General features: G+C 53.6%; 36 protein-coding genes and 1 tRNA gene. 16 read left to right on the top strand and 21 right to left on the bottom strand.

Annotated elements, in window-relative coordinates; all coding sequences use genetic code 11:
- Nucleotides 1–372: 372 nt before the first annotated feature.
- Nucleotides 373–1,389 carry a Holliday junction branch migration DNA helicase RuvB gene (gene ruvB, locus F454_RS0112035; RefSeq protein ID WP_018970910.1) on the bottom strand — a complete coding sequence of 339 codons (1,017 nt, stop codon included), beginning with the start codon at nucleotides 1,387–1,389 and terminating at the stop codon, nucleotides 373–375.
- 139 nt (nucleotides 1,390–1,528) lie between these two features.
- Here ruvB and F454_RS0112025 point away from each other — a divergent pair, with 139 nt between their 5' ends.
- The 4 genes from F454_RS0112025 (at nucleotide 1,529) to F454_RS0112010 (ending at nucleotide 5,038) form a co-directional block, all read left to right on the top strand.
- A complete protein-coding gene (locus F454_RS0112025; protein ID WP_018970908.1) occupies nucleotides 1,529–2,383 on the top strand; it encodes an ABC transporter ATP-binding protein in 855 nt (284 codons plus the stop codon).
- A 13-nt stretch (nucleotides 2,384–2,396) separates the two neighbouring features.
- The gene (locus tag F454_RS0112020; protein WP_156817266.1) at nucleotides 2,397–3,293 is read left to right on the top strand and encodes an ABC transporter permease subunit; all 897 of its coding nucleotides are present in this window, start codon (nucleotides 2,397–2,399) and stop codon (nucleotides 3,291–3,293) included.
- Nucleotide 3,294: 1 nt separating this feature from the next.
- A complete protein-coding gene (locus tag F454_RS0112015) occupies nucleotides 3,295–4,179 on the top strand; it encodes a hypothetical protein (RefSeq protein WP_018970906.1) in 885 nt (294 codons plus the stop codon).
- A gap of 136 nt (nucleotides 4,180–4,315) precedes the next feature.
- On the top strand, nucleotides 4,316–5,038 hold the full coding sequence (locus F454_RS0112010) for a metallophosphoesterase family protein (RefSeq protein ID WP_018970905.1): 723 nt from the start codon (nucleotides 4,316–4,318) through the stop codon (nucleotides 5,036–5,038).
- Nucleotides 5,039–5,198: 160 nt separating this feature from the next.
- Here F454_RS0112010 and lipB read toward each other — a convergent pair whose 3' ends face one another.
- The 3 genes from lipB to gltB form a co-directional block, all read right to left on the bottom strand.
- Nucleotides 5,199–5,834, bottom strand: a complete 636-nt coding sequence (gene lipB, locus F454_RS15105) for a lipoyl(octanoyl) transferase LipB (protein WP_018970904.1) — start codon at nucleotides 5,832–5,834, stop codon at nucleotides 5,199–5,201.
- Between the two features lie 139 nt (nucleotides 5,835–5,973).
- Complete coding sequence (gene secD / locus F454_RS0112000; RefSeq protein WP_169334398.1) at nucleotides 5,974–8,469, bottom strand: protein translocase subunit SecD; 2,496 nt, start codon at nucleotides 8,467–8,469, stop codon at nucleotides 5,974–5,976.
- A 261-nt stretch (nucleotides 8,470–8,730) separates the two neighbouring features.
- Nucleotides 8,731–13,359: a glutamate synthase large subunit gene (gene gltB / locus F454_RS0111995; RefSeq protein WP_018970902.1), complete on the bottom strand. Its 4,629-nt coding sequence runs from the start codon at nucleotides 13,357–13,359 to the stop codon at nucleotides 8,731–8,733.
- Nucleotides 13,360–13,628: 269 nt separating this feature from the next.
- Between gltB and F454_RS0111985 the strand changes: the two genes are divergently transcribed.
- Nucleotides 13,629–14,324, top strand: a complete 696-nt coding sequence (locus F454_RS0111985; RefSeq protein WP_018970900.1) for a YggS family pyridoxal phosphate-dependent enzyme — start codon at nucleotides 13,629–13,631, stop codon at nucleotides 14,322–14,324.
- Nucleotides 14,325–14,391: 67 nt separating this feature from the next.
- Here the strand turns inward: F454_RS0111985 and F454_RS0111980 are convergent, their stop codons facing one another.
- The 7 genes from F454_RS0111980 to F454_RS15095 form a co-directional block, all read right to left on the bottom strand.
- Nucleotides 14,392–16,269: a sulfatase gene (locus F454_RS0111980; protein ID WP_018970899.1), complete on the bottom strand. Its 1,878-nt coding sequence runs from the start codon at nucleotides 16,267–16,269 to the stop codon at nucleotides 14,392–14,394.
- Nucleotides 16,270–16,348: 79 nt separating this feature from the next.
- Nucleotides 16,349–17,812 (bottom strand): sulfatase family protein, encoded by a 1,464-nt coding sequence (locus tag F454_RS0111975; protein WP_018970898.1) that lies wholly within the window; start codon nucleotides 17,810–17,812, stop codon nucleotides 16,349–16,351.
- Between the two features lie 5 nt (nucleotides 17,813–17,817).
- Nucleotides 17,818–19,377 (bottom strand): sulfatase-like hydrolase/transferase, encoded by a 1,560-nt coding sequence (locus F454_RS0111970; protein ID WP_018970897.1) that lies wholly within the window; start codon nucleotides 19,375–19,377, stop codon nucleotides 17,818–17,820.
- A gap of 68 nt (nucleotides 19,378–19,445) precedes the next feature.
- Nucleotides 19,446–21,857, bottom strand: a complete 2,412-nt coding sequence (locus F454_RS15100) for a glycosyl hydrolase family 95 catalytic domain-containing protein (RefSeq protein WP_018970896.1) — start codon at nucleotides 21,855–21,857, stop codon at nucleotides 19,446–19,448.
- A gap of 92 nt (nucleotides 21,858–21,949) precedes the next feature.
- On the bottom strand, nucleotides 21,950–22,792 hold the full coding sequence (locus tag F454_RS0111960; protein ID WP_083913014.1) for a PEP-CTERM sorting domain-containing protein: 843 nt from the start codon (nucleotides 22,790–22,792) through the stop codon (nucleotides 21,950–21,952).
- A gap of 73 nt (nucleotides 22,793–22,865) precedes the next feature.
- Nucleotides 22,866–23,516 (bottom strand): LuxR C-terminal-related transcriptional regulator, encoded by a 651-nt coding sequence (locus F454_RS0111955; protein ID WP_051083303.1) that lies wholly within the window; start codon nucleotides 23,514–23,516, stop codon nucleotides 22,866–22,868.
- 29 nt (nucleotides 23,517–23,545) lie between these two features.
- On the bottom strand, nucleotides 23,546–25,507 hold the full coding sequence (locus tag F454_RS15095; protein WP_018970893.1) for a sensor histidine kinase: 1,962 nt from the start codon (nucleotides 25,505–25,507) through the stop codon (nucleotides 23,546–23,548).
- Between the two features lie 234 nt (nucleotides 25,508–25,741).
- Here F454_RS15095 and F454_RS0111945 point away from each other — a divergent pair, with 234 nt between their 5' ends.
- The 3 genes from F454_RS0111945 to F454_RS0111935 all read left to right on the top strand — a co-directional run bounded on the left by F454_RS0111945 (nucleotide 25,742) and on the right by F454_RS0111935 (nucleotide 27,475).
- Nucleotides 25,742–26,686: an AEC family transporter gene (locus tag F454_RS0111945; protein WP_018970892.1), complete on the top strand. Its 945-nt coding sequence runs from the start codon at nucleotides 25,742–25,744 to the stop codon at nucleotides 26,684–26,686.
- A gap of 31 nt (nucleotides 26,687–26,717) precedes the next feature.
- Nucleotides 26,718–27,140: a YkgJ family cysteine cluster protein gene (locus F454_RS0111940; protein ID WP_018970891.1), complete on the top strand. Its 423-nt coding sequence runs from the start codon at nucleotides 26,718–26,720 to the stop codon at nucleotides 27,138–27,140.
- Nucleotides 27,141–27,400: 260 nt separating this feature from the next.
- Nucleotides 27,401–27,475, top strand: a tRNA-Glu gene (locus F454_RS0111935).
- Between the two features lie 270 nt (nucleotides 27,476–27,745).
- Here the strand turns inward: F454_RS0111935 and F454_RS0111930 are convergent.
- From F454_RS0111930 to pssA, 3 genes are all read right to left on the bottom strand, one after another.
- The gene (locus F454_RS0111930; protein ID WP_018970890.1) at nucleotides 27,746–28,510 is read right to left on the bottom strand and encodes a ThuA domain-containing protein; all 765 of its coding nucleotides are present in this window, start codon (nucleotides 28,508–28,510) and stop codon (nucleotides 27,746–27,748) included.
- Nucleotides 28,511–28,660: 150 nt separating this feature from the next.
- Nucleotides 28,661–30,109, bottom strand: coding sequence for a glycoside hydrolase family 10-like protein (locus tag F454_RS0111925; protein WP_018970889.1), 1,449 nt, complete (start codon nucleotides 30,107–30,109; stop codon nucleotides 28,661–28,663).
- A gap of 25 nt (nucleotides 30,110–30,134) precedes the next feature.
- Complete coding sequence (gene pssA / locus F454_RS0111920) at nucleotides 30,135–30,977, bottom strand: CDP-diacylglycerol--serine O-phosphatidyltransferase (RefSeq protein WP_018970888.1); 843 nt, start codon at nucleotides 30,975–30,977, stop codon at nucleotides 30,135–30,137.
- Nucleotides 30,978–31,054: 77 nt separating this feature from the next.
- Here pssA and F454_RS0111915 point away from each other — a divergent pair, with 77 nt between their 5' ends.
- The 4 genes from F454_RS0111915 to F454_RS15925 all read left to right on the top strand — a co-directional run bounded on the left by F454_RS0111915 (nucleotide 31,055) and on the right by F454_RS15925 (nucleotide 35,391).
- Complete coding sequence (locus tag F454_RS0111915; protein WP_033367970.1) at nucleotides 31,055–31,597, top strand: rhodanese-like domain-containing protein; 543 nt, start codon at nucleotides 31,055–31,057, stop codon at nucleotides 31,595–31,597.
- Between the two features lie 90 nt (nucleotides 31,598–31,687).
- Nucleotides 31,688–33,394: a cation:proton antiporter gene (locus F454_RS16175; protein ID WP_083913013.1), complete on the top strand. Its 1,707-nt coding sequence runs from the start codon at nucleotides 31,688–31,690 to the stop codon at nucleotides 33,392–33,394.
- On the top strand, nucleotides 33,387–33,737 hold the full coding sequence (locus tag F454_RS0111900) for a gamma-butyrobetaine hydroxylase-like domain-containing protein (protein WP_018970884.1): 351 nt from the start codon (nucleotides 33,387–33,389) through the stop codon (nucleotides 33,735–33,737). The genes F454_RS16175 and F454_RS0111900 overlap by 8 nt, the downstream gene beginning before the upstream one ends.
- A gap of 85 nt (nucleotides 33,738–33,822) precedes the next feature.
- On the top strand, nucleotides 33,823–35,391 hold the full coding sequence (locus tag F454_RS15925) for a cell division protein FtsZ (RefSeq protein ID WP_018970883.1): 1,569 nt from the start codon (nucleotides 33,823–33,825) through the stop codon (nucleotides 35,389–35,391).
- 53 nt (nucleotides 35,392–35,444) lie between these two features.
- Here the strand turns inward: F454_RS15925 and F454_RS0111890 are convergent, their stop codons facing one another.
- Nucleotides 35,445–36,272, bottom strand: coding sequence for a PEP-CTERM sorting domain-containing protein (locus F454_RS0111890; RefSeq protein ID WP_169334396.1), 828 nt, complete (start codon nucleotides 36,270–36,272; stop codon nucleotides 35,445–35,447).
- A gap of 673 nt (nucleotides 36,273–36,945) precedes the next feature.
- Nucleotides 36,946–37,848, bottom strand: coding sequence for an NAD-dependent epimerase/dehydratase family protein (locus F454_RS0111885; RefSeq protein WP_018970881.1), 903 nt, complete (start codon nucleotides 37,846–37,848; stop codon nucleotides 36,946–36,948).
- Between the two features lie 129 nt (nucleotides 37,849–37,977).
- Here F454_RS0111885 and pyrE point away from each other — a divergent pair, with 129 nt between their 5' ends.
- A complete protein-coding gene (gene pyrE / locus F454_RS0111880) occupies nucleotides 37,978–38,544 on the top strand; it encodes an orotate phosphoribosyltransferase (protein ID WP_018970880.1) in 567 nt (188 codons plus the stop codon).
- A gap of 257 nt (nucleotides 38,545–38,801) precedes the next feature.
- Here the strand turns inward: pyrE and purD are convergent, their stop codons facing one another.
- Nucleotides 38,802–40,052: a phosphoribosylamine--glycine ligase gene (gene purD / locus F454_RS0111875; RefSeq protein WP_026292877.1), complete on the bottom strand. Its 1,251-nt coding sequence runs from the start codon at nucleotides 40,050–40,052 to the stop codon at nucleotides 38,802–38,804.
- Nucleotides 40,053–40,177: 125 nt separating this feature from the next.
- Between purD and rlmN the strand changes: the two genes are divergently transcribed.
- On the top strand, nucleotides 40,178–41,272 hold the full coding sequence (gene rlmN / locus F454_RS0111870) for a dual-specificity RNA methyltransferase RlmN (RefSeq protein WP_018970878.1): 1,095 nt from the start codon (nucleotides 40,178–40,180) through the stop codon (nucleotides 41,270–41,272).
- Nucleotides 41,273–41,381: 109 nt separating this feature from the next.
- A complete protein-coding gene (locus tag F454_RS0111865) occupies nucleotides 41,382–41,726 on the top strand; it encodes a hypothetical protein (protein ID WP_018970877.1) in 345 nt (114 codons plus the stop codon).
- Here the strand turns inward: F454_RS0111865 and F454_RS0111860 are convergent.
- The 3 genes from F454_RS0111860 to F454_RS0111850 are packed head-to-tail and all read right to left on the bottom strand — an operon-like array spanning nucleotide 41,723 to nucleotide 44,298.
- Nucleotides 41,723–42,697 carry a DUF3137 domain-containing protein gene (locus tag F454_RS0111860; RefSeq protein ID WP_018970876.1) on the bottom strand — a complete coding sequence of 325 codons (975 nt, stop codon included), beginning with the start codon at nucleotides 42,695–42,697 and terminating at the stop codon, nucleotides 41,723–41,725. The genes F454_RS0111865 and F454_RS0111860 overlap by 4 nt on opposite strands.
- 9 nt (nucleotides 42,698–42,706) lie before the next feature.
- The gene (locus F454_RS15085) at nucleotides 42,707–43,684 is read right to left on the bottom strand and encodes a DUF3137 domain-containing protein (RefSeq protein WP_018970875.1); all 978 of its coding nucleotides are present in this window, start codon (nucleotides 43,682–43,684) and stop codon (nucleotides 42,707–42,709) included.
- Between the two features lie 32 nt (nucleotides 43,685–43,716).
- Nucleotides 43,717–44,298: a LemA family protein gene (locus F454_RS0111850; protein WP_018970874.1), complete on the bottom strand. Its 582-nt coding sequence runs from the start codon at nucleotides 44,296–44,298 to the stop codon at nucleotides 43,717–43,719.
- Between the two features lie 256 nt (nucleotides 44,299–44,554).
- On the opposite strand from F454_RS0111850, the gene F454_RS0111845 reads away from it, so the two are divergent.
- A complete protein-coding gene (locus F454_RS0111845; RefSeq protein ID WP_169334395.1) occupies nucleotides 44,555–46,621 on the top strand; it encodes a TonB-dependent receptor plug domain-containing protein in 2,067 nt (688 codons plus the stop codon).
- A 122-nt stretch (nucleotides 46,622–46,743) separates the two neighbouring features.
- Here F454_RS0111845 and F454_RS0111840 read toward each other — a convergent pair whose 3' ends face one another.
- Nucleotides 46,744–47,910 carry an integron integrase gene (locus F454_RS0111840; RefSeq protein ID WP_169334394.1) on the bottom strand — a complete coding sequence of 389 codons (1,167 nt, stop codon included), beginning with the start codon at nucleotides 47,908–47,910 and terminating at the stop codon, nucleotides 46,744–46,746.
- Nucleotides 47,911–48,272: the final 362 nt, after the last annotated feature.

Raw genomic sequence — 48,272 nt, 5'->3', positions numbered from 1 at the left:
ATCGATCTTGGAGATCGTTCTCACGCTATCTGCATCCTTGACCAAGCTGGCGAAACGCTAGAGCAACGCTCAATTACCAATCATCGTGAGAGCCTACGCCGGCTTTGACAAAAGTATCCAGAAGCGCGCATGGTGATGGAAACGGGAACTCATTGATTCAGCTGCTCCTCCAGCAGCTTCACCCCTTCGGGGCACGTCGCATCGCTCCTGTCTTCAATGTCTACAAGCCTTCAGCATTGATGCCCCTGGATTAGCCGCTTTCTTGAACACCTGTGCTTTACCTTATCCTGAATATGAATCTTCTTAAGGCGATGGATGTTCAGGCTTTGGCTTCCAAAGTGGGTTGATTGAGCTACTTGTAGCGCGTGGGCGTTAGAAGAGTTCATCTGGAGCTTTTGTGGGTGAGGCACCTATTTTGGTGTAGGCGGCGGGAAGGGCGACGCGGCCGCGGGGGGTGCGTTTGACAAAGCCTTGCATGATGAGGAAGGGTTCGTGAACTTCTTCTAAGGTGGAGGCGTCTTCGCCAACGGCGACGGCTACTGAGGAGAGGCCTACTGGCCCGCCATTGAATTTGTAGATCATGGATTCGAGGATGCGCACGTCCATTTCGTCGAGCCCATCGTTGTCGATTTCGATCATGGCAAGGGCGTCGATGGCGGTTTTTCCGTCGATGATGCCATTGCCTCGGACTTGGGCAAAGTCGCGTACCCAGCGCAGGAGGTTGTTGGCGATGCGTGGTGTGCCACGTGAGCGTGCGGCAATTTCGCTGGCGCCATCTGGGCGGATGTCGATCTCTAGGAGGGCGGCGGAGCGCGAGATGATGACTGCGAGTTCGTCGCGCGAGTAGTAATCGAGTCGATTGACGAGGCCGAAGCGTGAGCGCAGTGGCGAGGTGAGCATGCCGGCGCGGGTGGTGGCGCCTACGAGGGTGAATTTGGGGAGGTTGAGCTGGATCGAGCGTGCGGAGGGGCCTGAGTCGATGATGATGTCGAGGCGGAAGTCTTCCATTGCGGGGTAGAGGTATTCTTCTACCGCTGGGTGGAGTCGGTGGATTTCATCGATGAAGAGGATATCGCCTTTTTGGATGTTGGTGAGCACGCCTGCGAGGTCGCCTGCTTTTTCGATTTGCGGGCCTGAGGTGGTGTGGAGCTGGGTGCCTGCGGCGCCTGCGATGATGTTGGCGAGGGTGGTTTTTCCTAGTCCAGGCGGTCCGGAGAGGAGGACGTGCTCGAGTACGTCATCGCGTTTCTGAGCTGCCTCGACCATGAGCATGAGGCGGTCCTTGATTTTGTCTTGTCCGTGGAATTCGCTGAATGCGGGTGGGCGCAGCGATTGTTCGTAGTTGGTATCCGGTACGTTGTTGCTTTTTTCGAAGAAGGATTCGGACATAGAAAATTCTCGTTAGGGACGATGACTTGACTAGGTTAGTCTGCCAGCGGCAATGTGCAAGAATGGATGCACGCGATTATCGTTGTCAATTGGGGTGTGCTTCGTATTTTCAACATTGATGGCGCTAGCTAGTTCTAACATGGTGGTTGAGATCCGAGGATTCCGTAAGGAATTTAAGTCGGCATTGTTGAGGAAGCGCTTGGTGGCGGTGAAGGGGCTATCGATGGAGATCGCTGAGGGGGAGGTCTATGGTTTGATAGGGCCGAATGGGGCGGGCAAGTCGACTACGATGAAGGCTTTGCTGGGCTTGCTACAGCCTAGTGCGGGCGAGTGTCGCGTGTTTGGGCACGATGCGAGTAAGGTGGATGCTCGTCACCAGGTGGGTTATTTGCCAGAGAATCCCTACTTTTTTAAGCACCAGACGGCGCGTGAGACCTTGGAGTTTTATGGGAAGCTATGTGGCTTGCGTGGGGGAGGTCTGAAGGCCCGGGTGCAGGAGATGTTGGATTTGGTGCGCCTTGCTGATGCAGCGGAGCGTCGGCTCAGTGGTTTTTCGAAGGGGATGTTGCAGCGGATTGGGCTGGCTCAGGCATTGATTCAAGATCCGAAGTTGTTGGTATTGGATGAGCCGACGGCGGGCGTTGATCCTATTGGTTCGCGCGAGATTCGCGATTTGATTCTGTCGTTGAAAGGACGGGGGGTGACGGTGTTTTTGTGTTCGCATTTGCTCGAGCAGGTGCAGGAGGTTTGCGACCGTGTGGGAGTGATTTATGAGGGGGAGATGGTGGTGCAAGGGTCTGTGGATTCACTCTGCGGTGCTGGCGATGAGGTGCAGCTAAGCGTTGGTGGCTTGGACGATGCTGGCTTGCAATCATTGAGGAGATGGATTGTGGAGCAAGGTGGGTCCGTAGAGGCTATGGCGCGGCGTGAGCGGAGTTTGGAGTCGGTCTTTATTGATGTGGTGACGCAGCGGAAGGGGGGGCACGGTGTCTAGTGCTGGGCGAACGATGATTTTGTCGCCCTCGCGGGTCTGTGTGTTGGCGAGGCAGACGTTTATTCAGGTGCTGCGGATGAAGGTGTTTTACTTTTTGGTGGTATTTGCGGCGATCATGTTGGGGATGCTATGGGTGGATTTTGGTAGTGTGGGGAAGGCTCAGGACTCTGAGCAGAGTTTGAGGGTGATGAAGGGGGCGGCCTTCTTTAGCATGAATGTTTTTGCTGCGGTATTTGCGATCGCTGCTACTGCGTTGTTGATTCCCAAGGATGTGGAGGATCGGACGTTGTACACGATACTGTGTAAGCCTGTGACGCGTTTGGATTATTTGCTTGGGCGCTACTTTGGTGTGTTGGCGATGTTGGCGATTGGGCTACTTTGTATGGATGTGTTGCTCAGCGCTGCGCTGTGGCACACGGTGGAGGGGATGCTGGCGGAGCAGTTGCCAGCGATGCAGGCGCTCGGGTTTTCGCAAGAGCTTATTGATGAACGCGTGACGACCTTGCGTCAGCACGGGGCGGGTGTCGGGCTTCAGCTTGGGGTGTTGGCTGTGTTTTTGAAGGCTGCGGTGCTTGCGGCGGTGGCGCTTTGTTTGTCTACTTTTTCTACTTCGACCTTGTTCACTTTGTTGGCGACCTTGGTGGTGATGGTGGTGGGCTTGATGGTGGATGAGGCGCGCGGTGTGATGGCGGAGTATGCGGCGCATGGGCGTGAGTCAAGGGTGCTTTCGGTGGCGCATTGGGTGGCGTATTTGTTTCCTGATTTTAAGCTCATGAGCCTAGAGGATGCTACGATTCAGGGGCGCATGCTCGAGCTGGGTTTGATCCTGCGCGTGTGCTTGGTGGCGGCGTTGCACGTGTCGATTGCTTTGGTGCTGTCTTGGTTCATTTTTAGAAAAAAGGAGGTGTGAGGTGTTCGGGAAGCTGATCGTTTGCGGTGTTGCTTTGTTGGTGCTTGGGGTGTTGCGTTTGCCGCTTGAGCGGCGACTGAGCGCGCAGCTGAAGGAGGATAGAGTGATGGCGCCATCCTTTGATGCTGAAGCGCGTGCTGGTTTGAGTCAGAAGGCATGGATTGCTAGTTTTGGAAGCCTGCGGCCCGCCTTGGCTGCATACTATTCGTTGGGCGTGATCCGCTACCATTCGGGGCGCGACTGGGAGGGGCTGGAGGAGCGGCTTGAAGAGGTGGTGTTGCTGGATCCGTACAATCCCTTTTACTGGAATACTGGAGCCTGGCATCTGGCCTATAATGCTGCAGCGGATGTCCATGAGGACGCCTCGCTTGCGCCGCTGCAGCGCAAGCAGGGGTTCCGCGAGTGGATTGCACGGGGCGATGCGCTCTACCAACGGGGGATCGAGGCGAACCCTGATGATTTGAAGCTGCGTCTTGAGCGCGCTCGCTTGTGGTCGAACCCACATCGTATTTTAGATTATCCTAAAGTGTTAGGTATTCTACAATCTTGTCTGGATGATCTTGAGCTAACAGATGCTAGAATCCGTCGTATTGAGTTAGATCAATGTTATGCGATGCTGCGTATTCCCGGCGAGGAGCAGTCCGCCTATCAACTGGCTAGAAGGTTGTATTTGAGTGATGTTGAGGGGGCGCCTAGTTCGCTTCGTAATGGGTTGTGCGCGCTTCAGTTGCACCCGAATGTGATCGCGGAGCCGGCGATCCCGATCCAAGAGATCTATGGGTCTAGGGCGAATGCGGTAAAGCTACTCACGCATTATTTGAAGGATTCTGATCCGGATAAACCGCGCTATGGGGTGCGTGATCTTCTGGATGCGCTAGGTCACTAGGCTCAAACAGTTTGGTAACGATTTGGCATCTTTAAATTTATAGATAACGAGCATTTTTTTCTTTCCCTTTGATTCTATCCAGTGCATTGCTCTTAGCAACTACAGCTGATTTCAGCCTAATTTACCTACTGCATTCATGAAAATTGCCTTATTCGGAGACATTCACGCCAACTGGGAAGCTCTCGAGACTGTACTCGCAGATGCCGAGTCTCAGGGCTGTACTAGCTATGTATGTTTAGGTGATGTGGTGGGCTACAATGCTGATCCAGTGAAGTGCTTGGAGAAGATTCAGGAGATGGGCTGTCCTGTGGTGAAAGGAAACCACGATGAGGATGCCGGTGGTGAGCACTCACTAGAGATGATGAACCCAACAGCTGCAGAGGCATTGCAGTGGACGCGTGACCAGCTGAATGCTGAGCAGCGCGAATGGCTAGCACGCATGCGTATGGTGCGTCAGGTCGAAGATTTTACGATCGTGCACTCCACGCTCGATCAGCCAAATGTGTGGAACTATGTGACAAACAAGTTCGACGCAATGTCTAACTTTTCCTACCAGTTCACTCAGGTATGTTTCCACGGTCACACGCACGTGCCGCGCGTTTTTGTGCGTGGTTCCCGCGTGCAGGAAGCCTCACCAGAGATCGTTGAGATCGAGCCAGGCATGAAGTACTTCATCAATGCTGGTTCTGTGGGTCAGCCACGTGATGGCGAATGGCGCGCTTCCTATTGTATTTACGACATGGAAGCGAAGAAGGTGATCTTCCGTCGTCTCGAGTACGACATTGAGACCACCCAGAAGAAGATTCTTGCGGCGGGCCTTCCTAAGGTTCTCGCGGACCGTCTTGCGCAAGGGCGCTAGGTTCTCTTCGCGGTAGCGCGTGAGAAGCCTTGAGCTCTGCGACAACCTAACTGGGTTCTGCGGAGGCTGAGGGACAAGCTTCCCTACCTATAACGCAGGTGTCGCCATGATTCGAGCTAGGGGTATGTGTGCCGCATTTTCGCGGGCGATCAGCGCGCGCTTAGCATTCTAGCTCTTCGAGAGCGGCTTTGATAGTTTTTGCAGCGACAGTGGCGAATTCTTGGGTGCTGATGGGGCGTTTGGCTTCGTGCTCCACGCATGTGATTTTGACGCCATCTAGGCCGCATGGTGTGATTGATAGAAATCCTTGAAGGCTGGATTTGGTGATGTTGATGGCGTAGCCGTGCATGCCGATCCATTTGCGCACACCGACGCCGATGGAGGCGAGTTTGCGCTGCTCTACCCAGACGCCGGTGAGGCCATCGCGGCGCTGCGCATCGATGCCAAATCCCTTGCAGGCGTCGATGAGGCCTTGCTCGATGGCGCGGATGTAGGTGTGGAGGTCTTTACCCAGAGGCTTGAGATCGACGATGGGGTAGCCGACTAGCTGGCCGGGGCCGTGGTAGGTGGCTTGCCCTCCGCGATTGATCTCTACGTAGGGGTGTGGCAGGAGTTCGGGGTTTTTGAGCGATGATTGGTCGCGGGTGCGTCCGATGGTGTAGACCGGGCTGTGCTCAAGTTGGAAGTGGGTGTTTTCGGCATCTTGTTCGAGTACCTGAAGGAGCTTGGCTTCTTGGAGTGCCAGTGCTTCTTGGTAGTCGATATTGTCGCCGAGCCATTCCGTGGTCAGTTGCATGCTGTGGAGTGTGTGGTGGGAACTGAGGGGTGTGAAGTGTGAAGTGTGTCACGTGCAAAGAAAAAGCGCAGCGGGTGAGGCTGCGCTTTGGTGATTGTACAATGCCGGCTACTGGCTGCATGCCAGTAGCTGCTTTGGCTTAAACATCCTCTGGGTTGAGTGCGTTAGGAAGCTCTGTCTCCATGACTTGCTTGCGGAGGTCGGTGCCACGCGCTTTGGAGAAGATGTAAACGATTGGTGATGCGATGAAGATCGAGGAGTAGGTGCCGACGATCACACCGATCATGATGGTGAAGGAGAATGCCTGGAGTGAGGCGCCACCGAAGATGTAGAGCACGAGTACTGACACGAAGGTGGTGACCGAGGTGATGATGGTACGTGAGAGGGTGCTGCTGATCGCGGCATTCATGACATCGGCAACATTGCCAGATTTGATTTTGAGGTCTTCACGGAGGCGGTCAAATACCACGATGGTGTCGTTGATCGAGTAACCTGCAATGGTGAGGAAGGCGCCCACGTGGATGAGTGAGAACTCCTGACCGGTGACGACGAGGATGCCGAGTACGATGAGAATGTCGTGAACCAAGGCGAGGAAGGCGCCGAGGGCGAAGGAAAATTCGAAGCGTAGGGTGATGTAGATCAATACGCAGAAGATGCCGAGGCCTAGGGCCCAGATGGCATTGCTGAGGAATTCGCCGCCGAGGGTGGGGCTCACTTCTGACTGTGAGGCTTCTACAGCGTAGTCGGTTCCAGCATTTGCTTCTGGGCTGAGTGCGGAACTTTGTTCCTTTTTCTCGTCGAAGCCTGTGATGCCAGCGCGGATGGCTGCGACTGCGGAGTCGGCGTCTTCACGGCTTGTTTTGATGGTGAGGAAGGCGTTGCCGTTGGCTGGTTGTTCGATCTGAGCGGAGGCGCCTTTTTCAAGTTTGAGTCCGTCGAGGATCTCCTGTGCTTGTGTGCGGCTGACGGACTGGCCAGCGGGGATTTCGAAGCGAGTCACGCTACCGCCTACGAAGTCGATACCTAGGTGGCTGCCGCCATTGGTGGCGGTGGTGACGATGCCTGCTGCGATGAGGATGGCGGAGAGGGTGAAAGCGATCTTGCGCTTGCCGAGGAAGTCGATGGTCTTCTCAGGCACGAGTGACATGAATTTGACCTTCTTGAGGATGCCTTTGTCTTCCGACCATGCGAAGAGTACGCGGGTGCAGAGGAGTGAGGCGAGCAAGGTGCCGAAGATGCCCATGGTGAGAGTCACTGCGAAGCCTTTGACTGAGCCAGTGGCTTTCCAGAAGAGGATGAGCGCGGTGAGGAGGGTGGTGATGTTGGCATCGAAGATGGCGGAGAAGGCCTTTTCGTAGGCTGCCTTGATCGAGGCGTGCACGGATTTTCCTGCAGCGAGTTCCTCGCGCATGCGCTCGTAGATGAGTACGTTCGCATCGACTGCCACACCGATGGTGAGAATGATGCCTGCAATACCTGGGAGGGTGAATGAGGCATTGAATAGCGCCATGGCGCCGAAGAGGATGAGGACGTTCAAGCCGAGGCCGATGATGGCCACGATGCCGGAGTAGCGGTAGTAGAGGAGGACGAAGACGACGGTGAGTGCGAGGCCTGCGAGACCTGCATTGATGCCCTGGCTGACGGTGGCTTCACCGAGGGTTGCTGAGATGGTGCGCTTGTCGATGATTTCGATGTCGTTCTCCATTGGGTTGGAGAGGCCCTTGGAGAGCTCTTCACACTCGGCGAGGTTGTCGAGGCCGCTGATGACGAAGTTCTTTGAAAGGACTTCGGCTTGGAGAGTGGCGTTGTTGATGACTTTGCCATCGAGAATAGAAACGATTTGGTCGCGACCGGCGGTGAGTGAGCGCGTGAATGTTTCCATTTGCTTTGCGCCTGTTGAGGTGAGTTCGATGTAGACCTGGGTGTTGCTGGTGCGGTCTGGCCATGCGCGTGCGACTTCGCGTCCGGTGAGGCCTGGGCGGCGCTCGACGAGAACGTGGCGAGTGCCTACGATGTTGCCTTCTTCATCTTTGATTTCCTGTGGGTAGGCGCGGTAGCCTGGGATGGTTTCTTCACCGGCAGCCACGAGTCCAGCAAGTCTAGGTGACTGCGGGTGCATCTTGTGGATGGTGAGCTTGGCGGTGGTGGTGAGGATTTTCTCGAGTGCTTGAGCGTCTGCAGGGTCGATGTTTGGGATTTGGATCTCGATGCGGTTGCCTTGCACGGAGACTGGGGCGTCTAGGGTGCCGGACTCGTTGAGTCGGCGCTCGAGGATGGCCTTGGCTGTGTCCATCGATGATGGGGTGAGCTCGATGACCTCGCCAGTTTCTTCGTCGACGTTAGGCTTCACTTCGATGATGAAGGCGGTACCGCCGACGATTTCGATGCCGCCCTGTAGGTTGTGGGCATTGGCGAGTTCTTTTTCACCTTGGATGACCTGGAGCAAGCTGCTCGGAGAAATGATGGCGAAGAAGGAGAATGTGGCGATCAAGAATACGATACCAGATCCTACGTTGCGCTTGATTCTGTCTTTGTCGGTAGCGAGGTACCAGAATAGGAGAACAAGAATAGATACTCCAGCAAAGAGCACCATGGTGGTGTCGCTGCTAGCTGATGATGCGAGTAGTGTTGTCATGTGTTTAAACATCTGCAATGTGCCGTGTTGGCGCGAGGCCAAGCATCCCAAATTCCCAGCGTGGGAAGTGGAGTCGAAAAGTCATGAACTGTCTCGGGCGAACAGTCAATTGATAGTTCAGGAAATTGCAGGCTTCCTGCCGTGTCGGGAGCACTCCTGCCGCTATGCTGATTGTTTCGACACAAAAAAGCCCGCGGGATCTCTCCTCGCGGGCTTTTGTTGATTGATTATTGGCTTGGCGGTTGGAAACCGCCGCCACGTTTACGCCTTTGGCGTGGATGCTGCTTCGTGTTGTTCCTCGGCAGCTTCGAGGGCTGCCTTGGTTTTAGGGATGACACGGATGAGCTTCTTGCAAGTTTTCTCCCAGTTTTCGAGGAGATCCTTGGCGCGTGGTGAGCCGGTGAGTTCCGCATGCTTTTCGATGAGTGCTTTGGCTTCTGCTTTGTCTTCGCAGCGCTTGATCGGAAGGGCCACGACCATTTCGGTGTTGATGCGTGACTGGAAGCGACCATCTTCGTCGTAGACGTAGGCGGTGCCGCCGGACATGCCAGCGCCGAAGTTGAGTCCAGTGGTTCCGAGGATGACGATGAGGCCGTTGGTCATGTATTCACAACCGTGGTCACCGACTCCTTCTACGACTGCCTTGGCACCGGAGTTACGAACACCGAAGCGTTCGCCAGCACGACCATTGAGGAAGGCTTGGCCGCCAGTGGCGCCGTAGAAACAGGTGTTGCCTACGATGGAGTTTTCGTGAGCTACGAATTGTGCGCCAGCGTGTGGTCTGATGGTGATCTGACCGCCAGACATGCCTTTACCGACGTAGTCGTTGCCTTCACCAGTGACATTGATTTCGATGCCTGGGCTGAGGAAGGTGCCGAGCGACTGACCAGCTGAGCCGGTGAAGTTGAGCTGGATCGAGCCTGCTGGGAGGCCAGCCTTGCCGAATGCCATGGCGACGGCGCCTGAGGTGCGTGTGCCGAGGTTTCGGTTGGTGCTAACCGCCTTGTAGTCAAGAGCGATAGGTGCGCGGTCTGCGAGCTCTGCGAACTGAGCAATGTTCTGCTTGGACTTGATGTCTTCAATGATTTGGACATCGAGTTCAGGCTTGTGGATGCCGTCGTTGCGTTCGTCGACGTTGATGAGGGAGACCTCGCTTGGGTCGAGATCGAAGGCGCGTGCTGTCTCAGCGACCACGTCTTTGAGGACTGGTGAGAGATCGAGCGAGTTTGCCTTCGGGTGCTCAGGGACGTGGCGTTGCTTGAGGAATTCTGGGCGACCGATGAGGTCGTCGAGCTTGCGGATGCCGAGCTGGGCCATGATCTCGCGTGCTTCTTGGGCGACGCCATTGAAGAAGTTGATGACCATTTCTGGAGTTCCCTTGAACTTGGAGCGCCACTTTGGATCGGTGGTTGCTACGCCGACCGGGCAGTTGTTGAGGTGGCACTTGCGGACGTAGACACAGCCCATGGCAATCATGGCGGTGGTTCCGAAGTTGAATTGCTCAGCACCGAGGATGGCTGCGGTGACGATGTCTTTACCATTCTTCATGCCGCCGTCAGTACGGAGGGTGATCTTGGAGCGGAGGTTGTTCATCACGAGCGTCTGCTGTGCCTCTGCAAGTCCGAGCTCCCATGGGAGGCCGGTGTGCTTGGTGGAGGAGAGCGGAGATGCTGCGGTGCCGCCGTCGTGACCTGAGATGAGGATGTTGTCCGCATCTGCTTTTGCCACACCGGCTGCGATGGTGCCGACACCAGCTTCGGATACGAGCTTCACGGTCACTTTCGCGTATGGGTTCACTTCCTTGAGGTCGTGAATCAGCTGGGCGAGATCTTCAATCGAGTAGATGTCGTGGTGCGGCGGTGGTGAAATGAGCTGCACACCTGGCTGGGTGTTACGCAGGCGGGCGATGATGCCATTGACCTTGTGGCCAGGAAGCTGACCACCTTCACCAGGCTTAGCGCCTTGTGCCATCTTAATTTCGAGCTCGTCCGCATTGACGAGGTAGTGAGCGGAGACACCGAATCGGCCAGAGGCAATCTGCTTGATCGCGGAGCGAGCGAGGTCACCATTCGGGTACTCAGTGAAACGGACTGGGTCTTCACCGCCTTCACCAGAATCGGACTTGGCGCCGATGCGGTTCATGGCAATCGCGAGTGTCTCGTGAGCCTCTGGAGAGAGCGCACCCATGGACATTGCGGCTGTGGTGAAGCGTGTGCGAATGGTTTCGATTGGCTCGACTTCTTCGATCGGGATCGGGCCATTGCTGGATGGTGCGAACTCAAGGAGGTCCTTGATGGTGATCGGGTGGGTGTCGAGTGATGCTTTGACATACTCGGCGTAGTCTTCCGCCTTGCCAGTTTTGACGAAGGTGTGGAAGTTTTTGATGTAGTCGGTGGTGATCGCGTGACGTTCACCGGACTTACGGTATCGGTTGTAGCCTGGGTCGCCAAGCGGGAGTGCTTCGGTGACTGCTGCGCCGTCTTCGATGATGTCTTTGTAGGCTGCCTTGTGGCGGATGATGGATTCTTCTGCGATGTCTGCAAAGCCGATGCCGCCGATGCGGGACACGCAGCCAGTGAAGCAGAGGTCGATGACTTCCTTGCCGATACCAACGGCTTCAAAGATTTGAGCGCCTTGGTAGGAATTGAGTACAGAGATGCCCATCTTGGACATGATCTTGAGGAGACCTTTTTCGAGTGCCTTGCGGTAGTTGGTCATGGCCTTTTCGGGGGTCATGCCTTCGCCGAGCTTGCCCTTGGCGTCGTTGGCGACGACCTGGCGTACTGTGGCGTAACCGAGGTATGGGCAGACGGCGGTGGCGCCGAAGCCGAAGAGCATGGCCACGGTGTGGGTGTCGCGTGCTTCAGCGGTCTCTACAACGATGGATGCGCGCATGCGCTTCTTCACGCGGTTGAGGTGGTGGTGCACTGCGCCGGTGATCATGAGCGATGGGATTGCCACGCGTTCGATGTCGGCTGCTTTGTCGGAAAGGATGATCACGTCGACGCCTTCGTCGACGGCTTTTTCAGCTTCTGCGCAGACTGCTTCGACGGCTGCTTTGAGGCCAGCTCCGCCATCTGCGAGTGCCCAAGTGGTGTCGATGATGCGGTTGTTGAACCCATGCTCTCCCATTTCCTTGATGCGGTCCATTTCGTGTTCGAGGAGGATGGCGGATTCGAGGTTGAGGACGCGAGCGTGCTCTGGGCTCTCGTTGAGAAGGTTCTTCTCGGCACCGAGTCCGGCTTCTAGTGACATGACCGCCCACTCACGAATCGGGTCGATTGGTGGGTTGGTGACCTGAGCGAAGAGTTGCTTGAAGTAGGTTTGGAGAAGTCGTGGGTAGTGTGAGAGTGCGGCTAGTGGGATGTCGCAGCCCATGGAGAACACAGCTTCCTGTGCGCCCTTGATCATGGGTGGGAATACCATGTCGAGCTCTTCATCAGAGATCGCATTGGCGAGCTGCATGCGTGAGAGTGTCACGGCGTCGTAGTCTTCAGCTGGCACGATGGCTTCGTGGGAAACGTAGTCCTTGAGTTGGACTTGGTTTTCATCGACCCAGCGGCCGTATGGGGCTTGCTTGGCGAGGCGTTCCTTGACTTCGCGGTCGAGCTCGAGTTCGCCAGTTGCGGTGTTTGCGACCATGGTTTGGCCTGGTCCGAGGCGACCTTTGGCGATGGCCTTGTTTTCGTCGCATTCGATACAGCCGATTTCAGAACCCACGTAGAGGAGTCCGTCGTCGAAGAGTGCGTAGCGTGATGGGCGGAGACCGTTGCGGTCGAGGCCGGCGCAGATTTTCACACCATCGGTGAAGACGAGGCCAGCGGGGCCGTCCCATGGCTCGGCGAAGGAGCTGTGGTATTGGTAGAAGTCGTAGACTTCTTCAGAGATCTCGTTGTCGTTGCGGTATGCAGGTGGCACGAGCATGCACATGGAGTGCTCGATGTCGCGGCCGGAGAGGGTGAGGAGTTCGAGACAGTGATCGAGTGATGCTGAGTCTGACTCGTTGTCTTTGACGAGGTTCTTGACGAGCTCGATGTCTTCGCCCCAGACTTCGGAATTGAAGAATTCTTCACGGGAAGCCATCCAGTTGCGGTTGCCGCGCACGGTGTTGATCTCACCATTGTGAGCCATCATGCGGAACGGCTGACCAAGTGGCCAAGCTGGGAAGGTGTTGGTGGAGAAACGCTGGTGGTAGACGGCGATTGCGGTCTCGAAGTCAGGGTTCTGCATGTCCAGATAGAACGCGCGGAGCGTGGCTGGCATGGCGAGGCCCTTGTAGGAGATGAGGCGTGCGGAGAGTGTGGGGATGTAGAAGTCTGCCACGTCGGAAGTGGCGTGCTCTATGGTGCGACGCACGAGGTAGAGTTGGCGCTCGAAGTGGAGGTCTTCCCAGCCAGATGGCTTGGTGACGATGAGGTGCTGGATGTCTGGGCAGGACTTCTGCGCTTGCACACCGAGTTCGTCCTTCGCCACTGGCACTTGGCGCCAGCCGATGAATGTGATGCCACGTTCAGCGAGTGTTTTTTCAGCGAGTTCTTGGATGTTCTGGGCTGCTTCCGCGTTGTTGTTGGGGAAGAAGAAGACACCAACTCCGAGGTCGTCAGCATTTTCAACTGTCGCGCCAAGCTTCTCGGCTTCTTGCTTGAAGAGTTTGCGCGGGATTTGCGAAAGGATACCTGAGCCGTCACCGGTTTTCATGTCGGCGTCGACACCACCACGGTGGGTCATGTTGCAGACTGATTCGACCGCTTTGTTAAGAATGTCGAATGATGGAACACCATTGATATTTGCAATGGCGCCCATGCCGCAGTTGTCACGCTCATTGCTGAACGAGTGAAGCGAGCCGGTAGTATCCGGAGTGAATCGTTGGTCGTAAGGGCTGATCTTCATTTCCAAGTTGTTGATAGTGAAAGTTTTGTCCGACTTCTGGTGTACCAGAAGCTTGCTCTAGTTCGTTGTCTAGAGCTGAAGGGCTGTGCATTTAAGATGTTTCAAGGCTACTTGGAAAGCGTAAATGTCGGATCTGGTGAATTGTTAGTAAAATACGGCTCTGAAGAGCTGGTGGAAAGGTTTGCAATCATTGAAGAAGCTTAGACTTTCTGTGGTTTTTGTCCGCTGAATGGTGTTGCGTTTTTCGCGCGATTCGGAACAATGGCGGCATGACTGAAGTGGCTGAGAATTTGGGGCAGATTAAGCAAGCGATGGCTGCGGCGAGCGAGCGCTCTGGGCGTTCTGTTGATGCTGTGAGCTTGGTTGCGGTGTCAAAGACTTGGCCAGTGGAGCACGTGCAGCTTGCGGTGGATGCGGGGCAGATGGTGCTGGGTGAGAACAAGCTTCAGGAAGGTCAAGTGAAGATCCCAGCGATGGATCCAGCGATTGAATGGCATTATATCGGTGGTTTGCAGCGCAACAAGGTACGCAAGGTTTTTGGATTATTCCAGTATGTGCACAGCATCGATTCGATGAAGCTTGCGCGCTACGCCGATGGGGTGGCTGCTGACATGGGGATCGTGCCTCGCGTGTTGCTGCAGGTGAATATTGGTGGGGAGCTGAGCAAGGGAGGATTTGAATTGGATGAGATTCGCGCAGGGTTTTCCGAGCTGGTGGCCCTTGAGCATCTTGAGGTGAGGGGGCTGATGTGTATCCCGCCAGCTGTGGCTGACCCCGATCAGGTGCGGCCGTTTTTCCGTGCGATGGTGCATCTCAAGGATGAACTAGAGACCAAGCACGGGGTGAGTCTGCCCGAACTCAGCATGGGGATGAGTGGGGACTTTGAGGTGGCAATCGAAGAGGGCGCCACCATGGTGCGGGTCGGTTCCTCGATCTTTGGAGCCAGGAATTACAGCCCTCGTTGAATTGAGCCCAAAGAGGTTTCTGTAGCAGCTCGGCTGTGAGAGGAGCCCCCGAGTGTCGTCCGTGGCGCTATCTGTCTACAGCCAGTGCTTTTGTGGAATACTTTTCCTTGCTGGCAGCCTTCCTATCGAGCATTTCTGGGTAGCTGACCAAGAAATTATTTTCATCAATCAAGTTGAGAACATAGTGGGTGGTACCGTTGGGCAGCTTGGCTGTGACTGTTTGATTTGCTTTTAGCTCGGCGGGTTCGCGAAACCATTCCTCGTAGCGGTGACCGCCATTGAGGGTGTAGATAAGCTGAGCTCGTAGCACCTTCGCTCCATGTTCTTCGAACTGGAAATGCACCTGATTGCCGACTTGCTGGTGCGAGGTGACTGAGCAGACAGATTCTTTGTGCTGCAGCTTGTGGCGCGTGGCCGGGTTGAAATAGGGATAGCTCGCTTCCATCTCGGTGAGGATTTCGCTGAGCTTTTGATTCATCGCCATGGCTTTTTCAGGCATTTGTTCCGCTAGGTTTTGAGCTTCCTCGATGTCTATGCGTTGCTGCTTGCCTTCTTTGCTTTGGTAGAGTTGGAAGAGTTCTAGCTCTGGGGTTCTGGGGTTGTCGACGTGATCGTAGTTTCGCACGAGTTTGAAGTCACCGACGCGGATCGTGCTTTCGAGTGCGATGCTGTTGGGGAAATGCCACACCATGGTATCGCGAGGTGAGCCGTCGGACTCTTTCACAAGGGAGGGATCCGTGGGGTTGTTTGCCAACAATGCTGCGATGTCGCAGCCGTCGAGTTGCTTGTCTGATGGAAGGTCTGCGCCGGTCCAAGTGAGGATGGTGGGGTAGAAGTCGAGTCCATTGACCATCACGTCTGACTGGACTCCTGCTTGAATGTTGGGGCCAGTGATAATGAGTGGGACGCGTGTGCCTCCTTCCATGGCTGAGATTTTACCGCGATCTAGCGGGTAGTTGTCGGTGATGATTTCACCTGGGTGTTTTTCCATGCCGCCGTTGTCGGAGGTGAAGATGATGTAGGTGTTTTCACTGAGCGTGTGCCCAGGCCAGCGTGGGTCGTCAGTCGTCTCAAGGTATTGGATTAATTGACCCACGTAGTAGTCGAGCTCTTCAACCATTGCGCAGTAGAAGGGATTGCTTTGACCTTCACCGTTCCATTCATTGGGTTTTTGGGGGAGTTCGACTCCCAGTTTTTTGCAGTATTTCTTTAGTAGGCGCTCGTTGCGTGTCTGGATCGGAGTGTGAACCAACCACGTGGCGTAATAGAGGAAGAACGGTTGATCTTTGTTTTCCTTAACAAAGGTTAGAGCGTCCTCACTGTTTTGGTGATAGGCGAAGCCATTTTCGTCGAGGCGGTAGGGATCATCAGCCCTTGATGTGGCGAAGCCGGTGAGGCGGTTGGGCTTCATGAGTTTGGTGATTCCTAGGTTGTGTCTGCTCCAGTCGAAGCCTTGATCTTTTGGTTGTGGGAATGCGTTGTGGTTGATGGCCATGTGCCACTTACCGCAGTGGCCAGTGGTGTAGCCATTGTGTTGGAGTACCTTGGCCAGCGTGACTTCATTTTCTGGCATGCGTCCGCTGTACCATGGAGCCATCATGCGGTGTTGAAGCTTGTTGTATGGGGTGGGTGGCGCTCCGCCAACCACATGGGTTTTTTGAGCTCGAGCTGGGTGTTTGCCGCTCATGATGGCGCAGCGCGTGGGAGCGCAGGTGGGAGCGGGGGAATAGCCTTGCCAAAACATCACACCTTTTTGCGCTAGAGCGTCGATGTTTGGGGTTTCCATAGGCGATGGTGCATCGATGTCATAGCACTTCACATCCTGCCAGCCGAGGTCATCGGTGAGGATGAGGATGACATTGGGTTGTTCTGGGCGTTGAGCGGCAATGCCGGGTGTGCTGATCGCGCAGAGGAGGCTGAGTGAGGTGAGTAGTGTGAATTTCATGGTGTTTGGTTATCTAAATACGTCAGAAGCGTGGTATTATTGCGAAGTTTCTCAAACTATGAGTCATGCATGAAGTGGCTCATTTGCCACTCTTCCAGAGTTTGATTTCCTGCAGATCGTTTTGAGCTTGAGGTCCTTTGGTGCTTCTGCCCATTGCCACATCGGATTCCAACTGCGCTAGGAGGCGCGCTACAAGTTCGGGGTGAGTCGTGTAGAGATTGGTGGTTTCACCTGGATCGTTTTCTAAATTGTAGAGCTGCGCTACCGGCGCTTCGGTCTTTTTAGCATCGGTTTCCTTAGGGGCAGTCCACCCACCGGAGCCACGCGCTAACAATAATTTCCATTTTCCTTCACGGTACGCAAAGTGTCCACTGATTGAGTGGTGAATCACTCCCTTGCGGGAGGACTTGATGGGTTTCCCTGAAAAGGCAGGTATGATGCTGACGCTATCTTCTGCAGCATTATCTGGTAGCTGAGCTCCGAGCAGGTCGGCACAACTGGCAAATAAGTCGGTGTGGCAGATCAGTTGGTCTGAGTGTGTTCCTGGTTTGATCTTGGCTGGCCAGCGCACGAGGAATGGCACGCGATGGCCACCTTCCCATAGGTCTGACTTGGAGCCACGTAAATGCGCGCTTGGGAAATGGCCTTTATTTTCTAGCCTGCTGAATTGAGCTGCTTTTGAGCAACCGTTGTCTGCAGTGAAGATGACCAGGGTATTATCAGTGAGACCGCAGCGATCGAGGGCATCGAGAATCTCGCCGACTCCAGCATCGGTCTGCATCACAAAGTCCGCATAGGGAGAAATACCACTTTTTTTCTGCCATTCAGGGGTGGGTACGATTGGTGTGTGAGGGGACCCATAAGGGACGTATAGGAAGAAAGGTTTGGCTTGGTCTTTCTTTGCGTGATTCTCAATGTAGCGCACGGCTTTATTGGTGACGCGCGGGAGCATGTTGATGACTGGGTCGTGTGCGATCACGGTATCATTTTCGATCACACCTTCCATGTCGCCAGCGTGGTGAAAGCCGTGGAAGTAATTGAAACCTCGGTGTACTGGCCCATCTGGAATTTTACTTCCTACTGGAGCGAGCGCTTTTCTTTTGATGCGTTTGAGTGTTTTTCCTGTGCTTGGGTCGGTGTATTGAAAATTCAAATGCCATTTTCCAACAATGGCGGTGTCATAGCCATGTTGTTGGAGGAACTTGGCCACTGTGGGGCGGTCTTCTGAGATGAGGCAGGGTGCGAACCCTTGAACGACACCAGACTGTAATGTACTGCGCCAGCTGTAGCGACCAGTGAGGATCCCATAGCGGGTGGGGGTGCACACGGATGAGCCGGAATGGGCGTCGGTGAAAATCATGCCTTCCTTGCCGATGCGGTCCATTGCCGGCGTTGGGATCTTGCCACGCTCGGGATTGAGCAATGACACATCGCCATAGCCCTGATCATCAGTAAGGATGTAGACGATGTTTGGTTTGCTGGCTGCCTGGAGTGTTGCCGAGGAAATGCATAGGGCTGCTAGGAATCTGGTGAAGCGGTTCATGATACTTAGTTTGCGAGTTCCTCAACGAGGGTTTGGCAGCGCTTGCGTTGCGCGGCGAGAACCGAGGAGTATTCAGGGTTGGTTGCTAGATTGACTTGTTCTTTCGGGTCTTTGCTCAAGTCGAAGAGTTCTTCATAGATCGGCTTTTCTCCATTGATTGAGGCATCGGGTAAGTATTGTTTTCGGTCGTTTTCACGGCTGAAGTAGCGGATGTACTTGAACTTCTCCCCACGCACGGACTCAGCTCTTGGGTATTCTTGGTCGGTGAAGAGGTTTTCAAAAAACACATCGTTGCGCCAATTTGAGGTGTCACCCTCCAGCAAGGGCACCATGCTTTTACCTTGGTAGGTATCGGGCACGTCTAACCCGCACATGTCGAGAATGGTGGCCGGGATATCCTGACCAACCACGAGAGAATCGAGACGTTGACCGGCCTTGGATTGTTCCATGAATGGTGAGTAGATGATCAAGGGAACGTGAACTGATTCTTCGTAGAGCATGCTTTTGCCACTGATGCCATGTTCGCCGTAGATCAATCCATTGTCTGAGCAAAAGATGATGATGGTATTCTCGCTTTCTCCAATCTGCACGAGGAGATCACGGAGGTTTTTGATGTATTGGTCGATTCCGAAGACTGCGCGCGCTGTCTTCAGCTTCGTGTTGCGCAATGCTTTTCCTTTGAGTCGGTAGTAGCCGGGCATTTTCTTGATGCTGAGAACCTCATCAGGAAATAAGGGTGTGTCTCTAGGGATGATGATCTGATCTTGCTTCTCCTCGTAGAGTGTCGAGTAGAATTCTGGGTCGCTCGGAAGCGAGCCCATCCCGCCGAGGCTCGATTGATGGGGCAAATTTAAATTCACCCAAGCACAGAATGGCTTCTTAGGGTCGCGCTTCTTGAGCGATGCTTTCACCTTGGGGTCTGCGTTTTTATAGAAATAATCAAAGTCTTCATCAGTCGCTAAATAGGCCTTGGTCGCTTCGAAAAGCCCTTCGGTTTGCGATGTGTTTTTTAAGTTCGAAAACTCTTTATGCTTTTTCGCTGGGTGGAAGCCCAGGTGGCCCTCAGCAAAATAACAAAAATCAATATGATCTCTGAGTGGCGTGTTGTTGCGGTCCACAATTTTGGTGTGGTGTTTGCCGAGGAAGGCGGTCGAGTAACCTGCCTGCTTGAGCTGCATCAAGAAGCTATTTTCGAAGACTTCCTGTGAAATGATATTTTTTGATAGAAAGTTAAAACCAATACGGTTTTTGCGTTCCCATTGGCCGGTAAAGATGTTTGCCCGGCTGGGGCCGCAGATCGGGCTGGTGACGAATGCTTGATCGAAGAAGACCCCGTCAGCAGCCAATTGATTTAGGTGCGGTGTCTGAGTGATGGGATCTCCTGTCATCCCAAGCGAATCATAGCGTTGGTCATCGGAAAACACAAAGATCACATTGGGCTGGTTAGGCTGCTGTGCGCTCTTTGCTTTAGTGCTCAAGTTGCTTCCCAGCAGCAGTCCCACGCAGGCAGCGTGAAGCAGGGAGATACCTAAGAGGGAATCGAGGTTGAATGCGTTTGTTTTCATGGTTGATAGCTTGAAATTCTGGGTGCGAGGGGGGAGTCCGAATGGAATATTCTCCCAGGGGTCGGTAGTTAGTTTCTTTGGTAGAATTGATGCCCCGGGAGGCGCTTTGTCTTGTCACTCAACCCAAACAAGTGGTGATGACTTTGATCCATTGGTAGTGGCGAAATGACTAGGTCAGTATCAGCCAGATTTACGGGGGTGAAGATCACGGTTTCCCCTTTATTCAAATCGATCGAGTAGCAGCCTTGCGCAGTGAGTTTCACTTTGCTCTTTGGTGCCTCAGTTCCGTTGATGTAAATTTTAGCATTCGAGATGTCAGTCTGTACCGTGCAAGGGGATCCAGCCAAGCTCTCGACTGAGACAAACTGAGTCGCGCCATCTCGTTTCTTTGCGCTGACGAGAAAGGCTCCCTGAGTACGCAGATTGTGGAAGGCGAGGTCTGTCCATCTCTTTGGAGTTCCGCGGAATACGCGGATGCAGCCACCCCAACTCTGCAGGAGCATGTCGTGCAGTGCGGTGGCAAAGGAAAGTGGGCTCTCGATTACCGGATTTCCTTCAGCGTACATGGTCGTGGTGGAGACATTTCTATGCTGGATGAGGAAATCTAAATAGTGGTAGGCCTTCTCTGGTTTTCCAGCCATGGCATACATGGAGGCGGCCCCCGTAGCGGTGTAGCCAGTCACTGGCATCGCAGTGTCTTTCTGCGCGCCGTTGATGCTCGTGTCGAGCCAGTGGTCCAGCGACTTGGTTAGGAGATCGACGCCTTCTGGTGCGTCGGGTTTGAGAACAGCCAAGGGGTAGAATGCGAGTAAGTGTGAGTAGTGGCGATGCGGCTTATCAAAGGGGATGTCCTTGCCAATGCGCAGACCGTTATCATCAATTTGGAACGCGACCAAGTGGTCGATTATGTGTTGCCATTCGCTCGATAGCGGGTCATCCAATGCAAATTCTTGATTGATATTTAAAAGCGTCTGGCAAGACCAGCGGAGGAGTGCGAGGGTGAAGTTGACGTCTTGGCCATTCCCACCAGGGTATTCTGGCGACCAACTGCGTTTGATGTGCACTGTGCCATCTGCAGAAGGTACTTGATTGTCTTTGAGGTAGTTTAAGTAGCTGTTTACCGTTTGTTTGAGCAGGGGGAAGAGCCCGTCGCGCATCCGTTCTCTATCGCCAGCGTATTCACAATGTAGCCAATAGTTGTGCATGATCCACGCCAACATGTCGGGCACTTTGGCCTTGTTGTTGGCTAAGCAATTCTGCGGGAAACAAGCAGCAATGGCGGCGCTATCTTTCCATCGCTTTGGAACATTTTTTGACAGATTCGCAGCGTATTTATCTAGGTTGTTTGGCAGTGATTCGCCAACTGCCATTCGATTGGCTGTCAAGTGGGTCCAGTACTGCAATTGCACGTTCAAATCGCCCCAGACCATTGGCCAGAAGGTGTCGTGGTACCATGGACCCATTAGGTCGAGGATTGGGCCATTTTCACGCATGGCTGAGCCAAGTTTGTACATTTGAATCCAATAGAATGCTTCCTTTTCTGGGTCCTTGAGGGTGAGAAAGCTCTGTGGGTAATAGGCATGCCACCAAGCTCGGTGTGAGCTGAAGAAATCGCCGTCTAGCATCAGGGCGCGTCCTCGATTGAGAGATGATTCTACGGTTTGTTTGCTATTGGTTTCACCCGGAAAACAATGGTGGACGCTGGCGAGGAGCTGTTGTTTGCCAGTGGTGCTACCATCGATCGTCCACCCTGTGGTTGTTTCACCACGTTGCTGATGGAGTTGTTGCAGGCAGAAGTGGGTCCCTTGTTGTGTGCTATGCACGGGTTCTGGTGCGAGTGGGTAAGGAGCCTTTCGCATGTTATCCCAGCTGCCGCCCTTGGGCCCGCGCCCAGCATCCAACGTTTTGCGCACGGAGGAGTAGGGAATGGCTGGCTTCCAAGTGATCTCTACCGACTCACCGTCTACCGCATCGGTTTCGAAGTAGATCACATCCAATTGGCTGTGTGAGAGCGCGCGCACCTTGTAGGAGCCACGCGTGGTGGAGACCGTGCCAGTAAGCTCGGCATCCCAGAGTCTCAGCCGCAGGTCCACACCCGTGATGTCACCTTGAGATTGTAGTTCAAAGTGTCCTAGAGGGAGTCTGCAGCGATAGATCCACAAATGTTCCTTAGCCCCTTCAGGCAAGCGATGGTCGTAGTAGTCGTGTCGGCCAGTATGGATGGACATCACATTCTTACTTTTCCCTTGGTAGAAGAGAAAGCCTACATTGCCATTCCCCGAGTAGGGAGCGTGCTCCCAGCGTTTCGGAACCATTTCCCATGTCATATCATGACGCGAGAGAAAGGACTCCCAATCGATGTTGAATTGGGCTGGCTTCGAGAATGAGAGCTGACTAGAGGCTAGAATGACGATGCTTGCCCAGCAATGGATAAGAGCGCGGATAGACATATCAATGGGCGAGATGCGGGTGGCAGTCATGCTAGGCGATATTCATCGAATGGGAGTGTCATTGAATCACTCTAGCATGTGCGCCCAGGGTGCTGCAATGTGTTCTTATTCTGATGTTTGTGTTAGCGGCGGCGTCGAGTGAGTAATGTGAGGGTACTGAGTCCGACGAGTGCCAGGCTGGATGGCTCTGGAACGGCAGTTGCAGTGACGGTGAAGCTTGCTCCGTTGTCCTGGAAGTCGAGTGCTAGCCCGGCTCCCACACGCAGGTTGTTATTGGTGTCAGCCTGCAGGCTTGCGAAGTTTGCGTACGCTCCGCCGTAATTGGCTGTGAAGGAGCTACCAGCAGCATCAAATTGGAAGTAACTATTGGTGAGGTTGTTGCCTATGTCAAAGCGTTCGTCGACACTTCCGGTGGAGATGAGGGAGCCTCCATTGAGGGTGAAGGTGACGTGCTTGTTATTGTCTCCGTAGAGAGTGAGGCCGCTGTTGATATTTAAGATGCCGTCTGCATTTACCTGATAATTGAGTGTGGTGTCTTTGTAGCGACGGAGGAGGTAACTCGCATTGTTTATGTTGACCGTGACATCGCCAGCTAGTCCGAGACCGTCGCCAACGGTGAGCCATGTTCGAGAAGTTTTTGAAATAGGTCCATCGTCGAAGCTGCTAGAGAGATCCAAAGCAAAGCTGCCGCCGCTGTTGAATTGGAGGTTGGAAGCATTGGTGCTAAGGTCACTGCTAAAGCTGGGGATGTTTGCCGTGGGCATGTTGCTTCCATCGAAGATGATGGTGTCGAAATTATCAGGTCCGGTAGGAGATGATAGGCTGGAGGGCGCTGAGCCACCGGCCCAATTCCCTGAGTTAAGCCAGTCTTGGTCGTTGGCATTGCCGTTCCAAATGTATGTTGCAGCTGAAGTGATCCCGCTTGTGCAGAGACAAGCCATTGTTGCGAGGGCTGAATATTTCATAGCCTCGAACCGTAGAAACTTTGCACTCTTTTCGTCTATAGCGTGTTCACGTCATAGGCTGTGTGTGGCAGCGTTATTCAGCTGAGAACAACCGGATGGCGTATGCTTTGGTGATGGCTTCAGCAGCATTGCGCACACGCATTTTTCTATAGATGTTTCTCACGTGTGAATCGACGGTGTAGTAGCTAATCCCTAGGCTGTCACTGATTTCTTTTTTCACCATCCCGTCGCCTAAAAGGCGTAGGACTTCGATTTCTCGATCTGTGAGCACCTCGTCTCTTCCATTTTCATAAATTGGAGAGGTTTTTGGTTTGATCTGGCTAATGATGTACTTGGCCACCGCCGAGTCTAGTAAGGTGCCACCCGCTGAGATCGAGCGAATCCCACCCAGGATGCTGTCGATCGTGGAGGACTTGAGCAAGTAGCCAGCAGCTCCCATGCTGATGGCGGCTACGACATCCGCTTCTTGATTTGAGTTGGATAGTACCAGGACCTGTTTGACCGCGGGGTACTCGAGGATCTGAGGCAGCGCTACGAGGCCATTCATGCCTGGTAAATTTAAATCCAGCAGAATGAGGTCTGGTTGCTCAGAGGCGTCTGATTCGGCAAGCTTCCTCAAGGCTATCTCAGCCGTGCCGAAGGCAGCATAAAGCTCTATGTCATGTTCCTTCTCAAGGGCGAATTCGAGCACGCTGCGGTATTCTAGGTTGTCTTCCACTAGCATGACTTTGATCGGCTTTAGCATTTGATTGATTAGAGTTTGAGTTTGGTGAGGCTCAGACGGATTCGAACGCCTCCTTGGCTTGATGTTTCGATTTCGGCTTTGGCTCCGAGCAAGCGAGCACGGCGTTGGAGTGCTTTCGAGAGTCCGCCATCGTATCCATTTCCATTATCTTCAACTACAAGTGAAATGGCGTTTGTTGTGGCTTTTAACTCAGTGGCAGCTTCGGTAGCGCCTGAGTGGCGAATGATGTTGATGAGGCATTCTTTGTAGAAGAGAACGAGGTCAATCTGGGTGCGGCGTGTCACCTTTTGAAGGAAAGATTCTCCCTCAACATGCATGCTGTGCTTCAAGTCTACGAGTATGCGCGAAGCATCGCGCTGCATTTCATCGACTACGTTTTCGCAGATTCCTTCAGCTTCCATCATATTGGCACAGTGGATCGCCGCGATGCCAGTGCGCTCAGTGACTCCCCGAATGCGATCGAGGGTTTCATTGAGCTCTTCGGGGGAGTCTGCCAGCCTTTTAGCCATGTCGCCAAGTAGGCCAATCGCATGCAAGTTCGCCCCTAGTTCATCGTGGAGGTTTGCGGCAATCCGTTCACGGATTTTAGCTGCCTCACGGGTGCGCAGTGTCTTAGTGTAAATTAAAACCACTGCGACACCTGCCCCACTAAGTACCGTGAGACAGATGGTGATCCATAGTAGTTTTTTTTGCTTGGTGTAGCGGGCTTGAATTTCTTTGGAAACGATTGGTCGCTCAGCCTCGAGCTGGTGACGTTCTGCAAGCTCACGAAGCCAATCACGCATTGGGAGAATGGTACCGTAGAGGTTGAGCCCGTCGGTATAGCGCGAGAATGTCTGCTGGCGGTCGGATAGGGAGAAGTTTCCGGTGACTGGTTTGCCGGAGGCGACATTTTTTCCCTTGGAGGTAATTTCTATCTCAGCAAAGCCTACGCGATAGAGCTGAGCGTGTCTCAGCTGTGTGGCAAAGGAATCGAGTACGGTGAGTTTGAGGTATCGGCAATGGTGCTCAGGGAAGTTCCACATCATGATGGTGCTTTTGTCGAAAATAGAATCGAACTGCAGCTCCAGTAAGGTCTTGCTATCCGAGAAATCTGCGCTCATGGCTCCCTCAAGTCTAAAGTGGTGGGGAATGCCAAAGTCACCGGCAAATGATTGCGGTGCCGTGTCACTTTGCTCCACAGCATGAAGGTTGAGGCCATCAACAGGCTGGGCTTCTTCGAGATCAATGATGAACTCAAAATGTTCTTGTGGTGATTTTTTTGCTTCGCTAGAGCTTGCCACAGTGCCTTTACCGCGTGGGATATTCATCAAGTACGGGGTGGCGCCGTCGGTGAGGAATGCAGGCCTCCACGCTGGGATATCTGGTCGTGTTCCAGAGTTGCTAACTGGCCTGCGCAGAGCAACGTTCTCTGTGGCGTCAAAGGCAGCTATCTCAGAGAGCTGGATGGCGTATTGGTTCGTCCTGCGCCAGAGGGCAAGGGATTTGAATTCAATCTGGATCCATTTGGCGCGCACTTTGGGCACCGGGATGATGAGAGGTGCCACTCGCGGGGCTATGCGATCCGAGCGATCGTAGTGAGCGACAAGTTCGCCTTCGTCAGTGTCGGAGATCCCCATTCGAACGGTGAATTCTTCGGGGAAGGCATCTGAAAGAAATCCGCTTTCAAAATCCCGCCATATTACTGGAACCAAGACCAGTTCCTCGAGTTGTTTTACTTCGCCTAGATCGATGCGGACCCATTCTTGGTAGTCTGGGGTGGTCTTGATTTTGGTGCGGTAGCCAATTGCTCCGACACCTGTACGTGGGCTATACCGAGCGATCATCTTAAGCCGCTCATCAATCTCTTCGAGCCGCTGTTCCAGGGCGTTTAGTGACATCTTTTCTGGCGAATACTGCAGGCGTTGAGCCCATGCAGTGGGGCTGAGCCATAAGCTGCTCAAAAAGAAGAGGAGTAATACACGGTTCATGATTCAGTCTATGCTTAGGGAGCAATTCGATCATGTAGATACGAGAAGCTCAGCTCATTGCCTAGAATAAATGAGCGGTTCATGCACTTAGGATTGAGTATTGATACGGCTCCGGCTGCCACCCTTATCCAACTATTTTGTACAATTTCAATTTCTGAGGCATGAGCGCATCCCTTGGATGAGGCCGCTATTCATAGGGCTTGAATAATGTGTGGTTTGGCAGCATAGCTAGTGATGATGAGTGAGTCCTTGCTAGTGCTGAATGCATTGATCCCGGTGTTTGTGGTGATTGGTGTGGGAGTGTTGCTTCGCAAGTACAATGTGCTGCGCGAGGAAGTGGAGCGTGGGATGATGGAGATGGTGGTGAAGGTGCTGATGCCTGCGTTGACACTGGCTAATATCATTGGCAACGAATCACTGAGCGACCTGCGTGAGGTGGGCACCTTGGTAGGATATGGATTTTTAAGTTTGTTAGTGGCAGTTCTGGTGGCTTATGGCTTTGCGGGACTTTGCAAAATGAAGCGCGGTAATGGCAAACGAACCTTTGCGGTTTCCGCTGGTATCCAGAATTACGGATACATGGGGGTGCCATTGCTACTGTCGATATTCAATGATCGGGAGTTGTTGGGAGTGTTGTTCACTTACAATGTGGGGGTGGAGCTTGCGATGTGGACTGTGGGGGTGGCAATGATGCGTGGGGATAAGAAATTTACCTGGCAATTGGTGATGAAGCCACCAGTGATTGCGGTGTTTTTTGGTTTATTGGTGAACTTGTTGGGCTTGGATTACTTGTTTACTGCGCCGGTGATGGGATCATTGGAAATGCTTGGGGCGCCTGCGATTCCTGTGGCATTGATTGTGATTGGGGCGGGTTTGGTTGAGTTGTTGCGAAAGGAACGCTTTGATTGGTTGGTGGGCGCAGGTGCGGTGTTGCTGCGCTTGGCGGTGTTGCCCGTGTTGATGATTCTATCGGTGTGGTTGATCCCGGTGCCAGAAGAGTTGAAGAAGGTGGTGGTGGTGCAGGCTGCGATGCCGGCTGCGATGTTTCCCATTGTGCTGGCAAAGCATTATGGGGGGCGCCCGGAGGTGGCGGTGCAGGTGGTGGTAGCAACCACGATAGTGAGTGTGGTGACGATGCCGCTAATTGTGGTGCTTGGGGTGCAGTTCTTGGGCTTGTGATCGAGCCTTTCCATTCAGGAGAATCTATGCGATGGCTGAGGGGATGAAGGATACCTGGTACCAATGCGACCGTTGTTTGGCCTGCTGTAAATGGCCAGGAGATGTCCGTGTGGAGGAGAATGAAATTGATGCGATTGCTGCGTTTTTGGACATGGAGGTGGATGACTTTATTCAGCGGTTCACGCGATTGCGGACCAATCGTAGCGGCCTTTCTTTGATCGAGCGTGAGAACCACGAATGCATCATGCTGGAGAATGGCGGGTGCAAGATTCAGTCGGTGAAGCCATTTCAGTGTAAGGGGTTTCCGAATCGGTGGAATTTCCCAGGATGGCAGGAGCAATGCCAAGCGAAGCCAGTGCCAATGGAGGAGGCTGTTGCGCTGGGTTTGGTGGATGAAGGAGCGCTTTCGGCAGACCACCAACTCAGGGGCCGCGACCTGAGTCATGAGCACTAGCCACTGATGGGCATAAAGGGGTGTTTGTTTTGTTGTTTTGAGTCAATCTCGCTGCTCCTCGATTCAGATGAATTCTATCGGCGACAGGACTTTTTTTATTGGTGTGGAGTGTAAGTCGCTTGTGAATAAAGGGCTGCGAGGCTGTTTCTTTGTTAGCACTGTGGGGCTATGAAAAAACTCGTGAAAAAATAAGAAAAAGTACTTGCGCGGCTGGGGGGGATGTGGTTCTTTGTGCCCGCGCTCAGCGCTAACCATTCAGTGTCCCGTTCGTCTAATGGTTAGGACTCCGCCCTTTCACGGCGGCAATAGGGGTTCGAATCCCCTACGGGATGCCATTTCTTTCAAGAAATGCATTATAAAGAAGCTCGCCAGCAATGGCGGGCTTTTTTTGTGTTGAGGATGAGAACATTGGTAGGGGCATGTGTCCCCTGCACAGTCCCCACATACCCGCGTGATACCTAAAGGCGTGCTTGCTGGGAAACGTTCCACGGACGCATAAGGCTATGCGTCTCTACCTTGCACTACCTGTGGCGCATGGTATGGGCACAAAAAAAGAGCCACTGTGTCCAGCGGCTCTTGGCGTGTTTGCAGTCGATCGGTAGCCTTTATTTCGCTGGGGCTGGGATGGTGACCTCTCCAGTGCCAGCCCACTCGACGAGGCGGGCGAAGAGGACTCGGAAATCCTTGCTGTCGAATGCTTTGCCTGCGTGACCTAGGCTGGTGTATGCGGTGCGGCCTTTGCCGTATTGTGACACGAGGGTGCTGGGCTCCCAGATCCCTTCGCCACCAGATTCTTTGGAGGAGAAGTTTGAGGTGATGACTTTGGCATTTTTGTCGGTGACGTGGATGCTTTCCCAGAGTTCATCCCATTTTTTGAAGTTGCTGAGTCCTTTGGTGACTGGGTGTTCTGGCTTGTCCATGCGCACTTCGAAGCTGTGGTGTGGGCCGTGGTGGGTGCCTTTGCTCCAGGTGGCGATCGAGAGTTCTTGGTATTCTTTCCAGCCCCAGTAGGAGGAGGAACCGGCGTGGATAGAAACGTGGCCACCACCATCTTTGACAAAGTTGATGTAGGCTTCCTTCATTTCTGGAGACCAGCCGAACTCTGGGTAGAGGTTCTTGCCTTGCTTGAGGAGATTCCAATTGCTGAGGAGTACATCAAATTCTTGGAGACGTGCAGGAGGGAACTTTTCCGATGATTCGGTAACTTCGACTTTAAACCGGCCGGTTTCTTCTAGCGACTTGATGATGTGTGGGTCGACTTCTTTCCAATCGTGGTTGTTCTGCCCAGTGATGAGGAGTACGCGTACTGGCTCAGCTTCGGCAACGAGTAGATTGGTGAGGAGTGCGGCGATGAATAGGTATAATTTCATGGTTATTGTTCTATCTTTTCCGTGTCGTTCAATGGGGCAGGATGAAGGACATTGACTTCGACGTTACGGGTGAAATCTAGCACTTAGGATGCTAGAGACCAGAGAATTTTCATAGGAGGCAGGCTGCCTGGTGTATTGCGAGTGTGATGGCTAGCGCCGTGCGAGCACACGCGGTTTGCTAGCATTGCCGTAGCGATCGACGCTGGTGACGGCGATGGCGCTGGGCTTGCCTTTGATACGGGGGTTGCGGTGTGGGACGGTGGCAATCGAGTACCATTTATTGTTGTAGCGTGCTTGGATTGCGAAGCGGGTGCCTCGGGCGGCATTGCCGATCTTGAGGTCGACGGAACCGCCATTGTTGCGTGCGCTGAATTCTGGAGTGGCTGGGCTGCGTTTGGAGATCCAGGGCATGGGTGGCACAAGCGCGGGTGTGGCGTAGGTAGTGGACTGAAGCTTGGTGGAGATGCCGTCGCGGTTTTGCATGAGTGACTTCATACTCCAATGGATGGCGCCTGCCCAATTGCGTCCAATGCTGCGGCTGTAATTGACTTGTTTGATAATTTCGGATGAGCGTCGTGAAGGATCTTTGTCGCTTTTGATGCGTGCGGTGGCGATGCCTGGCCAGACGGGGCGGCTGCCTTGCTGGCGCCACCACTCGAGAAGTGTGGTGTAGGATTGCTTGCGCGGTGAGATTTGCCAGTAGAGCTGCGGTGCTAGGTAGTCGACCCACCCCTTTTGAAGCCACTTGCGGGAGTCGGCACAGAGGTGATCGTAGGCGTCGATGCCTGCTTCTATTGAGCTAGGCACGCCGGGTCGCCAGATGCCAAAGGGGCTGATGCCGACGCGGACCCAGGGCTTGGTAGATTTCACCTTGCGGTAGAGGTCGCTGACAAATTGGTCTACGTAGGCGCGGCGCTGGGCATTGCTTTTGCCATCGGGGAATCGCGGAGAGGCCTTGCCTTTGACAACGGTCGGGTATGGGTAGAAATAGTCGTCGAGGTGGACACCGTCGATGTCGTAGCGCTTGACCACGTCGAGGATGACGCGCAGGGCGCGGTCTCGGCTGAATGCTGATGCTGGGTTGAGCCACTTGTAATTCTTGTAGGTGACGACGTGGCGCGCGTGGGTGCGGCTGACGTGGTTACTGGCGGTGGGTAGTGACTTGTTTGGCAGGGCGCGGAAGGGATTGAACCAAGCATGGACTTCGATGCCGCGCTTGTGCGCTTCCTCGATGCAGAAGGCCAGAGGATCGTAGCCGGGGGATTTGCCCATGGTGCCTGTGAGCCAGTAACTCCAGGGCTCGAGGCTGGATTTGTAGACCGCATCGGCATTCGGGCGGACTTGGAAGATCACGGCATTGAGTTTGAGCTGTGCTGCTTTGTCGAGGATAGCGAGGAGCTCGCGCTTCTGGGAGCTGGCGCTGAGGCCGCGTTTGCTGGGCCAGTCGATGTTGTAGACGGTGGTGATCCAGGCGGCGCGGAATTCGCGCGGGAAGGCGGGAGGCTGTGCGTTGCTGGGAGCGTAGCTTTGGGCGATGGCGCTGAGGGCTCCGCAGAGGAGGATGCTGAGGGTGAGGAGGGTGTTTAGCTTGTGGCGCATGGGTGGTGGGAGCTAGGACGGCTGCTTATTTTTCGACGGTTTCCTCGAGGCGCTTTTGTAGGCGCTTGGACAAGAAGGGGCGGGCGAGTCCGTAGATGAGGTAGAGGGTGAAGATGAGGGTGGGGGTGTACCAACGGGTCTGTTCGTTGAGTAGGAGCATGAAGAAGATCGCGCCGATGACCACGCCCCATAGTGAGCCCTTGGTGCGCCAGTCGACTTTTTTGAAGCTGGGGTAGCGGACGTTGGATAGCATCAAGGCCGATAGCCCAAGCATGGTGGCTGCGAGCACGTAGTTCCAAGCGCCGAGGTCGGGGTCGTTGTTGGTCGGGCTGCGGTAGAGGTGAATGATGAGGAATGTGATCGAGGCGATGAAGCCTGCTGCCATCGGTATCGGGATGCCGCGGAAGTCCATGTTATCGTTGGGTTTTTTCGGCATGTTGGCGAGGCAGTTGAAACGCGCCAGGCGCATGGCTCCGCAAAGCAGGTAGATGAAGGCAATGGCCCAACCGAGTTTGAAGTCGCCGAGTTGCTCAGAGAGTGGGAAAAGCACGGCCTTGGATACGAGAAGCGCGGGCGCCATGCCGAAGGAAACGACGTCGGCAATGGAATCAAATTCTTGTCCGAAGGGAGATTCTTGGCCGCCGAGTCGGGCGAGCCGGCCGTCGAGTAAATCGAAGATGCAGGAGCCGAAGATGAGCATGATGGCCTGTTGGTAGTACTTGTAGGCTTCGGAGAATTCATCGTGCTGCATGCCATTGAAGATGGTGAGCACGGCAAAGAATCCGCAGCACAGGTTCCCCGCAGTCATCAGGTTGGGAAGAAGGTAAATCTTTGGTTCTTCGTATTGATCTTCGGGCCTTGTGCTCATCGTTTCTAGTTGTAGGCATAATTCAGCTAGAAGAAACAGTGGAAAATGGTGGCAGATGCGATTACATTGCGGTCCTCATGGCAGATCTTGATCCATCCACAGCAATGTCCGCGCTTTTGGCGGCATATCCCGGCGCCAAGCGTGCACTTTTCGCCAAATACCATATTGGTGGTTGCAGTTCTTGTGCTTACCGCGATGACGAGACATTGGCCGAGGTCTGCGTTCGCAACGAAATCGTGGTGGCAGAGGCGGTGGAGCACATTCTAAAGAGCCACGAGGTTGATGCCGCGATGCTTGTTGAAGCGGGTGAGGTGCAGCAATGGATCGAGCAAGGCAAAGACTTTGTATTCCTTGACGTGCGCACTCGCGAAGAGCATGAAGCGGTAATGATTGGCGGTTCAGAGTTCATGACCCAGGAGCGGCAGCAGGAGCTCTTCGGCAGCGCCAAAGAAAACGATCCAATCATTCTGTACGATCACAATGGCTCCAAAGTGCTGGATACCTGCGCTTGGTTCCAAGGCCACGGCCTGAAAGGCACAAGGGGCATCATTGGAGGGATTGATCGCTGGAGTCAGGAGGTCGATTCCTCGATCCCGCGTTACCGACTGGAAATGGATTAGTCGCTGCTGGGGCGAGCTCGATAGCAGGCGACTTTGCTCGATTGCTCGTGGTTCCTTGACGGGCTGAGGCATTTTGTTAGTCTCAGTGAGATGTTTTCCCTCTTGGCTGCAGGATCTGAGATCCCACCTTTTTTTGTGTTATTGACCATTGTGTTGCTGGCAGTGGTTTTGGTGTCGTTGTTTTTGGTGCGAGCCAAGCAATCGTTGTTGGTTGGGTACTTTTTGTGTGGGATTTTGATCAATAATTCTGGGCTCTTGGGGGTTCTGGGACTTGAGGATGTGGGGGCGATTGATGCGCTTGCAGAGATTGGGGTGGTGTTGTTGTTGTTCACATTGGGGATTGAGTTTTCTCTGAAGGAAATGAAGGCGCTACGGATGCCGATCTTCGTAGGTGGTGGGGTGCAGGTGGCAATGTGTGTGTTGGTTGGATTTTTGGTGGGTGCTTGGTATCTGGACTCTTGGAGTTTGGGTTTATTGCTTGGTTTTGTGTTGGCGTTGTCGTCGACTGCGGTGAGTATGAAGAGTTTTGAGGATTTGGGGATGCCGGAGAGCCCGCAGGCGCGCACGGCGCTGGGGATGGCCATCTTCCAGGATCTCGGTGCGATCCTCTTCATGGTATTGATTCCGCCGATAGTGAGTCAAAGTTCTGGAGAGACCGGGCTCGGAGCGGCATTGGTTAAAGGGCTGTTGTTCACGCTATCAATCATTTTGCTGAGTCGTAAGGGTTTCCCTGAAATGCTGGATGCGGTGGCGCGTACGCGCAGTCGCGAGTTGTTCACCCTGACGGTGATCGGGCTGTGTGCGGCGGTTGCATTGGCCAGTGGCTTACTGGGCTTGAGCCCGGCGCTTGGAGCATTTGCGGCAGGTGTGGTGGTGAGTGAGTCGATTTATTCACACCGGGTGCTTTCAGACATTCTACCTTTCAAGGATTTGTTTTTGACGGTTTTCTTTGTGTCGGTGGGGCTCTTGATTGACCTTGGGGTATTGATGGATCTGTGGGTGGAGGTGCTGTTATTTTCGGCCTTCGTATTGGTGGTGAAGGCTCTCATTGTGGCATGGGCGGCGAAGCTTTCTGGGCTGCGTCGGGGCAACTGGATGGTGACGGCGGCTGCGCTCTGCAGTACTGGGGAGTTTTCGATCGTGCTGCTGGCACGTGCGCAGGATTTTGAAGCGCTACCGGATGAGGTGGCTCAGGTGATCTTGGTGAGCAGTGCGTTGACGATGGGATTGGTGCCGGTGCTGATGAAGTATAGCCTGGGCTGGGCAAAGGCTTATTACCGCTGGACACGCGGTGGGCGCACGGTGCCTGAGAATCACACCTTGGGCATGAGCGGGCATATCAGGGAGATGAATGAACACGTGATTATCTGCGGGTTTGGTCCCGTGGGGCGCAACCTTTACGAGAATTTGCAACTGGCGAATATCGATTGCTTGGTGGTCGAGATGAATCCTGAGACGGTGAAGCGATTGCAGCGCGAGGGTGTGTGTTGTCTCTTCGGTGATGTGCAGGACATGGAGTTGTTGCTGCTTGCTCGTATCCGCCATGCTCAGGCAATTGCCTACACCTTTGCCAACGATACTGTGGCAATGAAGTCATTGAAGGTGGCGCGCGAGTTGAGCCATGATCTGAGAGTCTACGCACGTGCTAATTTTGGATCACAGGTGGCGCCGTTGCAGCGTGCTGGTGTGGATTTCGTACTCTACGATGAGGAGCAGAGTGGGCGGGCCTTGATCCGCTCGGTGATGCAGGGCTATGACGCGGATATTGAGCCAGTCTGGCAATCGCCCGATGCGTGAGAATTCAGTGTTGTCAAAGTCATTCCTAGCATCAAGCATAGTCACCATGCTGCGTCTTGAACATATTGCTGCCATTGGTACTGAACTTGCGATCGCTTGGAGTGATGGGCTCGAAAGCTACGTCAATTTTGAGACCTTGCGTCGTGCTTGCCCGTGTGCCAATTGCCAGGGGGAGCCCGATGCTCTGGGGCGCGTGGTGAAGCCTGAGGTGACCTACGCCGAGAATAGCTTCGATCTGCTACGGTATGAAGTCATTGGCGGCTATGCCGTAGCGTTTCATTGGGCTGACGGCCACAATACTGGAATCTACAGCTTCGAATACCTGCGCAAGGTCTGCGACTGATTCCCGCGATCTAGCTCAATTAGCTCTGGTATTTGTTAGGTATAGATAGTAAAGATACCTTAAGTTTTTTTAATACCTACCAGACATGATTGAATTCCAAAGAGATAAGCAACAAACAATCCCCAACTCTCAGGTTAAAATTGTGGGTGTGGGTGGTGCCGGCCTAAACATGATCGACCGCGTCATGTTGGATGGGATGCAGGGGGTGGAGCTCTTGGCTTTGACCTGTGATTCTCGTTCGTTAAGCAGCTCGGTGGCATCGGAGAAGATTCAATTGGGAGCCAAGCTGACGATGGGTTTGGGATGTGGTGGTGATCCAGAGCTTGGTGCGAAGGCAGCAGGGGTGCACGAGCAAGAGATTAGCGATGCGCTTCGTGAGCATCACATGGTGTTTATCTGTGTGGGACTCGGTGGTGGTACTGGCTCTGGTGCGGCTCCAGTGGTGGCGCGAATTGCACGCGAGCTTGGAGCTTTTGTGGTGGTGTTTGCGACGATGCCGTTTGCCTTTGAAGGCAAGCGTCGCCGTGATCAAGCGGAGTCGGCCTTGAATGAGCTTTCTGTGATTTCGAATGCGTTAGTTACCTTTGAGAATAGCAAGATGGGTGAGATGGTACTTGCTGCGCAAGGGATTCACGAGGCTTTTGCCGCTGCAGATCGGATGATTTCCGAGAGCATCAAGGCGGTGACTCGCCTTGTGGTGCGTCCTGGATTGATCAACGTGGGTCTTGATGATTTGATCAAGGCGCTTGACGTTTCTCGCTCGCGTTGCCTCTTTGGCTCAGGGATCGCTTCTGGCGAGAATCGTAGTCATGCGGCGCTTAAGAATGCGCTCTCCAGCCCGCTTCTCGACAAGGGAAAGTTGTTGAAACAAGCAAGCTCCGCCTTGATTCACATTTGTGGTGGTGAGGGCATGACCTTGTATGAGGTTGAGTTGCTGATGCGCGAACTTAGCAAAAATGTGCCAGAGAATGCTCACATCCTTTTTGGTGCCGCTGTTGATGCGGAGATGGGTGATAGCTTGAGTGTGACGATTTTGAGTGCGCTTCCAGAAGGCTCTGAGGTGGAGGATGACGATGTGGATGAATCTCCAGTTGTCGAGACTTCGGCTCTCCCAGTGATCGCAGATTTTGAGGCGGAAGAGGAGGATCGTAGCGAGGACGCCGTGGCTCTGGACCATACTGAAGAAGGAGTTGAGGACGTGATCGAGGAGTACCCTGAGGAGCAGGAAGTGAAGTCGATTGCGCAGGAAATTACCGAAGAGGCTGAAGATTTAGTGGCGGAGATGGAAGAGGATCTAGAAGAGGATTCCGATAATGACGCCGAAACAAGTGACAATTCTGAGCTTGAGACCCCAGAGGTGATTGAGACCCCAGAGGATGATGGCGCACTCATGTCCATCGATGACGACGCGCCAGAGGAGGTAACTGAGCCTGAACGCGAAGAAACAAGCGCATCGGACACCACGATGGATGATGACGCTTTGATGTTCGAAGAATTTAAGAACGATGTGGCAGCACCCAGTGGGGCTTCAGAGGCTTCTGGGTCACAGGCTGAACTCAAGCTGGACGGGGCCAAGAAAGGTAAGTTTGAAGGCGAAGATCCTTATGTGGTCGATGGAGAAGATCTCGATCTCCCACCATTCATGCGCAAGTAAGTTTATCTAGCACACGCAGCATTGGAGAAGGTGGCCGCAGATGGTCACCTTTTTTACGCAGTGAGGTCTTGTGGCTGGCTGCTGCGGCGGCGATTACGGTGACAAAGGGCACCGATCAGTGAGAGCGCTAGCAAGCTGGCGCTACTCGGCTCTGGCACGCTGGTCACGTAGTCCGGTACGTTGGCGGGATTGTTTTCGAATACAAGGTTGGGATCTTGGTCTATTCCATCAGTACCATCGAGATCTCCCGTTTCAATGACTGGGAGGTTGTCTAGTGGGCTATCCGAATAGATAGAGACGGAACCTCCGTTGCCGGCGCCAGCATCCGAGACATCATCCCCGCCAACTGCAGAGATGATTGCATTTTCTAGATCCATGTTTGGAGCTGCAATTGCGATGGATCCAGCATCGCGGCCATCAATGTTTCCAAAGGATTCTAAACCGTCCGTTGTGATGGTTGCGTTGATAGTGACCGAATCACCGGCGACAAGTGCAATTCCTCCATTTTGATCGTTGAGGTAAGGTGAGTTCAGTGCGATGTCACTGTTTAGGTTGATGTCCGCTTTTGAGACAATCGCCAATTGTTGCTGATCTCCAAAGAGACCCAAGAAGGAATTGCTCTCTACAACGATGTCGACGTTGGAACCGACTGCGAAATCATCGAAAACAAACGTAGAGTAGGTGCCAGCACTAGTGGAGACAGTGAGACCAGAGCCTGCAATCGTCGTTCCACTCCCATCATTGTAACTGTACGTGAGATCACTTAAGTCGAAGGTCAAGGTGCCAGTTGTCGCATTCAGCGATTGGCTACCACTGTCGTCGATGGTGTCGGGGTTGAAGAGCTCTAAGTCACTGAGATCGAGCGATGCTCCACGTGCCATGTCCATTGAGCCAAGGCCCAGGAGGCAGAGGCATATCAATGTTAGATTGTGGAAGACGGATTGCATACAGGGAAATTGATTATCGTTTGTGATATTTCTTTGGTTAGGCTTCCCGTACACGATGATGTGGTTTAGTCAATGATCGAGCGCTGAAGCATACACCTTTCATACCTTTTGAGTATCAATAGCTATAAATTATTCCCGAAGGATAGAAAATCTTTGGCGGCGCAAGCTATGGGCAATGTTTAAAAATGCAACTGATAACTTAAGGTAGAGTAGTTATATGGCTTGCGTTATTCTGTGGAATTGCGCCTATGCGAATGTATGTTTAAATTATCATGCTGGAAATGCGTTGAGGATCTATCGTGTTGAATAGCGCTTTGGTGGCTCAGTTTAAATCAATGAGGTGTGTTTGATGTCATTGAATGGGGTCTGTTCGTCTGAATTTTTTTTGAGGCTAGGCAATAAAAAAACACAGCATTTAATGAAAAATGCTGTGTCAAAAAGTGGGTGTACTGCCCCCACAATCCTCCCAGTTGGAGAGCAGTACTTAGTCAGCTAGCTGACCAAAATGGATGTTGAGTTCAATGAGAACAAACGTACTACCCTTAAGAGGTGCCGATCTGGGTTTTATTCCCATTTTGCCGGTAGATCGATACGTTTATCTCGTCGTTTAGTCGGCGGACATGATTTCGACGGCTTTTCTGAAGGTGGTTTGTTTGAAGTTCGGGAATGCTTGTTCGAAGCTGCTGCTATCGATCCCGGCCTGGAATGGGTATGGTTTTTCGATGTGGTCGACGAGTTCCTTGCCGTGGTAGCGGTTGATTTCGTAGCAGATGTCAGCGACTGAGAGTGATTCGGCCACGAGGTTGTAGCACGCAAAGTCGGCATTATCGATCATCAGAGCCAGCGCATGGGCGAGGCCGACATCAGCTGAGTAATGGAATCCTGTGGTGCCACCGAAGGGAATGGTGTATTTTTTTCCTTTCTTGGCTGCGAGGATCGCCGCTGTGACGCCAGCGGTGGAGCCTTCCGAGAGGCGGTGTGGGCCATAGATGATTTGCGGGCGTAAGATTGTTGTGGGTTGCTTGGCGTGGTAGGCATTGCCTTCAAGCAGGGCTTCAGCGGCTAACTTGGTAGCGGTGTATGGGTTGAGAAGGGCTTTGCGTGCTGCTTCTTTGGTCATGAAACTCGGGCTATCGCTCACGGCGTAGACTGCCGCTGTACTGGTGAAGACCAGGCGTTCAATCCCACCCACCGCCTTGATGGCGTCGATGACATTTTGGGTGCCCTTGACATTGACCTCAAAGGCTAAGCTTGGGTTGTCTGAGCATTCCTTGGTGCGCAGCGCGGCGCTGTGCATGACGTGGGTGATTTTGTGTTCTTCGAGCACCTTGATCAAGGATTCAGGATCAAGGATATCTCCTACCACGTATTGGTATTTTTTAGAGCTATTTGCGTTGGAGGCTTTGCGTGAGAGAATAAAGATCTCAGCTGAAGGCTCTAATCTATTCAGTGCGTAGGCAGTTGCGGTGCCAACACAGCCGGTGCCTCCTATCAGTAATACCTTAGTCATTTGTTGATAAAAACGTTAGAGGTAGATTGGAGAGTTTTTACCCAGCATCCAAGAAAAACTGTCCAGTTAATTATAGGATGGATTTGATATGGGATTTACAAAGTATGGGAATCTGTAGATGGTGTCGCCATGTCCGAGATTTACGATTCTTTGAAGGAGGTTTTGTTGGCTAAGTCGGTGCGTACAGGTGAATTCACCTTAGCATCTGGCGCGAAATCTGACTTGTATATTGACTGTAGGGTGACAGCGCTCGACCCAGTCGGCGCGGGCTTGATTGGCAAGCTTGGTTGGGCTGCAGTACGCGAGCGGATTCAGGCTGAAGGGCTCGACATTGATGCCATTGGTGGCATGACGATGGGCGCTGATCCAATTTCATTGGCGGTGGGCATGACATCTGCGATGGAGCACCCAGAGGAGATGATTCAGGTTTTTAATATTCGCAAGGAGCCTAAAGGCCACGGACGCGGCAAGCAAATTGAAGGCAATTTCAAGGATGGTGACCAGGTTGTTGTCGTTGATGATGTGATCACCACGGGTGGATCGACCCTCAAAGCAATCGATGCGATCGAGGCTGCGGGTGGTAAAGTCGCCTTTGCCTTGGTTCTTGTAGATCGCGAAGAAGGTGGTCGTCCAGCGATCGAATCCCGCGGAATTCCGGTGGTCTCACTCTACTCGCGCAGCACGCTTTTGGGCTAAGCGCTTCGAAAGATTTTTGATCAATCAGGTCGGTGTCACGCATGTGGTGCCGGCCTTTTTTTGGGTACTGAGACCACGTTGGGGGCTGCGTCTAGCACAACGCCCTGTGGTGGGGGGCATTTTTGATCTAGGAGCAATGCTTGGCTAAGGAACAAAAAAGCGAGCCCTATGAGGGGCTCGCTTTGGTGATGCTTGTTGAGTCGAGGAGTAGCTTCGCAGAGCGCTTGCGCCCTTTCTACTGCCTACTATCTACTCCTTTAAAAGTTGAAGGTACCGATGTCGGTGCGGCTTTGCATGCCTGGGAAGGTGACTTTCTCGAGCTGAGCGTAGGCGGCTTGGACGGCGGACGGGCGGTCATCGCCACCAGCAACAACCGCGAGTACGCGGCCGCCATTGGTTTCCCATTGGCCGTCGGCATTTTTGCGGGTGCCAGCGTGGTAGACGCGGGCGCCTTCTACTTGGTCGAACCCAGTGATGACATCGCCGGAGCGCGAGGTCTCTGGGTAGCCCGCAGAGGCGCGCACGAGGCAGACCGACCATCCTTCGCTGAAGCTCAGGAGGTCTGAGCTGAGCTCACCTTTGGCGCCGTCGAAGCAGAACTGCGCGAGGTCGCCGCCGACGATAGGCATGACGGCCTGGCATTCTGGGTCGCCGAAGCGGCAGTTGTATTCGATGATTTTTGGTCCAGCTTCGGTGATCATGAGACCGAAGTAGATGAAGCCACGGTAGGGGAGATTGTCTTTCACGAGTCCATCGACTGTGGGCTTGACGATTTTTTGTTCGATCTGGCTGAGGAGTTCTTGGCTGACGAGCTGGCGTGATGCCACGGCTCCCATGCCTCCGGTGTTCGGGCCCAGGTCGCCATCTTCAGCGCGCTTGTAGTCGCGGGCTGGAGTGAAGATGAGGTATTTGTCGTCGACCACGGCTGCGAAGACGGAAACTTCTGGGCCGATGAGGCATTCTTCTACGAGGAGACGACCATCGCCGAAGCGACGCTCGACGAGGACTTCATTGAGAAATTCTTCGGCAGTGGCTTCGTCTGGGCAGACGGCGACGCCTTTGCCGGCAGCGAGGCCGTCGAACTTGAGCACGGTTGGGTACTGGCCATTGATGGCGGCGCGTGCTTCATCGATGTCGGCACATCCGGTGGCGGCACCGGTTGGGATCTCGTGGCGGAGCATGAATTCCTTGGCAAATTCCTTGGATGCTTCGAGTTGAGCAGACTGGAAGTGAGGGCCCCAACAGGGGATGCCTTCTTTTTCACAGAGGTTGGCAAGGCCTTCGCCAGTGACGAGGTAGCTTTCTTCGCCGGCGACACAGAGGTCGATGTCGTTGGACTTCATCCACTCGATGAGTGGCTCGAGTCCGTCGACCTTGACCAATGTTGCGATTTCGGCGATGGCATCGCTGCCTGGGAAGCTGAAGAGTTCGGTCTCGGTAGGAGACTCGTTGAATGCTGTAAGAAGCGCGTGCTCGCGCCCACCTTTACCTACGACTAAAATTTTCATATCTGCGGGTGAGTGAAAACTAGAGCTGTCCATTGTCCAAGGCTGAAGTTACAATTTTGCTCTAATTCATTGCTAATCCTGTAGGATTTGCTCGACAATTTGACAGCAGTTGAGACAACACGACCGTGAGCCCGATCCCAAAAGCACTACCTAGCCTCCTCGGATACACCGCCGATGATCTAACAAAATTGCTCAATGATGAGCACGGACAGCCAGCCTATCGTGTGAAGCAAGCGCTTGAGTGGATCTACACCCACCGTGCTGAAAAGGTGGATGAGATGCTCAATCTGCCGGCTGCATTGCGCGACACCTTGAAAGAGAACTTCCGGATGAGTCCGCTGGAGCTGGCGCGGGTGCAGGGTTCTGAAGACACGACGCGTAAGTATTTGTTTAAGCTTCACGACGGCCGCTATGTCGAGACGGTGTTGATCCCTGCCTCACCGGCCTTGTATGGGGAGCGCTCTGATCGGCACACCGCCTGTGTTTCTTCACAGGTAGGCTGCGCCTATGGCTGCAAGTTTTGTGCCTCTGGGCTAGATGGGTTCACGCGCAACCTCAGTGCCGATGAGATTGTGGGCCAGTTGATGGCGGTGGAAAAGCATTCTGGACGCAAGATCAACAACATCGTCTTCATGGGGATGGGAGAGCCATTGGCCAACTTTAAGAACCTCAACCACGCACTCGACATCATCACCGCGCCATGGGGGATGAACATTGGAGCGCGCCACATCACGATCTCCACCTCAGGCCTCGCGCCAATGATCAAAAAGCTGGCAGATCGTCCGCAGCAGATCCGCTTGGCCATCTCATTGCACGGGGCTACCAATGACACTCGCGACAAGATCATGCCGGTGAACTCGAAGTGGAAGATCGACGAGCTCTTTGAGGCGCTGCACTACTACAAATCAAAGTCGAAGAAGCGCATCACCTTCGAATACATTCTCATCCAAGGGATCAATGATGATCTCGCGCAGGCAAAGATTCTGGCGAAACGCGCCAAGGCGCTCGGCGCTCTGGTGAACCTGATTCCCTACAACACGGTGGAGGGGCTGGAGTGGGTGCGCCCTACTGAGGAGCATTGTTATAAGTTCCGCGACATCGTTCGCGCAAATGGAGTCACCACGACCTTGCGCATCGAGAAGGGCCATGACATCGATGCTGCTTGTGGGCAGTTACGCCTGAAGCAAGAGACAGCAGACGGCAAGATTGTGGAGTCATAGATGCTTTGACAAAGGCACTAGCCCGCGGCGATTTTTTCCATGCGTAGGCGAAGGCCTGGTACAAATGTGGATAGGAATAGCGAGGGTCTTGTGCTATGACTAAGCATTGATGGACAGAAAAGAATCAGACTGGCGTGCATTGCGCGATATGACGGGCACTCTACGTGAGCGTTACCTTGAGAAGAAGAACCGTGAGCTGCTGGCAACTCTGACAGATACCAACAAGTCACCCACCGAGCAATTTTGGGACACACACGCTCAGATGGGGGAAGAGAAAAAGGTGCTGCAGCGTTGTCTGGATGACATCCGCCGTTCCTCCATGGATGTGACGATGGCTGTGATGTTGAATCATGAAATGTTGCTAGAAGAAGATCTAGAGTCCTTCAGTCCAGAACTTCAAGAGCGCCTCCGAAACTACTTGGACGTGATGTCCACCGTGGGTGACAAGGCCTAGACTTCATTACGAATAGCTTCTTTGCGGTTAAAAGAATCCACCACCTCAAGGCACAGAGCGATGTCATCGGCAAAGTGTTGAACCGCCGCAAAGTCATTGCAAGGTCTGCGGATGCTGGGCTCAAACCATGGTTGATTGATCTCGAAGATGACGACGACTTTGGATTGTTGGAAGCAGAGCATGAGTGACTTTCCTATCTTCTTTCTGAGAGAAAGGATCTGGTCTTGGAGTGCTGGAGTGAGCACCCGGTGAGTCTCTTCCGGGCCGCCACTGCGCACGACATAGGCCTTATTAAAGCGCTGCTGTTGGAAGCCTTTCACTTCTTTCTCACTGGGATAGATGTGATGGTCATTCCAGCCCAAGTAGCCTTGCATTTCACGGGGTGCCACGGTGATCTTGTGTTCGATGCTTTGTGGGATTTCGATTTCTAGATAGATGCCATAGAAGAACTTGCTAGACCTGAGGAATTCAACCGTGGTGCTATCGATTTGGCCCGAGTGGACATTGACCTCTCCGATGGCGATTTGCATGCTATCGATGGAACCGCGGATGAGGTCCTCAGAGGAGTACTGGGTGATCTCAGATTTGATCAAGCCAGTGGATTGGAAGCGCTCAAAAGGAATGCCTTTGTGGGCTTCATGATTCAGGCCGGGGTAGAGTTGCTGCAGGATGAAGCCTACCGTTGAGTCTTTGTAGGACTTCGCGAATGCGATGCGTGGGCGGCGGATCAGTAACTCGCGAATCCGAATCAACCAAGCAAGGAAGAGAATGCCCATGGCGAGCACTTCAATCCGCTTCGTTTGTCTCTCTGGCGATTGTAGCAACCAAACGAACAAGGGGGTAAAGACGGTGAAGGCGACGGTTTGCTCGATGGTGGCGCGCTTCTCCAACTTGAGGATGGAGAGGCGTTTCTTTTCAAGCTGATCCAGCCGCTGCTGGATGAACGCTTGGATGTCTATAGGAATGTTCATGCTTTAGGCCTACTCCTTGGTCCAGATGCGGGTGTTGAGGTCGAGGTCTTCCACGGTGGAGGTGATGAGTCGGAGCTCGCTGAGGAAGGATTCGAGGCGTTGCCATGGGATGCCATTGCTCTTGTGATCGGGCTCAAACCAATTTCTATCACTTTCTATCATGAGGATGAGTTTTGAGTGTTGGAAGCTGAGCATGACCTTACTACCGAACTTAGATTTGAGTTCGAGGATCCGTTGCATCATCGCGGGGGTGAGGATGTAGCGGGTTTCGATCGGGTCATCGCCGCGAACCACGAAGTGCTTTTCAAATTCCGGGTCTTCGAGGTGCACGACCTTGCCACCGAGCGCTTGCATTTTCTTGCCGAGCCAGCCGAAGGTACGTTCGGCGAAGTCTGGCATGACGGTGACGCGGGTGCTGAAGTGTTTGTGGAAGTCGGCCTCGAGGTAGATACCATCGAAGACCGTGACCCAGGTGGTGCGGGTTCTGCCTTTGCTGTCGGTACGGGTCTCTTTACGCTCGGCCTTGCACTCGGCAAAGCTGAGTTCGGTGGCACCGACCTTGCCATCAAAGAAGTCCTCGCTGTGGTAGCGGTCGATGCGCGAGTTGATCAAGCCCGAGGCTCTGAATTGTTGCTTGGAGATGCCGTGGAAGGGATCATAGCGGAAGCCGGGCAGTAGGGTGGAAACTAGCTTGGTGAAGATGCGGCTCTTGAAGTTTGTGGCAAAATGCTTCCGAGGTTTGGTGACGTAGTAATGCTCGATGCACATGCTGATGACGATGGTCACGACTGCGGCGCTAATAGCCACGGCCATCGCCTGTGGGCTCTTACTTAGAAAGCTGGCGAGAGCGACTCCCACCCCAATCAGGGCGACAACACCTTGAATCTGGCGTCCCTTGCTCGCTGTGGCATTGGCTTCGTGACGGATGGACTCGAGCTCGTTCATGCAGGGCGCAAGCTCTTGTTTGATTTCGTCGGTGAGAATCATGATAGAAAATGGATGATGCGTGAGGCGGGCGATTACTTGACCTGCGGCACAGAGGTTTCGATGGCATCGATGGCGTAGAGGTCGCGTGCCTTGAAGCCGAAGACTCCAGCAATGATGTTGCTAGGGAACATCTGGACGCCGTCGTTGTAGGCTGTGGTGGCGGAATTGAAGGCGCGGCGCGCTGCGGAGATCTGGCTTTCAATCTCGGTAAGATTGCGCTGGAGATTCATGAATTGTTGATCAGCTTTGAGCTCTGGATACGCCTCGGCGAGGGCGACGATGCTCGGAATTTCGGTGCTGATTTGGCCTTCGGCGAGGGCGCGTTGGTTCCAGTCCCTTGCATGCCTCGCCTCGCTGCGCGCCATGGTGACTCGTTCGAATACCGCTTTTTCGTGGGCGGCGTAGCCTTTCGCTGTAGCCACAAGTTGGGGGATGAGGTTCCAGCGCTTCTTGAGCTGAACATCGATGGCTGATAGAGCGTTGTCGGCTGCATTGCGGCGACTGACGTGGCCATTGTACATCACAGCAATAAGGATAAATGTAAGGATGGCAAGGCCCCCTACCATGCCGATGGCTGAAGAGATCTGCATAAAGATGATCGGGATCTTGGTCACGCTATGTATCTATCAGATTCTAGCTATCCTAGCGAATACAATTCAGATGGAGGATTGTAATCCTGTGAGTGTCACAGCAGGTTTGCTCGCATCTCTATTTTTGATAGAATGTGCGATTGTGACAGGGTGGTCACATTTCTCCCTTGCCAGCCGCGCTATATTGCTATTGAGATCTATTCGCAATTAAAAGCCTATTCATGTTTTGATGTCTCAGGAAGAGGCCTTGAGAGTTTGTGCTATGGGTGAAGATGAAGCCATGAAAAGACTACACAGAAAGCAAGAGGCACTCGTGCTCACACTGGGCGCATTGGGTATCACGGGACTGCATGCGGAAGACTTCTTGGAGCCAACAGTGGTAACGGCTACACGCTCTGAACAAAGCGAGTTGGACGTGCCCTATGCTGTGGAGACTGTGACAAGTGAAGACATCGAGGAGCGCATGACGCGCACGGTACCCGAGGCCTTGAAGGACATTTCAGGTGTGCTTATTCAGAAGACGACGCATGGTCACGGTAGCCCCTTTGTGCGTGGTTTCACCGGCCGTCAAAACCTGCTTTTAGTGGATGGCATCCGCATGAACAATTCGACTTGGCGCAGTGGTCCGGTGCAGTATTGGAATACTTTGGATGTGCATGCTGTGGATCGTATGGAGTTGGTGAAGGGCCCGGGGTCGGTGATGTATGGTTCGGATTCCTTGGGGGGCACGCTGAACCTCTTGAGCAAGGGAACTGGCTACCAGGATCACAAAGGCAATTATGCAGACGGGTCGGTGTACTACAAATTTGATACGAATAGCCAGAGCCACGTTGGGCGACTGGAACAACGCGTGGGTGAGGGCGGCGTGTGGGGCTTGAGCCTCGGCGCGACCTTGAAGAACTACGGCGATATCCGCGATAGCTACTTTGGGCGGATGACCAACACTGGCTACCCTGAGCAGAATGTGGATTTAAAATTTAACTACGCACTGAGTGAGCGCACCGAGTTGGAAGCCGCCTTTCAGTACCTCAATCAAGACGACATTTCGCGCTGGCATAGCACGACGCAGAATCCGGGCTGGGTGCACGGCGATCACGTGACCCAACCGGGCACGCTCGATTACCGCATCTACGATCAAGAGCGCGCATTGGCGTACTTGAGGATCCGTGGTAAGGAATCGCAGAACATGCTCTCCAGCTGGGAAGCCACAGTTTCTTATCAGAACAGCAAAGATTCAGAGCGCCGCAGCGACCCGCGCTGGGGGGCGTCATCCGTCGACACCCTAGGGCTCACCTTCCAGGCTGGGGGAGAGCTAGGGCCGGGCGACTTACTCTACGGGGCAGATTTCTATCACGACATGGTTTCCTCGGATGCCAGCGACCCGAGCCGCCGTCCGGTGGCTGATGGAGCTGACTATTCCTCTTTGGGAGCCTTCGCACGCTACAACTGGAAGCCGGTAGAGAAGTTGGCGATCGAGCTTGGTGCTCGCGCGAGTTACTTTGATGCTTCTTGGGAACGTGCGTGGAATCGCAACTTGGGCCAAGACGAATCCGGTGGTGGCAATTGGTCAGACCTTTCCTTGAGCTTACGAAGCAATTATGAACTCACTGAGGTGCATAGCATCTACGCTGGGGTTTCTCAGGGCTTCCGAGCCCCGAATCTTGCAGATCTCACGGGCTCCACAGTGTCGCGTTCGTCCGACGAGGTGATTGGATCCTCCGATCTCGAAGCAGAGAAGGTGGTGAGCTTTGAGCTAGGCACCAAGGCGGGCACGGCGGACTTGAGCTACGGCGTCGCCTCCTTCTACACCTTGATCCAAGACCCAATCACGGCGGCAGAGCAGACGATCGACGGCACGGACTTCCTGCGCCAGCTCAATGGCGAGGACGGCTACATCTGGGGCTTGGAAGGGGACGTGGCTTGGCGCTTTGCTAGCCAATGGCAGCTCTTCGGCAATTTGACCTATCAAGATGGGAAGCAAAAATCGCAGGCGGTGGTCGGTGGCCCGATTGTCGAGGACACGGTATCTCGCCTTGCGCCATTGATGGGCTCGGTACGCGTGCGCTGGGCGCACCCGGGCGGAGCCTTCTGGCTTGAGGCGGAGTCGACAGGTGCCGCGACGCAGGACAAGCTTTCGCAGCGTGACCTCGGGGATGACCAACGCATCCCCACGAATGGAACGCCGGGCTACATGATCGGCTCAGTGCGCGGCGGCTGGCAGGCACGCGAGAACCTTTTGCTCACACTCGCGCTTGAGAACCTTAGCGACGCAGACTACCGCGTGCACGGATCAGGTGTGAATGGCACTGGGCTCAACGCGATCCTTGCGGTGAAGTGCGGCTGGTAAGCAAGAGTACATGACTGACTGAGGGGGGGATCCATGGGATGCTGCTGGGCGACTGACATCCTACTTTCAGAGGCGCTAGCCCATGTTTGGGCACCAGCCTCTGAGGAGCTAGACATCGTGGATCAACCACTTCGTATGTTGACTGTATCCAATGGGCTGCGCACACCTTTGCCATTCGTTCCAGTGGCCACATGCGTGTAGATTTCAGTCGTCTTCACATCTGCATGTCCGAGTAAATCCTGGACGGTCCGTAAGTCACTCCCAGCCTCTACTAGGTGAGTCGCGAAAGAATGCCTCAGCACATGAGTCGTCACCCGTTTTTTGATTCCAGCCGCCACTACTGCTCGTTTGACATGCTTGCCATACACTCCTGGATGCACATGGTGACGACGCACGAGCCCAGATCCAGGATCTCGTGATTCAGCCTTTGCTGGAAATAACCAAAACCATGACCAACTTTTGGCTGCACATGGCATTTTTCGCGCCAATGCGGGGGGCATCTCTACTCCTTCCGCATGCCGCTCCCGATCTTCGTCGTAGAGCTTCCTACAGCGCTCTAATTGCCCTTGTAGTTCCCCTACCAAGCACTCTGGTATCACTGTTACTCTATCGCGTGCTCCTTTTCCCATCCTCACGGTGAGCTGCCGACGCTCCAGATCAACATCCTTCACACGCAGCTGCAGCAGCTCAGCCACGCGTAATCCCGCACCGTATTGCAAGCGAGCCTTCAAGCGGTACTTAGGCTCGACCTTTGCAATGAGGTGCATCAGCTCAGATACAGAAAGAACTGTAGGAACATGCCGACTACGTTTATGCATTCGCACACCTAGATCCACTTCTTCCATTCCACACACCTCTTTGTAAAAGAAAGCTAGAGCATTAAGTGCCTGTTTTTGGGTGGAAAAGCTCACCTGAGTTTTATTGACGATGTCAGCTAGCCATTGGCGTGCTAGAGCTGGATTTTGAGCGTCCTTAGCATGCTCCAGAGTCATGCCAAAGCGGCTGACCCAGCCTGCGTAGGTTCTTCGTGTCGATAGTGCCAGCCCCCTTCTTGAACCCAAATGATGCACAGCATTGGCCATTCTTTCCGGGATACTTGCAGTTTCTTTATGCGTGCGCCTACAAATCTGCAACCACTCCAAATACCAACGAATCGCCTCAGCCCATTGGGATAGCTGCCAATCCTGCCTCTTTTTCGCGAGCACCTGAACCTGCCAAAATAGCTTACAGGTCTCTCTTCCTGCCTCTAATCGCTGGCTAATGCGCCATGATTCTAACCATCCAATCAAAAAACCATGGTGCTGCTTTTGATTTCTATCCAATTCCCTCGAATGCTCAATATCCTCAACCCATGGATGAAGGAGCGATGGCTTTTTGCTAGTCTCACCTAGTGTGGTCATTTGAACATGATTTAATAAAGGTGCAGCAAATGCAACAAAATTCGAAGCTCTTAACTTTTTGTAATATATTAACAGTGTGTGAATTGGGTCTATCGTGAAGTGATATCAGATCTAATGGATATATTGAAATTCAAGGTATCATAGTAAAGTGAAACACCTTTTTTAGAGGTGGACAAGTAAGCTGTAGCCCTTTAGTGATAAGCTATGCATCACTTTTTAATTCCTCAGCAACAGCACAGCAGCACACCAGT

It is taken from the genome of Rubritalea marina DSM 17716 (assembly GCF_000378105.1).
Taxonomy (GTDB): Bacteria; Verrucomicrobiota; Verrucomicrobiia; order Verrucomicrobiales; family Akkermansiaceae; genus Rubritalea; species Rubritalea marina.
The sequence above is the reverse complement of the archived record's forward strand: the minus strand, read 5'-3'. Positions and strand labels throughout refer to the sequence as shown.

Bases quoted from the DNA above. Each gene is read 5' to 3' on its own strand.
- ruvB (WP_018970910.1), bottom strand. From the start codon at position 1,389: ATGTCCGAATCCTTCTTCGAAAAAAGCAACAACGTACCGGATACCAAC.
- F454_RS0112025 (WP_018970908.1), top strand. From the start codon at position 1,529: ATGGTGGTTGAGATCCGAGGATTCCGTAAGGAATTTAAGTCGGCATTG.
- F454_RS0112020 (WP_156817266.1), top strand. From the start codon at position 2,397: ATGATTTTGTCGCCCTCGCGGGTCTGTGTGTTGGCGAGGCAGACGTTT.
- F454_RS0112010 (WP_018970905.1), top strand. From the start codon at position 4,316: ATGAAAATTGCCTTATTCGGAGACATTCACGCCAACTGGGAAGCTCTC.
- lipB (WP_018970904.1), bottom strand. From the start codon at position 5,834: ATGCAACTGACCACGGAATGGCTCGGCGACAATATCGACTACCAAGAA.
- secD (WP_169334398.1), bottom strand. From the start codon at position 8,469: ATGACAACACTACTCGCATCATCAGCTAGCAGCGACACCACCATGGTG.
- gltB (WP_018970902.1), bottom strand. From the start codon at position 13,359: ATGAAGATCAGCCCTTACGACCAACGATTCACTCCGGATACTACCGGC.
- F454_RS0111985 (WP_018970900.1), top strand. From the start codon at position 13,629: ATGACTGAAGTGGCTGAGAATTTGGGGCAGATTAAGCAAGCGATGGCT.
- F454_RS0111980 (WP_018970899.1), bottom strand. From the start codon at position 16,269: ATGAAATTCACACTACTCACCTCACTCAGCCTCCTCTGCGCGATCAGC.
- F454_RS0111975 (WP_018970898.1), bottom strand. From the start codon at position 17,812: ATGAACCGCTTCACCAGATTCCTAGCAGCCCTATGCATTTCCTCGGCA.
- F454_RS0111970 (WP_018970897.1), bottom strand. From the start codon at position 19,377: ATGAAAACAAACGCATTCAACCTCGATTCCCTCTTAGGTATCTCCCTG.
- F454_RS15100 (WP_018970896.1), bottom strand. From the start codon at position 21,857: ATGACTGCCACCCGCATCTCGCCCATTGATATGTCTATCCGCGCTCTT.
- F454_RS0111960 (WP_083913014.1), bottom strand. From the start codon at position 22,792: ATGAAATATTCAGCCCTCGCAACAATGGCTTGTCTCTGCACAAGCGGG.
- F454_RS0111955 (WP_051083303.1), bottom strand. From the start codon at position 23,516: ATGCTAGTGGAAGACAACCTAGAATACCGCAGCGTGCTCGAATTCGCC.
- F454_RS15095 (WP_018970893.1), bottom strand. From the start codon at position 25,507: ATGAACCGTGTATTACTCCTCTTCTTTTTGAGCAGCTTATGGCTCAGC.
- F454_RS0111945 (WP_018970892.1), top strand. From the start codon at position 25,742: ATGATGAGTGAGTCCTTGCTAGTGCTGAATGCATTGATCCCGGTGTTT.
- F454_RS0111940 (WP_018970891.1), top strand. From the start codon at position 26,718: ATGGCTGAGGGGATGAAGGATACCTGGTACCAATGCGACCGTTGTTTG.
- F454_RS0111930 (WP_018970890.1), bottom strand. From the start codon at position 28,510: ATGAAATTATACCTATTCATCGCCGCACTCCTCACCAATCTACTCGTT.
- F454_RS0111925 (WP_018970889.1), bottom strand. From the start codon at position 30,109: ATGCGCCACAAGCTAAACACCCTCCTCACCCTCAGCATCCTCCTCTGC.
- pssA (WP_018970888.1), bottom strand. From the start codon at position 30,977: ATGAGCACAAGGCCCGAAGATCAATACGAAGAACCAAAGATTTACCTT.
- F454_RS0111915 (WP_033367970.1), top strand. From the start codon at position 31,055: ATGGCAGATCTTGATCCATCCACAGCAATGTCCGCGCTTTTGGCGGCA.
- F454_RS16175 (WP_083913013.1), top strand. From the start codon at position 31,688: ATGTTTTCCCTCTTGGCTGCAGGATCTGAGATCCCACCTTTTTTTGTG.
- F454_RS0111900 (WP_018970884.1), top strand. From the start codon at position 33,387: ATGCGTGAGAATTCAGTGTTGTCAAAGTCATTCCTAGCATCAAGCATA.
- F454_RS15925 (WP_018970883.1), top strand. From the start codon at position 33,823: ATGATTGAATTCCAAAGAGATAAGCAACAAACAATCCCCAACTCTCAG.
- F454_RS0111890 (WP_169334396.1), bottom strand. From the start codon at position 36,272: ATGGCACGTGGAGCATCGCTCGATCTCAGTGACTTAGAGCTCTTCAAC.
- F454_RS0111885 (WP_018970881.1), bottom strand. From the start codon at position 37,848: ATGACTAAGGTATTACTGATAGGAGGCACCGGCTGTGTTGGCACCGCA.
- pyrE (WP_018970880.1), top strand. From the start codon at position 37,978: ATGTCCGAGATTTACGATTCTTTGAAGGAGGTTTTGTTGGCTAAGTCG.
- purD (WP_026292877.1), bottom strand. From the start codon at position 40,052: ATGAAAATTTTAGTCGTAGGTAAAGGTGGGCGCGAGCACGCGCTTCTT.
- F454_RS0111865 (WP_018970877.1), top strand. From the start codon at position 41,382: ATGGACAGAAAAGAATCAGACTGGCGTGCATTGCGCGATATGACGGGC.
- F454_RS0111860 (WP_018970876.1), bottom strand. From the start codon at position 42,697: ATGAACATTCCTATAGACATCCAAGCGTTCATCCAGCAGCGGCTGGAT.
- F454_RS15085 (WP_018970875.1), bottom strand. From the start codon at position 43,684: ATGATTCTCACCGACGAAATCAAACAAGAGCTTGCGCCCTGCATGAAC.
- F454_RS0111845 (WP_169334395.1), top strand. From the start codon at position 44,555: ATGAAAAGACTACACAGAAAGCAAGAGGCACTCGTGCTCACACTGGGC.